Annotated in this window: 48 protein-coding genes, 4 tRNA genes and 1 pseudogene (1 of these 53 running past the window's edge); 22 read left to right on the top strand and 31 right to left on the bottom strand. The window is 68.2% G+C overall.

Annotated elements, in window-relative coordinates; all coding sequences use genetic code 11:
- Positions 1-23: 23 nt before the first annotated feature.
- From ACZ7L9_RS11020 to ACZ7L9_RS11000, 5 genes are all read left to right on the top strand, one after another.
- On the top strand, positions 24-1,016 hold the full coding sequence (locus ACZ7L9_RS11020) for a helix-turn-helix domain-containing protein (RefSeq protein WP_471414342.1): 993 nt from the start codon (positions 24-26) through the stop codon (positions 1,014-1,016).
- Positions 1,017-1,065: 49 nt separating this feature from the next.
- Positions 1,066-1,653 carry a Uma2 family endonuclease gene (locus ACZ7L9_RS11015; protein WP_471414340.1) on the top strand — a complete coding sequence of 196 codons (588 nt, stop codon included), beginning with the start codon at positions 1,066-1,068 and terminating at the stop codon, positions 1,651-1,653.
- A 315-nt stretch (positions 1,654-1,968) separates the two neighbouring features.
- The gene (locus tag ACZ7L9_RS11010) at positions 1,969-4,029 is read left to right on the top strand and encodes a PIG-L family deacetylase (protein WP_471414671.1); all 2,061 of its coding nucleotides are present in this window, start codon (positions 1,969-1,971) and stop codon (positions 4,027-4,029) included.
- 49 nt (positions 4,030-4,078) lie between these two features.
- A complete protein-coding gene (locus ACZ7L9_RS11005) occupies positions 4,079-4,684 on the top strand; it encodes a response regulator (protein ID WP_471414338.1) in 606 nt (201 codons plus the stop codon).
- A gap of 1 nt (position 4,685) precedes the next feature.
- A complete protein-coding gene (locus ACZ7L9_RS11000; protein ID WP_471414336.1) occupies positions 4,686-5,111 on the top strand; it encodes a hypothetical protein in 426 nt (141 codons plus the stop codon).
- A 142-nt stretch (positions 5,112-5,253) separates the two neighbouring features.
- Here ACZ7L9_RS11000 and ACZ7L9_RS10995 read toward each other — a convergent pair whose 3' ends face one another.
- A complete protein-coding gene (locus ACZ7L9_RS10995) occupies positions 5,254-5,778 on the bottom strand; it encodes a hypothetical protein (RefSeq protein ID WP_471414335.1) in 525 nt (174 codons plus the stop codon).
- Between the two features lie 832 nt (positions 5,779-6,610).
- On the opposite strand from ACZ7L9_RS10995, the gene ACZ7L9_RS10990 reads away from it, so the two are divergent.
- Positions 6,611-7,186, top strand: a complete 576-nt coding sequence (locus ACZ7L9_RS10990; protein ID WP_471414333.1) for a transposase — start codon at positions 6,611-6,613, stop codon at positions 7,184-7,186.
- 30 nt (positions 7,187-7,216) lie between these two features.
- Here ACZ7L9_RS10990 and ACZ7L9_RS10985 read toward each other — a convergent pair whose 3' ends face one another.
- Entirely contained in the window at positions 7,217-7,660 is a 444-nt protein-coding gene (locus ACZ7L9_RS10985; protein ID WP_471414331.1) for a nuclear transport factor 2 family protein, read from the bottom strand.
- A gap of 1,077 nt (positions 7,661-8,737) precedes the next feature.
- Between ACZ7L9_RS10985 and ACZ7L9_RS10980 the strand changes: the two genes are divergently transcribed.
- Entirely contained in the window at positions 8,738-9,013 is a 276-nt protein-coding gene (locus ACZ7L9_RS10980) for a response regulator transcription factor (RefSeq protein ID WP_471414329.1), read from the top strand.
- A gap of 656 nt (positions 9,014-9,669) precedes the next feature.
- Here the strand turns inward: ACZ7L9_RS10980 and ACZ7L9_RS10975 are convergent.
- From ACZ7L9_RS10975 to ACZ7L9_RS10965, 3 genes and pseudogenes are all read right to left on the bottom strand, one after another.
- A pseudogene (locus ACZ7L9_RS10975) lies at positions 9,670-9,933 on the bottom strand (RHS repeat-associated core domain-containing protein); the annotation flags it as partial.
- Positions 9,934-9,995: 62 nt separating this feature from the next.
- Positions 9,996-10,532, bottom strand: a complete 537-nt coding sequence (locus ACZ7L9_RS10970) for a hypothetical protein (RefSeq protein WP_383758814.1) — start codon at positions 10,530-10,532, stop codon at positions 9,996-9,998.
- On the bottom strand, positions 10,526-16,843 hold the full coding sequence (locus ACZ7L9_RS10965; protein ID WP_471414327.1) for a DNRLRE domain-containing protein: 6,318 nt from the start codon (positions 16,841-16,843) through the stop codon (positions 10,526-10,528). The genes ACZ7L9_RS10970 and ACZ7L9_RS10965 overlap by 7 nt, the downstream gene beginning before the upstream one ends.
- Before the next feature lie 177 nt (positions 16,844-17,020).
- Here ACZ7L9_RS10965 and ACZ7L9_RS10960 point away from each other — a divergent pair, with 177 nt between their 5' ends.
- A complete protein-coding gene (locus ACZ7L9_RS10960; protein WP_471414325.1) occupies positions 17,021-18,220 on the top strand; it encodes a sensor histidine kinase in 1,200 nt (399 codons plus the stop codon).
- Positions 18,221-18,336: 116 nt separating this feature from the next.
- On the opposite strand, the gene tuf is transcribed toward ACZ7L9_RS10960, so the two are convergent.
- From tuf to rpsL, 4 genes are all read right to left on the bottom strand, one after another.
- Positions 18,337-19,530, bottom strand: coding sequence for an elongation factor Tu (gene tuf, locus ACZ7L9_RS10955; protein WP_398249778.1), 1,194 nt, complete (start codon positions 19,528-19,530; stop codon positions 18,337-18,339).
- Between the two features lie 160 nt (positions 19,531-19,690).
- Positions 19,691-21,817 carry an elongation factor G gene (gene fusA, locus ACZ7L9_RS10950; protein ID WP_471414323.1) on the bottom strand — a complete coding sequence of 709 codons (2,127 nt, stop codon included), beginning with the start codon at positions 21,815-21,817 and terminating at the stop codon, positions 19,691-19,693.
- A gap of 38 nt (positions 21,818-21,855) precedes the next feature.
- Positions 21,856-22,326 carry a 30S ribosomal protein S7 gene (gene rpsG / locus ACZ7L9_RS10945; protein WP_093897234.1) on the bottom strand — a complete coding sequence of 157 codons (471 nt, stop codon included), beginning with the start codon at positions 22,324-22,326 and terminating at the stop codon, positions 21,856-21,858.
- Positions 22,327-22,328: 2 nt separating this feature from the next.
- Positions 22,329-22,700, bottom strand: a complete 372-nt coding sequence (rpsL, locus tag ACZ7L9_RS10940; RefSeq protein WP_003948652.1) for a 30S ribosomal protein S12 — start codon at positions 22,698-22,700, stop codon at positions 22,329-22,331.
- A 383-nt stretch (positions 22,701-23,083) separates the two neighbouring features.
- Here rpsL and ACZ7L9_RS10935 point away from each other — a divergent pair, with 383 nt between their 5' ends.
- The 6 genes from ACZ7L9_RS10935 to ACZ7L9_RS10910 all read left to right on the top strand — a co-directional run bounded on the left by ACZ7L9_RS10935 (position 23,084) and on the right by ACZ7L9_RS10910 (position 30,221).
- The gene (locus tag ACZ7L9_RS10935; protein ID WP_471414670.1) at positions 23,084-23,830 is read left to right on the top strand and encodes a Crp/Fnr family transcriptional regulator; all 747 of its coding nucleotides are present in this window, start codon (positions 23,084-23,086) and stop codon (positions 23,828-23,830) included.
- 154 nt (positions 23,831-23,984) lie between these two features.
- Complete coding sequence (locus ACZ7L9_RS10930) at positions 23,985-24,767, top strand: hypothetical protein (protein WP_471414321.1); 783 nt, start codon at positions 23,985-23,987, stop codon at positions 24,765-24,767.
- The gene (locus tag ACZ7L9_RS10925) at positions 24,764-26,935 is read left to right on the top strand and encodes a hypothetical protein (RefSeq protein ID WP_471414319.1); all 2,172 of its coding nucleotides are present in this window, start codon (positions 24,764-24,766) and stop codon (positions 26,933-26,935) included. Before ACZ7L9_RS10930 ends, ACZ7L9_RS10925 begins: the two co-directional genes overlap by 4 nt.
- Positions 26,936-26,973: 38 nt before the next feature.
- A complete protein-coding gene (locus ACZ7L9_RS10920; protein WP_471414317.1) occupies positions 26,974-28,578 on the top strand; it encodes a hypothetical protein in 1,605 nt (534 codons plus the stop codon).
- Positions 28,575-29,111: a Pycsar system effector family protein gene (locus ACZ7L9_RS10915; protein WP_471414315.1), complete on the top strand. Its 537-nt coding sequence runs from the start codon at positions 28,575-28,577 to the stop codon at positions 29,109-29,111. The genes ACZ7L9_RS10920 and ACZ7L9_RS10915 overlap by 4 nt, the downstream gene beginning before the upstream one ends.
- Positions 29,112-29,135: 24 nt before the next feature.
- On the top strand, positions 29,136-30,221 hold the full coding sequence (locus ACZ7L9_RS10910) for a M48 family metalloprotease (protein WP_471414314.1): 1,086 nt from the start codon (positions 29,136-29,138) through the stop codon (positions 30,219-30,221).
- 94 nt (positions 30,222-30,315) lie between these two features.
- On the opposite strand, the gene ACZ7L9_RS10905 is transcribed toward ACZ7L9_RS10910, so the two are convergent.
- The 10 genes from ACZ7L9_RS10905 to ACZ7L9_RS10860 form a co-directional block, all read right to left on the bottom strand.
- On the bottom strand, positions 30,316-34,215 hold the full coding sequence (locus tag ACZ7L9_RS10905) for a DNA-directed RNA polymerase subunit beta' (protein WP_471414313.1): 3,900 nt from the start codon (positions 34,213-34,215) through the stop codon (positions 30,316-30,318).
- A 129-nt stretch (positions 34,216-34,344) separates the two neighbouring features.
- Positions 34,345-37,830, bottom strand: a complete 3,486-nt coding sequence (gene rpoB, locus ACZ7L9_RS10900) for a DNA-directed RNA polymerase subunit beta (protein WP_471414311.1) — start codon at positions 37,828-37,830, stop codon at positions 34,345-34,347.
- 599 nt (positions 37,831-38,429) lie between these two features.
- The gene (gene rplL, locus ACZ7L9_RS10895) at positions 38,430-38,813 is read right to left on the bottom strand and encodes a 50S ribosomal protein L7/L12 (RefSeq protein WP_093897231.1); all 384 of its coding nucleotides are present in this window, start codon (positions 38,811-38,813) and stop codon (positions 38,430-38,432) included.
- A 111-nt stretch (positions 38,814-38,924) separates the two neighbouring features.
- Positions 38,925-39,455 carry a 50S ribosomal protein L10 gene (rplJ, locus tag ACZ7L9_RS10890; RefSeq protein ID WP_266358738.1) on the bottom strand — a complete coding sequence of 177 codons (531 nt, stop codon included), beginning with the start codon at positions 39,453-39,455 and terminating at the stop codon, positions 38,925-38,927.
- 324 nt (positions 39,456-39,779) lie between these two features.
- On the bottom strand, positions 39,780-40,682 hold the full coding sequence (locus ACZ7L9_RS10885; RefSeq protein WP_471414309.1) for an SCO4651 family lipoprotein: 903 nt from the start codon (positions 40,680-40,682) through the stop codon (positions 39,780-39,782).
- A 162-nt stretch (positions 40,683-40,844) separates the two neighbouring features.
- Positions 40,845-41,567, bottom strand: a complete 723-nt coding sequence (rplA, locus tag ACZ7L9_RS10880; protein WP_327258882.1) for a 50S ribosomal protein L1 — start codon at positions 41,565-41,567, stop codon at positions 40,845-40,847.
- Between the two features lie 81 nt (positions 41,568-41,648).
- Complete coding sequence (gene rplK / locus ACZ7L9_RS10875; protein WP_006126872.1) at positions 41,649-42,083, bottom strand: 50S ribosomal protein L11; 435 nt, start codon at positions 42,081-42,083, stop codon at positions 41,649-41,651.
- 176 nt (positions 42,084-42,259) lie between these two features.
- Positions 42,260-43,159 carry a transcription termination/antitermination protein NusG gene (gene nusG, locus ACZ7L9_RS10870; protein WP_471414306.1) on the bottom strand — a complete coding sequence of 300 codons (900 nt, stop codon included), beginning with the start codon at positions 43,157-43,159 and terminating at the stop codon, positions 42,260-42,262.
- A 73-nt stretch (positions 43,160-43,232) separates the two neighbouring features.
- The gene (gene secE / locus ACZ7L9_RS10865; protein ID WP_471414305.1) at positions 43,233-43,520 is read right to left on the bottom strand and encodes a preprotein translocase subunit SecE; all 288 of its coding nucleotides are present in this window, start codon (positions 43,518-43,520) and stop codon (positions 43,233-43,235) included.
- Between the two features lie 106 nt (positions 43,521-43,626).
- Positions 43,627-43,699 (bottom strand) — tRNA-Trp (locus ACZ7L9_RS10860).
- Positions 43,700-43,923: 224 nt separating this feature from the next.
- Here ACZ7L9_RS10860 and ACZ7L9_RS10855 point away from each other — a divergent pair.
- Together ACZ7L9_RS10855 and ACZ7L9_RS10850 are read left to right on the top strand one after the other, a co-directional pair.
- Positions 43,924-45,150: a pyridoxal phosphate-dependent aminotransferase gene (locus ACZ7L9_RS10855; RefSeq protein WP_471414303.1), complete on the top strand. Its 1,227-nt coding sequence runs from the start codon at positions 43,924-43,926 to the stop codon at positions 45,148-45,150.
- Between the two features lie 121 nt (positions 45,151-45,271).
- Positions 45,272-46,294, top strand: coding sequence for an adenosine deaminase (locus ACZ7L9_RS10850; RefSeq protein WP_471414302.1), 1,023 nt, complete (start codon positions 45,272-45,274; stop codon positions 46,292-46,294).
- A gap of 22 nt (positions 46,295-46,316) precedes the next feature.
- On the opposite strand, the gene ACZ7L9_RS10845 is transcribed toward ACZ7L9_RS10850, so the two are convergent.
- Positions 46,317-46,922 carry a TetR/AcrR family transcriptional regulator gene (locus ACZ7L9_RS10845; protein ID WP_471414300.1) on the bottom strand — a complete coding sequence of 202 codons (606 nt, stop codon included), beginning with the start codon at positions 46,920-46,922 and terminating at the stop codon, positions 46,317-46,319.
- Positions 46,923-47,009: 87 nt separating this feature from the next.
- Here ACZ7L9_RS10845 and ACZ7L9_RS10840 point away from each other — a divergent pair, with 87 nt between their 5' ends.
- Positions 47,010-47,645 (top strand): NAD(P)-dependent oxidoreductase, encoded by a 636-nt coding sequence (locus ACZ7L9_RS10840; protein ID WP_471414298.1) that lies wholly within the window; start codon positions 47,010-47,012, stop codon positions 47,643-47,645.
- Positions 47,646-47,657: 12 nt separating this feature from the next.
- Here the strand turns inward: ACZ7L9_RS10840 and ACZ7L9_RS10835 are convergent, their stop codons facing one another.
- The 8 genes from ACZ7L9_RS10835 to ACZ7L9_RS10800 all read right to left on the bottom strand — a co-directional run bounded on the left by ACZ7L9_RS10835 (position 47,658) and on the right by ACZ7L9_RS10800 (position 52,420).
- A complete protein-coding gene (locus tag ACZ7L9_RS10835; protein WP_471414296.1) occupies positions 47,658-48,713 on the bottom strand; it encodes a UDP-N-acetylmuramate dehydrogenase in 1,056 nt (351 codons plus the stop codon).
- A 70-nt stretch (positions 48,714-48,783) separates the two neighbouring features.
- The gene (locus ACZ7L9_RS10830) at positions 48,784-50,226 is read right to left on the bottom strand and encodes an MFS transporter (protein ID WP_471414295.1); all 1,443 of its coding nucleotides are present in this window, start codon (positions 50,224-50,226) and stop codon (positions 48,784-48,786) included.
- Positions 50,227-50,314: 88 nt separating this feature from the next.
- A complete protein-coding gene (locus tag ACZ7L9_RS10825; protein WP_471414668.1) occupies positions 50,315-50,863 on the bottom strand; it encodes a TetR/AcrR family transcriptional regulator in 549 nt (182 codons plus the stop codon).
- 128 nt (positions 50,864-50,991) lie between these two features.
- Positions 50,992-51,420 (bottom strand): MaoC family dehydratase, encoded by a 429-nt coding sequence (locus ACZ7L9_RS10820; RefSeq protein ID WP_471414293.1) that lies wholly within the window; start codon positions 51,418-51,420, stop codon positions 50,992-50,994.
- On the bottom strand, positions 51,420-51,872 hold the full coding sequence (locus ACZ7L9_RS10815) for an FAS1-like dehydratase domain-containing protein (RefSeq protein ID WP_384451985.1): 453 nt from the start codon (positions 51,870-51,872) through the stop codon (positions 51,420-51,422). Before ACZ7L9_RS10815 ends, ACZ7L9_RS10820 begins: the two co-directional genes overlap by 1 nt.
- Positions 51,873-51,975: 103 nt before the next feature.
- Complete coding sequence (gene rpmG / locus ACZ7L9_RS10810) at positions 51,976-52,140, bottom strand: 50S ribosomal protein L33 (RefSeq protein ID WP_003956487.1); 165 nt, start codon at positions 52,138-52,140, stop codon at positions 51,976-51,978.
- Between the two features lie 89 nt (positions 52,141-52,229).
- Positions 52,230-52,302 (bottom strand) — tRNA-Met (locus ACZ7L9_RS10805).
- A 45-nt stretch (positions 52,303-52,347) separates the two neighbouring features.
- Positions 52,348-52,420: transfer RNA gene (locus ACZ7L9_RS10800), tRNA-Thr, on the bottom strand.
- A 346-nt stretch (positions 52,421-52,766) separates the two neighbouring features.
- Between ACZ7L9_RS10800 and ACZ7L9_RS10795 the strand changes: the two genes are divergently transcribed.
- Both ACZ7L9_RS10795 and ACZ7L9_RS10790 read left to right on the top strand, forming a co-directional pair.
- Positions 52,767-54,065 carry an amidohydrolase family protein gene (locus tag ACZ7L9_RS10795; RefSeq protein WP_471414291.1) on the top strand — a complete coding sequence of 433 codons (1,299 nt, stop codon included), beginning with the start codon at positions 52,767-52,769 and terminating at the stop codon, positions 54,063-54,065.
- 34 nt (positions 54,066-54,099) lie between these two features.
- Positions 54,100-54,756, top strand: a complete 657-nt coding sequence (locus ACZ7L9_RS10790; RefSeq protein WP_471414289.1) for an SDR family oxidoreductase — start codon at positions 54,100-54,102, stop codon at positions 54,754-54,756.
- A 59-nt stretch (positions 54,757-54,815) separates the two neighbouring features.
- Here ACZ7L9_RS10790 and ACZ7L9_RS10785 read toward each other — a convergent pair whose 3' ends face one another.
- Positions 54,816-55,265 carry a 2-thiouracil desulfurase family protein gene (locus ACZ7L9_RS10785; protein WP_471414287.1) on the bottom strand — a complete coding sequence of 150 codons (450 nt, stop codon included), beginning with the start codon at positions 55,263-55,265 and terminating at the stop codon, positions 54,816-54,818.
- 86 nt (positions 55,266-55,351) lie between these two features.
- Positions 55,352-55,433 (bottom strand) — tRNA-Tyr (locus ACZ7L9_RS10780).
- A 213-nt stretch (positions 55,434-55,646) separates the two neighbouring features.
- On the opposite strand from ACZ7L9_RS10780, the gene ACZ7L9_RS10775 reads away from it, so the two are divergent.
- From ACZ7L9_RS10775 to ACZ7L9_RS10765, 3 genes are all read left to right on the top strand, one after another.
- Positions 55,647-56,135 (top strand): YajQ family cyclic di-GMP-binding protein, encoded by a 489-nt coding sequence (locus ACZ7L9_RS10775; RefSeq protein WP_351085021.1) that lies wholly within the window; start codon positions 55,647-55,649, stop codon positions 56,133-56,135.
- Positions 56,136-56,315: 180 nt separating this feature from the next.
- Positions 56,316-56,825: a methylated-DNA--[protein]-cysteine S-methyltransferase gene (locus ACZ7L9_RS10770; RefSeq protein WP_471414286.1), complete on the top strand. Its 510-nt coding sequence runs from the start codon at positions 56,316-56,318 to the stop codon at positions 56,823-56,825.
- Position 56,826: 1 nt separating this feature from the next.
- Positions 56,827-57,501: an alpha-ketoglutarate-dependent dioxygenase AlkB family protein gene (locus tag ACZ7L9_RS10765; RefSeq protein WP_471414285.1), complete on the top strand. Its 675-nt coding sequence runs from the start codon at positions 56,827-56,829 to the stop codon at positions 57,499-57,501.
- A 6-nt stretch (positions 57,502-57,507) separates the two neighbouring features.
- On the opposite strand, the gene ACZ7L9_RS10760 is transcribed toward ACZ7L9_RS10765, so the two are convergent.
- A protein-coding gene (locus ACZ7L9_RS10760; RefSeq protein WP_383847047.1) for a GlsB/YeaQ/YmgE family stress response membrane protein crosses the window boundary here: on the bottom strand, positions 57,508-57,671 show its 3' portion. The gene runs 109 nt beyond the window's last position; 164 of the gene's 273 nt are visible here — the last part of the coding sequence; its start codon lies off the right edge, out of view; it ends in the stop codon at positions 57,508-57,510.

Raw genomic sequence — 57,671 nt, 5'->3', positions numbered from 1 at the left:
AACGAGGAAGTAGCACCTTCCCGATGGATACTCAGCAGATTAGCGCGCCCTTGCGCACCCTGTCCCGCGTACACGGAGATGCCGCGCCGTCCTCCGGTGTCGTGCACGACAACACCCGGCACACCAGCCGCTTCACCGTCGTGGGCAACCACCTCACCCAGCACCGCGAGCTCTCCCTCACCGCGATCGGGCTCGCCGCACACATCCAGTCGCTGCCCGCCGGCGCCGGGATCGGCATCAAGGACCTCGCCGCCCGCTTCCCCGAGAGCGAGACCCGGATCGCCGCCGCGTTACGCGAACTCGAAGCCCACGGCTACCTGCGACGCACCCGCACACGCCTGGCCAACGGCCGGATCGTCACCCGCACCGTCTCGTACAACCGGCCCTCCACCGACGCGAGCCTCGCCGCAGCGCCCAACCAACCCCGCGGCCTCCGGCCCACGCCCAGCCGCCCGGCCCCCGGACCTCGGCACGCGGCCGCCGTACCAGCGCAGGAGATCGCACCCGCTCCCCCACGCCGGCCGGACACGGAGAAACCCACCGTCCCCGTGCCGCCACCTGGCCAGGAGCCTGCCCCCGCCCACGTACCGCCACAGCCCTCCACTCCTCCGCGCCCGCCGCTCCCCCAGCCACTGGTCCTCGACCTGGAACGTCACCGCGCGGCCACCGATCTCCTCGCGGGCCTGCGCCGCCTGGAACCCCGGCTGCTGCTGACCGAGGACGACATCCACCGGCTGGCCCCCGCCGTCGCCACCTGGCTCGAACGCGACGCCCACCCCGATGCCGTCCGCCGCACCCTCGTCACCGACCTCCCCGAGCCCCTGACCCACCCGGCGGGCCTCCTCGCCCACCGCCTTGCCGTACTCCTGCCGCCCCCACTGCCCGCCGCTCCGTCATCGGACAGCGCGGGACGCCCCGCCCCGCTGCAGAACTGCGACGGCTGCGACCGTGCCTTCCGGGCACTGGAGCCCGGCCACTGCCACGACTGCCGATCCGACCTGGTGGAGGCCGCCTAGCATGAATGTGACGACCCTTGCCCCCGGGCACAGACGAGGAGCGCACGCCATGGCCACCGCCCCGGACGACGCACAGCGGGACGTGCTCCGCTACCAGGCCATGCGCGACATCGTCGAACGGACGCAGGACAGCGTTCCCGGCAAATTCGAGATCACCGAAGAAGGAATCGTCCACGACATGATGGCGCCCGCCGGACCCCACGAGCTGACGGCGCTGCGCATCCGGAAACGCCTGGAAAAGGTGATGCCGGAAGAGTTGGTGGCCCATACCGGGACTCCTGACGTGGAGGACACGCCTCGGGGCATCCTGCGACACCCGGACATCATGGTGATCGCCGAGACGGACATGGAGGTTGTGAGCTCTGTCGACCCTCGTACGCTCATCGCCGCCATCGAAGTCGTCTCACGCTCCAACCCGGACAACGACTGGGTGAGCAAGATGCGGGACTACCCACTGCTCGGCATCCCCGTCTACGCGATCTTCGATCCCCGTACGGGCACCGGCGCCGTCCTCTCCGAAATCCACCCGACGCCGGAAGGTCCTCGATACGCGATCCGCAAGGATTTCGTGTACGGCGAGGACGTCACCATCGGCGAGTGGACGATCTCGACCGACGCACTCCCCCGCTACGCCTGAGTCCGTCCCCACTCGTACGGCTTGGGTGGGGCAGGTGTGGGTGAACAAGAGCACCACCACGGCCTGGGCCCTGCATCCCGCCGTAGGCCGTTCGGGTACTTCGGCCCACACCCGCAGAAACCCAGGCAACCCACCTCCGGGAATCTCCGTCTATCCCCCCGCAGCAGCGGCTCGCCCCCCGCCGCCGCCTGCACGGAATCGGCACGCAGCACAGGGCCGCACAGCCGCCCGCTGCGGGGGAAGTGAACGGAGCACGGTGTGACGGATCGGCCTGCGTTGCGCACATCTCTTCCGGGAGTGTCGCGGCGCACTCTGATGACGGCGGCGGCCGGTGTGACCGGCCTGGCAGCCCTCAGCGCCTGCACCGTGCCCCCGTCTCCCGGCCGCCAGGACACCGCTGCGGACTCGAGGCCCGGACTGCCGATCAGCACATCGCGCCCGGCTCTGATGATGCAGATCCTCGCCCACCCGGACGACGACCTGTACTTCATGAACCCCGACACCCAGCAGGCCTTCTACGCCGGGACGCCACTGGTCTGCGTCTATCTGACCGGCGGCGAGGCCACCGGCATCAATCGCATGCCCGGCCGGCCGCTACCCACCCCCGACAAGGCCGCGTACTCCTCCTCCCGTCACCAGGGGCTCCGCCAGGCGTACGCGACGCTGCTCGGACTCGGCCGGTTCACGGCCTGGCAGAAGTCCGTCATCGACCTCGCCGGCAACCACCGGGCCGAGATCAACAGCCTTTCGCACGACGGCCGCAAGGTCGAACTGATCTTCATCAACACCGCCATGCACACCACGTACGGGCGTCTCGGGCTGCCCAGCCTCTGGCAGGACCGGCGGCTCGTCCTGCCCACCGTCGTCGCCGACAACTCGCCGCTGAAACAGGTGGGGTCGTACACGTACGACGGGCTGATCGATGTTCTGGTCGGGCTGTTCGACCGGTACCGGCCCAGCATCGTGCACACCATGGACCCGGACCCCGACATCCAGCACAGCAGCGAGATCGTCCGGCGACGGGACAGCGAGCAGAAGGGCTACTCCGACCATCCCGACCACACCGCGACCGCCCTGTTCACCTGGACTGCGCTGATCCAGTGGGTGGCGCGGTCCACCCAGAACGGCGGAAAGGTACCGAGCTTCGCCACCACGGCGTTCCGCGGGTACTACAACCGGCACTGGCCGAAGAATCTGCCGCCCGCCGTGCTGGCGGAGAAGGCGTCGCTCCTGGTGCCGTACGGGGGTTCGGCCGACTGGCACTGCGGCAACCCCGCAGGCTGCGGTGACTACGGCGTCGGCGGCAACCGCCCGCTGACCAACCGGAAGGGCTGGGTACGGTCCACCCACTACCGCTACCCGGGCCCCCGGCCGGCCGTCGCCGCCGGCCCGGACAGCCGGCTCGTCGCGTACGGGGTGCTGGGGTTGCGGGCGGTGCGCTGGCGCGAAAGCGCGCCGGGCAGCGGGGTGTGGGACACGCCGGACGACCTCGGCGGTGGCCCGCTCGCACCGATCCTCGGCGGTGCGACGCTGCCGGACGGGCGACAGTTGCTCTTCGGGCTGCGGTTCGCCGAGCTCGGCGGGCGCGGGGCGGACAACGAGCGCGAGATCGTCGCGCTGGAGCAGCGCTCCCCGGGTGGCGGTTTCCGTGCCTGGCGGGGCCTGGGGAACCCGGAGCGCGCCGATGACGCCGGGCGCCGGATCGGCGTCCCGGTCGCGGTCGCCGCGCCCGACGGGCGGGTCCACCTCTTCGTACGGAACGCGGAGAAGGGCCTCAGTACCCGGGTACGGGACACGTCCGGCCGGTGGAGCGGGTGGCGGGACATGGGCGGGGGCGAGATCCAGGACGGGCTGTCCGCCGTGGTGGACGACGCGGGGCGCGTCCATGTCTTCGCGGCGGGCCGTTTCGCGGTGCATCACTGGACGCAGGACGCGCCCGGCGCCCCGGTCAGCGCGCGCACTCAGATCAGCGGGGTGCCGGTGCCGGGTGACGGTCCGGGTGCGCTGGCGGCATCGGACGGGTCCATCGACCTGTTCTACCGGGCGGCGGCGAAGGCCGCGATGACGACCGTACGGACCGGGGAGACGGCGGCGGAGACCGGCATCGACGGGTATGGGCGGATCGTCGAAGACCGGACCGGCTTCCACGGGTACGGACCGGTGGTCGCGGCCGGTTCGTCGCACGCCGCGGTGCTGCTGGGCCGCACCGAGAAGGGTCTGGTCCAGGTCCGTACCGCCGGACGGCTCTCCGTACGGGAGCACGGCCCGGTGCCGCTGGACGGTCCGGCGCTGCACCTCGGGAAGGACGGACGGCCGACGGTGGTGGCGCTGGGAGTCGACGCCCACCCCTGGCTCTGGCAGCCCCGGACGGCCTGACGACGCAGGTGGGCGCGGGTCGAAGGGCCGCGGCTGACATCCTTTGATCATGATCAAGGTGCTGATCGCCGAGGACATGACGGTCGTACGGGAGGGACTCGTCGCCGTGCTCGGGCGCGAGCCCGGCATCGAGGTCGTGGCCCAGACCGCCCGCGGGGACGAGGTGTTCGCGGCCGCCCTGGCCACCCGCCCCGACGTTGCGGTGCTGGATGTGTCCATGCCTGGCCAGGACGGCATCACCACGGCCCGTCAGCTCACCGAACGGCTGCCGTCATGCCGCGCCCTCGTCCTGACCGTGCTCGACCGACCAGGACATTTGCGCGCGGCCCGGGAAGCGGGCGCGGCCGGCTACCTGCTGAAGTCGGCCTCGGCCGGGCAGGTGGTGGCCGCGATCCGCACGGTGGCGGCGGGCGGCACGGTGTACGACCCCGCTCTGCTCGCCGAGGAGCGCAACGCGGCGCCATCCCCGCTCACCCCACGCGAAACCGAGATCCTCCGGCTGGCCGCCCAGGGCATGGGCGCCGCCGAGACGGCAGCCGAACTGTTCCTCTCCATACGCACCGTCCGCAACCACCTCTCCCTCGCCACGGGCAAACTCCACGCACGCACCCTCGTGGACGCGGTACGCATCGGGGAGTGGCACGGATGGATATGACATGCGTGTCCTGCTGTCGGCCCTGCTCGACGAGACCCGGATCTCACTCGACGGCAAGTCCCTCCATACGTCGCGCGAACATGCGATGCCGGGAAGAAGAACTCTCGGTCCGGGGTGCCGACGCCTGCCACAGCAGCCGTTCGGCTTCGTTGTCGAAAACCTCGACCTTCTCGACCTTCTCGTCCGGGCCTTCACGGTGATATGCGCGCCGTCGATCCTGACGCCCACAGGCGGAGGCCCCGGGTCGGACATCATGAAGACATCGAGGACCCATACGCCGACGGCCGCCAAGCACGTCACGCCGACGGCGCCAAGCAGCACGAACAGCCACCAAGGCCGCCTTGAGGACTGCTTCAGCACGAGCCCCCATCGGCCCATCCGGCACGCCGCTCCCATTTGTTGCGGGATGGATTGGCCCCTGCTCTGAGGTACATGTGGGCGAAACGACGGCCACAGCGCTGCCATTGCTTCATGTGGCGACGCTCATGCTTCATGAGCCGAGGCGTGACCCTGTTGCTTGTGGGATTTCCCTGAATCCCTGACTGCCAGTCGCATCCGCCGCTCCCCTGTCACCCGCGTTTCCGCCCACCCCGACCTGGATCCCGGTGTGTTCGGTCAGCGAAATGGACTGGCGAATCGAGGAAGCGCGTGAGGACCCGGTCTCTTTCCGGTTTGTCCGCCACCCGTCGCAGAGCGGCGACCGTGTCGGCGGGTATCGACATCTCCATCAAGACCGGCCCGTCGTCCGCCGATTCGATCATCACGATCGATTTCAGGAACCCGCCGCGCTGCCTCTTGGTCGTGAGCACGTAGCGGATGTCGGAGGGAGCGAGACGGACGGTGGAGAGCGCCGCGATTTTCGCGCCGTTTTCCGGTGAGATCTCATAGAGCTCACCGATCCGTCCGGCTTCCTCACCCCTCTCCTCAAGCCCTTCCGTGCTCCCGTCACGGCTTCCGAGGAGGCCCCGGCAGAGAATCCCGGCCATGACGGCCAGGACCGCGGCCAGGGCAATGACCCATCCGCTGCCCAAGCCGGCGGCCACGGCCGCCACGACGAGTCCGGCGCCGACGCCGCCGCCCCACATCAACATCACGCCTCGCTCCGAATTCCCATGTCTGCTGTCGGATTCTTCTGCTGTGGAGGTTCTTGGGTGGCGTCAGATCAGCGGAGCTTTCGCCACTTCCAGTTCATCCGCCACCTCGCGACGCGCACCTTCGCGCTCAGCCGCCACATGGCAGCCTTGGTGCCGAACGATGTCCCTTGGCTGATCTCGCGGCAAGACCGCCGCCGACGGATCCGACCCCGCCCGCCAGGGCAAACTGCCCCCGCGCCAGTTCCGCGTACCGGCGTTCGATGCCGCGTACGCTCCCATTCCGGCCGCCGCTCCTGCCGCGACGCCGCAGACGACGCTCGCCGCACAGAAGGCCCCTCTGGCGAATCCGGCCACTCCTATCCTGGCGGCGGCATATGAGGTGCGCCGGTTGCCCTTGCGGAATTCCAGGGCTCCGGTGACTGTGGATGCGGAAGTTGTTGTCGTATCCACAGTCACCGGAGCCACCGAACCGGCCCTTTACATGCGCTCGGGGAACTGCGGATCACAGCCCCCCGAGCGTTGAGCAGTCAGGCTATGCCAGACGGTTTCCAGATGTCGCCTTACTGTAGGTCACTCCGTACTCCGCTGGAATATCCATGCCACAGCGAGAATCAATCCCGCGGATCCGAGGATTGGAGCACCTTCAGCCCTGCCAAGGGCCAGCGAAACAACAACTCCACTGAGCAAAGAAAGGCAACCCAGCACGAAGAAAACTATGGAGTTCTTCCGCTGATCAACTTTTCTCACGTGATCTCATTTCTCGCACCGGATTAAGCATCGCCACTAGGGCCTGTATCGAAAGTGGATCTCGGACATGTGATGATCTTGGTTTGTGGCACGTGGAGATCTGACGGACGCGCAATGGGTGGTGCTGGAACCGCTGTTGCCGAAAGGTAAGAAGCCCGGACGGCCGCCAACGTGGGCCAGGCGGCAGCTAATCGATGGCATACGGTTCCGGGTCCGCACCGGCATCCTCTGGCGGGACCTCCCTGCGGAGTACGGGCCGTGGGGCCGGTCGTACGACCTGTTCCGCCGATGGCAACGGGACGGCACCTGGCACCGGATCTTCACCGAACTCCAGGCTCAGGCCGACGCGAAGCAGCTGATCACCTGGGACATCAGTGTCGACTCCACGGTATGCAGGGCCAAGAACCGCGCTTACCTGCGCCGCCGCGGGATCCGCTGCACGATCCCGGAGAAGAAGGACCAGATCCGCAACCGCAAGAAGCTCGGGTCCCGCGGCGGCCGGCCGCCGAAGTTCGACAAGACCGACTACCGCCAGCGCCACGCAGTGGAGTGCGGAATCAATCGCCTCAAGCGGCATCGGGCCGTGGCCACCCGGTACGACAAACTCGCCGTCCGCTACGAAGCTACCGTCCTCATCGCAGCTATCAACGAGTGGCTGTGACCAGCACCTTCGCGATCGGCCTGTGGCCCTTCACTGATCCTCCGCCTCGAATGCCTGGGCGACGGCGAGGCTGTCCTCGTAGACATGGTGCCGGGTGACAAGGCCGTCTTCGACGGTGAGGTGCAGGGCGAACCGCGCGCGATACGCACGTCTGGTGGGCCGGGCGGTCTGGCGGATCTCGCCGAGTACGACCGCGTCGTTACCGTCGATGAGGATGCGCTCGACCTCGGTCGCCACATGCTCCGGCATGTGGTGCTCGGCAAGCTCGCGATAGTGAGCGGCGGCGTCGGCCCGAGTTAACCGGTGACGGATCCACGGCGTGGCGGCACGACCATGCTCGGCCTCCGGCCAGTCCAGCTTCCAATCGCCCTGCTCGGCATACAGCTCGGCAATGCGCTCAGGGTCGCCCTCACCGATCCTGCGCAGCAGCTCTTCAACCACGGTGCGCGTGTTCGTAGGTGTGGCTATGGACATGGCTGCCCCCTCCGTCCCGGCCCGAGTCCTGTCGACGCGGACAGATCGCCAATCTTGCCAACGCAGGCAGGCTGAAACCATTACCTGTGAAGTAAGACAAGTACATCATCAAGATCCACTTTCGACACAGGCCCTAGTGCCGCCAGAAGGGCCGGAAGTACCGGTTCGCGGTTGGAGTAAGCGGTTTTTCTGTCGGCACCTCAGGTCTTGCTTGAGGCCACGCGCCCCATCTCGGAGATTCATGTACTCAAGAAAACCGGATGCCACTCGGGCAAGCCCCTTCAGCACACGGAGCAACAGCTCGACAAGGTCACCCATGGTTTCTCCACAGGCTCAGGTACACGTACCGCTTGGCCCGTGATATCCCGTGTAGCGGCGGCAGACGGAGTCCTGACCCGCTCTGGTGAGGGACTACTGAGAACTCTTTTCAGGGCCGCGAGGCCTGACATGCGGCCCGTGCGGTCTTGCGGTCAACCAGCGAATGAATGCGCCGGTCGGCCAGACCACTGGGGACCATGCGCAGTAGGCGGCGGTCAATACGGCCACAACCAAGCATCCAGGTGTGACGAAAAATTGACCAACGGCTCTGGCCCTGCTGATTATGTCTCCGGTCCCCTGCACGAGACCGGATCCAAGGACGAAAAGACCAGTTAATCCCAGAATATAAATTCCAGCTGTAAAGCGGGACCATTTTCCGGCAGGTCTCACGCTCGCGCCCGGCGAGATGAATACAGGTCCCACCACTGGAGCCAGGGCGGCGTAAAGAAGTAAAACTATCGAAGCAATGATGGTCGAGGTGTGTGAAACATACCCCCAAAGGTGATCGACGAAGCCTCCTGACTGTGTCGCCGTCGCGCCGGCAGCCCCGACGAGTAGCGTCCATATGTACGTCAGGCAGAAAACCACTCGATTTTTCATGTTCCTGTCGTCGTTGCCCACGCTTTCCTCAAATCCTTCCTTCACTGCCGTCATGCCGCACCCTCATCCTGACCGTGCTCGACCGGCCAGGACACCTGCGGGCAGCCCGGGAAGCGGGCGCAACCGGCTAACCTGCTGAAGTCGGCCTCAGCCGGGCAGGTGCTGGCCGCGATCCGCACGGTGGCGGCGGGCGGCACGGTGTACGACCCCGGTCTGCTCGCCGAGGAGCGCAACGCGGGGCCATCCCCGCTCACCCCACGCGAAACCGAGATCCTCCAGCTGGCCGCCCAGGGCATGGGCGCCGCCGAGACGGCAGCCGAACTGTTCCTCTCCGTACGCACCGTCCGCAACCATCTCTCCCTCGCCACGGGCAAACTCCACGCACGCACCCTCGTGGACGCCGTACGCATCGGGGAGCGGCACGGATGGATATGACGTCCATGTCACGAAGCTTCCCGCTCCGACACAGGCACTACTTCGCTTTTTAGTCCCTCGCTTCTCCGCTTCAGCCCTTCCCGGATCTCGCCGACCCTCTCCTCACGCGAATCGAGAGGGGGCAGTAAAATCTGCACGTGCGGGTCCGAGATTGATCCAGGTGGGTGCCGCCGGACCGCCGCGAGGCGTATGCCAATCCTTCAGTCGCCTTTCCGCCGCGACCTCTTAGTTTTGATGGATTCCTTAACGTCCCGAAAAAGCAGGATGAGCCAGTTGGCGGTGACGATTCCCGGAAGTATGACCCACCAGGACCTCCAAGAGGAGAAGATGAATATCAAACCTCCCAGGATGAAGACTACTTTCCCGGAGGGCTCATCTGTCCATCTCTTTTGCATGTCAGTCATTTCTCTGAGGGGAGTTACGGGAGGGCTGACCATCTTGAGCCCTCCCGCAAGCCCAGGACTCAACTAACGACATCGGAAGCCCGATGCTCTAGATCCAGGACCACACCAAACGTATTTCTTGAACCATTTCGCTGGGCGCGTCCGCCACAGAGAGTCGACTGATCGCGTTTAGTTGTTGTACTGCGACCTCAGGTCAGCCGTGAAAACACCGCATGCCACGCCGGCAGAGAACGACGCAATGATCACTCGGTTCCGCTTGACGAACCTCTTGGTCCGGCTCCACCAGCTCTTTCCGTCGAGGTCGAACTGATTGACCGGATCGCCTGGATAACCGGAGCGGTTATCACCGCCGCCGTGCACCGGGTCCGCCGACAGGAACCGTCCGGTGACCGGGTTGTAGAGTCGCACGCCCATCAACGTCAGGCCGGTGAGCGTCTCCGCCGAACGCTGCTTGCCGCCGAGCCAGCCATAGCGCACCGGCAGCTGGCTGCCCCGCGCATTTCCGTAATCGTCGCTTTAAAGAGGGCTGCCAGCAGGTATGTCGACCAACTGGCAGCCCCGATTACGCTTGGGTATATCTACGGCATGTCGCCTCGACATGTGAGCTGGCGGTCGATGGCCCGTGCTGTCATGGGACCTTCGTGCGTCCAGTACTGGTCTTTCGGTGGCTGAGCGGCCTTGACGTCCGACATGCTGAACACGTCACCCGCACCATCGTCGAGCCCGGCGTACTCGAAGGAGATGTCGAGGTTGTTCGGCACGTCAGCGGGTTGTTCCTCCTTGTCCGGTTTCAAAAATGCCTCATTGTCCCACAACGTCACGGCGCCCCTTCGCCCCTCCGGTGTCTTCGGCGCGCGTGCCCGCCAAAGCCGCTGTTCCGTCTCGCTGTCGTACACCTCGATGGCGCCCACCTTGTCGGACGGGCACGTCGGGGCTTTGACCGAAATCCGGGACCCGTCGATCCTTATGCCCACAAGCAGAGGTTCCGCAGGGTCAGACATACGGTGCACGCCGTACAACCACAGGCTGACACCAGTAAGAAGCAGCCCCAGGGTCAGAATTGAGCCCGCGAGCACGAACGGCCATACCGCGCGAGGTCGGCGTCGGTTCAGCATGAATATCCCCCGTCACGCCATCCGGCCCGGCGCTCCCACCGGTTGCCGCAAGGGTTCGATCCTGCCCGAAGGTACATGTAGCCGAATCTGAACCCGTAACGTTGCCACTGCCTCTTGTGCTTGCGTTCATGACGAATGAGGGGTGAGCTCAGTGTGCGGTTGGTGTAGAACGTCGTGCCCAGCGTCGTTCCCCCACGGGAATGGAGGCCGACGCCCCCCGAGCAGACACGCATGCCGTAACGGTAGCGGCATGAGTAGCCGAGATAGCGCGTTCCTATGTAGGCAGTGCTCACGCCGACGATCCGGGCTTCCTGGCGGCGCCTCCAGCTGTTGTAGCGGTTGTGACCGCGGTTGAGGTAGTACCAACCGAGTCGTGCGGCCGGGCTGATGCGGGGCTTCCACCACTTGCCGTCGAGGTCGAACTGGTTGACGGGGTCGCCGGGGTACCCATAGGCGTTCTCGCCTCCGCCGTACACCGGGTCGAGCGACAGGAACCGCCCGGTGACAGGGTTGTAGAGTCGCACGCCCATCAACGTCAGGCCGGTGAGCGTCTCCGCCGAGCGCTGCTTGCCGCCGAGCCAGCCGTAGCGCACCGGCAGCTGACCGGCCTGCGGATTGCCGTACTCGTCGCTGTCGAACGCGACGATGTCCTCCCCCTCCGCGAGCGGGAGGGCGAGCATCACGTCGCCGTGGACGTTGGTGAGTTGCAGGACGGTATTACCACCCGCCGAACCTGTCGTCGCGGCGAGGTCGCCCGACGCGGACTCGACATTGCGGCTCACCGCGCCGCTCGTCCCCGCGGCCGTGTCTTCCTCCGTCCAGCGGGGGCTGTCCCCGTTACCGTCGTAGTGGTTGCGCTTGGACGCCGACCGGGTCCAGGTACCGTCGATGTCGGTCTCGACAGTGAAGGACCGGAATCGGCGCGCCGCGTCCAGCGTCCAGGTCTGACGCTGGTCGTCCGTGGTCTGGGTGTGGACCAGATCGTTGGCGTAGTACGCGAAGGACGAGCCCGGCATGGCCGTGGTGCGGCCGAACGCGTCGTACGCGTACCCCGTGTCGACGAGCCGGTCGCCGCTGTCATAGGCGTGCGACGTCGTCGTGACCGTGCCCGTGCTCGTGCAGTCGGCGCCCTCCGCTGCGGCGGACGACGTCAGCCGAGTGCGGTTGGTGCGCTTGTCGAAGGTGTAGGCGCGGCGCGTGCACACCTCGCCCACGGTGTCATCGACCGATGTCAGCCGGCCTGCCTTGTCGTACCCGTACTCCTGCGCCGACCAGCCGGTGTGCGAGGTGACCTGTCCGTGGACGGACTCGGAGACCATGTCCGAGGCCACCAGCACACCGTCGCTGTCCCGCGTGTAGGTGCGGCCCACCGTGGTGCCGGTGGTGTCCTGGTCGACGGTGAGGGTGTAGCCGCCGGGCAGCCGCTCGGTGGCGACCCCGCCGTCCGCGTCGTACGCGGTCGCGAAGGCGCCCGCCACGGAGTCCACCGTCTTCGTGGCCAGGCCGCGCGGCTCGGCACTGTGGTCGTACGTGTACGTCACCGTCGACGGGACGGAGTCCGTGACCTTCGTCCGGCGGCCGAGCAGGTCGTACTCGGTGGTGGTCACACCCCCGTCCGTGTCCGTGTAGGACACCTCACGGCCCAGCTTGTCGAACGCGTTGGTGATCGTGCCGCCGGTCGAGGAGACCGTGCGGACCGCCTGGCCGGTGTCCGGGTCGTACTCGGTCGTGGCATCCGGAACCGCCGCCCCGACGCCGCCTGTCGTCGCCGTCCTGAGGGCACGCCCGGCGTCGTCGTACGTGGTGGTCGTGGTCCGGGTGACCCCGTTGGCGGTCTCCGCCGTCTTGGCTGTTCCCCCGTACCAGTCGTACTCGGTGGTGGTCACCGGCAGGCCGCTCGGATTGCTCCCGCCGCCCGTGACCGCCCCAGCGGGTCCGGTGGAGCAGACAAGGTCCGCCCACTCGGGGCGCCCCGCGCAGGTGCCCGTACCGGTCGCCGACCAGTACGTCGTGACGCGTGTGGCGGCGTCCGTGCCGGTGGCGCCGGGCAGCAGTTCCTTGATGACCCGGCCCTGGGCGTCGTACTCCTTGGTGCTGGTCAGGGCGAGGCCGGACGGATCGGTGATCGTCTTCGTCGGCAGGCCCTTGACCCAGTCGTACGTCGTCTGCGTCACCCGCTGCTCGGCGTGGGTCGCCGGGAAGTCCAGGAGCTGGGATCCGGTGACGACCTTGGTGATCTGGTTCTCCACCGTCGCCGTTCCGTCGGTGGGACGGCCCTCGTCGTAGGTGTTCTTCGTCCAGGTGCGGGCCACCACCGACTCGCCTGCCGGAAGCGTGGTCGACCCGGAGGTGACGGACATGGTCAGATCGACGCGGCGGGCCGGGCCGAATTCCTCCAGCTCCTTGATGCCCTTGTCGTCGTAGACGGTGCGGGTGGCGAGCAGTTCGGCACGCGCCGCCGAGGACAGTCCGTCGAGGCCGAGGTCGGTCAGGGTCTCCTTCGCCGCCGTGGTCCGGCCCAGGGCTGTCTCCCGGTTGCGGGCGGTGAGCTCGCGCACCGTGTTGCCGTACTGGTCGTAGTCGATGGCGGAGATGTGGCCGCCGGGCTGCGCGGTGTTGACCTGGCGGCCCGAGGCGTCGGTGTAGGTGACGGTGGCCCGCTCGTAGTCGCCCGCCCCGAGCCCCGAACCCGCGTGGGAGGCGGGGACGGCATCGGCAGGGAATACGGCGGTCGCGTCGGTCGGCGCCGCGTCCTGCCCCCAGGCCGCGGTGTCCGAGGCGCCCAGCGCGTACGGGGCCTTGGTTCCGCTCAGCGGCACGTCGTAGACGAGGCTCGTGGTCGCCGTGCCCTCGGGCGTGGCGGTCGTGCCCGGCTTGAGGGCCGCACGCGACACCTTCAGGAGCATCCCGTCACCCGCAGTCGCCGCGTTGCCCGCCTTGCCGTATGTCATGGTCCACGGCAGCTCGCCCGGCGGCGTCACCTGGGTGATCCGGCCCGCGTCGTCGTACGTGTACTCCGTCTTCAGAGCGGGCGAGATCTGCGGGTGCCAGGCCTGCCGCAGCCGGCCCGCGCTGTCGTAGGCGAACGTCTGCACGGCCTTCGCGGTGGCCGCCGACGCGCCCGGCGCCGTGGCCCAGAGCCGGATTTCGCGCAGCTGGTCCTTGAAGTCGCCCAGCGTGCTCCCCGTGGCCGTCGTGGATGCCGCGTAGACGAACTCCAGCGAGCGGCAGCCCTTGGTGGACGGCGTCGCCGTGCAGGTGCTCGCGGACGCGGCCGTGGTCGGCGCGATGATCCTGGCGGGGCGGACCAGCTTGTCCGTTCCCACGGTCAGCGTCTCGGACACCACTGTGGTGGTGGAGTTGGTGAGCCCGTCCATGGTGGAGAAGGCGACCTGCCAGGTGGTGGCGCCCGACGGCTTGGTGAACACCGTGGTCATGCCTTCGCTGTCCTTCAGTGTGAAGGCCCCGGTCAGCGAACCGGTCAGGGTGTAGTCATCGGCGCCCGGCTCCGGCTTCCAGCCACCGTTGCTGAGCTTGGTGAAGCCCAACTCCTCGCCGTCGACATCCACCAGGGCAACCGAGGTCGTGGTGGACTGCTTGAGGTACGACCAGTCGGACTCGGTCAGCTCCGCGACCGTCCCCGCGCTCCACTCCTTGCCGTAGATCGGGAACTGCCCGCTCTGCCTCGCCCCGGCGTCGGGCTTGCGCGAGGAGGCGGTGCGCGTGACCGACAGGTCGAAGGCCGAGGCGTCGGTCTCGGAGAGAGCGAAGTCGCCGGTCAGCAGATTCACCGTGCCGGGACCCACCGACTCGCTGGGCGCGGTGCCCGCGTTGCGGTCGACCGTCACGGTCGCCACCGGGGAGTAGCGGGTCACCGAGCCGTCCGTGAAAGCCGCCCGGACGTCGACCGGGCCGTCCTCGGCGAGGCTGTCGGTGATGTTCCAGGTCAGCTTCGGCGGGCTGCCGGCGGTGGTGGCCAGCGGCCAGGCGGTCACCTTCGAACCGTCGCTGTCCTTGGTGACAGCGACGACCGGCACATTGGCCCAGCCGTCGGTCTCCCCACGCCGGTACTGGTAGGTGACACCCGTGTAGGTGGGCTTGCCCTTCGCGCCAAGGCTCAGCCGCCGGGCCGGGCGGTCGCCGTCACGGGGCGACAGCAGCGCCGCGCCGTCGCCGACGCCGAACTCGTACGCGGTGGTGGCGTTGGACAGATTGCCGCCCGAGTCGATCGTCCGTGCGTACAGGGTGTGCCAGCCGTCGCCCGGCTTGAGGGTGACGGTCAGCGGGATGCCTCCGCTGCCCTTGACCGTGTCGTCGATCCGCTTCGGGGTGGCCGGGTCGTTCAGACCGTACAGATACCCCTGGCCGTCGGTGGAGGTGGTGGAGAAGGTGCACTGGGCACCGTCGGCGTTCTTCTCCGTCCAGGTGTCCTTGGCGTACGGGACACAACTGACGCCGGGCGCGACGGGCTTCGCCGTGTTCAGCACGAAGGCGGTGTAGCCGGTCCACGCCCCGTACAACGAGCCGTCGTAGCCCCGCACCCGGTAGCGCAGGTGCGAGCCGGACGGGAAGGCGTTCGCCGCCGGGACCGTGATCTTGGCGGTTCCGCCGGAGGCTACCCCGGCGCTCGTGGCGGTGTATGCGTATCCGGCCCCGTCGGTGTACTTGGGGTCCGGGGTGATCTCGAACTGCGTCTTGACCGTGTCGCCGTCCGCGTCGGTCACCTTGGCCGAGAGCTGCGGGGTGAGGGAGGTGACGTACCGCTTGCCGTTGTAGGCGTTCACCTGCGACGGCGCGATGGCCACCGACGTCGGCTTCGCGGGGTAGGAGTTGTACTTCACCGTCAGGTGCGGTTCCACCGCGTTGTCACCGGCGGCGTACTTGGACGAGCGGTACCGACGCCAGGTGCTGGAATCCGTCTCCGTGACGCCCCGCACCTGCACGCCGTAGTTGGCCGCTCCGTCCGCCCACGCCTGCACGATGCTCGCGACGTTGAAGTTGACGGTGCCCGCCGGGCAGGCCGACGAGAATCCGAGCGCCTTGGTACTGGTGACCGCGCCGGTCTCGGTGGTGGACGGCTGGGCTCCCCAGGTCAGTCCGGAGTTCGTCCACGACGAGGTGACCCGGCGTATCTGGGTACCCGAGCCATTGGTGGCGCAGGTCGCGGACCAGTACGAGTACAGCGACAGGTTCGCCGAAAGGATCTTCTGCCCGCCGAACTTGGCGACGTCGAACTTCAGGTACGACCGCGCCTTCGTCGAACCCGCGTCGTATGTCCCGGACTTCAGCTCCTTGGACGACGACTGCGAGTCGGGGTAGTTGGTCGCCACCCAGGTGTCGGTGGACGCCGCCAGTGTCGAGGTCGGGTCGACGGTCACGGGGTAGGTGAGCCCGGACGTCCGGAAGTACTCCGGGTCCGGCTTGAGCACCAGCGTCTGCGCGCCGTCCTTCTCCGTCTCGATACTGGTGTCCACCTGGGCGAGATGCCGGGATTCGCCGGACGCGGGATCGGTGGAGGAGTCCCACATCACCGGCGCCGGTGCCTCGGCGGTCAGCTTCCCCGCCGCGTCCTTGAGCAGGAGTCTTCCGGTCTCGTCGTCCCGGAACAGCACAAGGCCCTTCAGCCGCAACGGGATGCGGTAGACGGGTGGCTGGGCCGGTGCCTTGTCGAGGACGACGTTCTGCTCGAACCCGTCGGCCAGTGCCCGTACCGTCAGGGTCTGGCTGCCGCCCAGGTCGTAGGAGGCGAGGTCACCGTCGACCTCGGCCTTGGGCAACGGGTCCTGCCAACCCATGCCGAACGACTTCGCGCCTCGCTCGACGGAGGCCAGCAAGCCGGGCTCGGTAGTCCCTCCGCCGGTCACCGTGATGTCGGCGAGTGCCGTCCGCGGCTCGTAGTCCCGGCCGACCCGCTCCAGTTCGGTGTCGAGGTCGACCCACGCGCCATTGCTCTCGCGCATGCGTACCGGTGCCTGGAACAACTCGGCCGACAGGCTCCCGTCCGACTCCGCGTACGTGGTCGAGGTCTCGGTCCGCTCGGACAGGACCTCCACGCGGTTGCCCGAGAGCCGGGCTGCGACCCGCGCCGAGTTGACGTCGGCGGCCTCGGTGACCTTCTTCGGGGGCGTGGGGGCGGCGCGGAACGCCGCCGCCTCCTTCCCGGCGGACATGCCGACGGCTTCGCCGGTGGTGGCCACGGTGACCGCCACCTCCGCGACCAGCAGGCCGGCCAGCGTCAGGGCGATCCGGGGCAGGGCCCGTCTCTTCCTGCTCGCGTTGGGGGCTCTTGACGTGTTCCACTCGCTCTTCACAGGAGGTGACTCCCTCGTTCGACGACCGAATCGCCGACGAGTCAAGCCTCCGCACTCTGAGTAGTGAAGTGACCACGTCACGAATGCGGCTTCGCATCCGGATCACCACAGTCCACGACGGGCCCCGGGCCGACCCGGCGTACAACCCTCCGCGCCGCTCCCAAGTCCTGGAAGTCGATGCTCCGTTTCCGTCGCCCTTCCCCGCGCCACGCCCTCACCGCCGGCACCACGCTTGTTCTCCTGGTCGGCGGGACCGTCGCGCTGCTCGCTCTGGACCTGGTCGCGCTCCCCCTGAGCCGCCGGTCGGCCGTGACCGCGCTGATCCTGCTGATCCTCCTGCCCGCCGTGCTCCTCGGCCAGTACGCGCCCCCGCCGTACCGTCTGCGCTACCGGGCCCGATGGGTGCTCCTGATCCTTCAGGCCGGGCTCACCTACGGACCGGTGCTGCTGCTCAAGCTGCCCTGGCTGAGTCTGCTGGGCTTCCTGGCCGGGGCCGTCCTGCTGACCGTTCCGCGCCCCGCCTCCCTGCTCGTCGCGGCGGCGGTCTGTGCCAGCGGTCCACTCCTGGTCAGCGGTCTTGAGTTCGAGAACCGCAGCGGCCTCGGCGTCCTGTTAGCCACACTGACCACGGCGGGCAGTGTCTACGGCATCGCCCAACTCGCCCTGTTAGTCGCCCGGCTGCATGCCGCCCAGAACCACGCCGCCCACGCGGCCGTACAGACCGAACGCGACCGGATCGCCCGCGATCTGCACGACGTCCTCGGCTCCGCGCTCGCCCTGATCGCGATCCGCGCCTCCCAGCGCACGGAGGACGACGAGCCCGCCGCCGTCCTCGACGAGATCGCCGCCACCGCCCGGCGCACCCTCGCCGAGGTTCGTGCCGTCTCCCGCGACAACGTCACCCTGTCACTGGCCACGGAGCTCGCCCAGGCGGTCCATGTCCTCGCCACCGCCGGGATCACCGTGCGCAGCGACATCGCGCCGATCACCGCCGAACTGCCCCGGGCCGTCGACCACTGTCTCGCGGTGGTCGCGCGGGAGGCCGTCGCCAATGTTTTGCACCACTCCAGCGCGACCCACTGCTCATTCTCCCTGAGCGTCGTCCACAAGACACCCACCGACCACCGATCCGTCGAACTCTCCGTGGGCAACGACGCCGCCGACTCCCCCGGTACCACCGCTCCCGGCACCGGCCTCATCAACCTCGCCGCCCGCACCGCCGCACTCGACGGAACCATGACCGCCGAGCGACCGTCACCGGGACACTTCCGTCTGCTGGTGCGGCTGCCACTGCCGAGCGGCAACCCGGCCACGGGCCCGACCCGCCGCCCGGACACACCACGGGGCCCCGCACCTCACCGCGACACCGTCGGCTGACTCGGAACCCGCATGACGTCGGTCAACGCCGAAGGGCCCCGGTCCACCGCTCGCGCGGCGGGCCGGGGCCCTTCTTGGTGCTCTGTGCGGAGCAACCAGGTCAGACAGTCAGGTAATTACTTGACGATCTTGGTGACCTGGCCGGCGCCCACGGTCCGGCCACCCTCACGGATGGCGAACTTCAGGCCCTCTTCCATGGCGACCGGCTGGATCAGCGCGACGTTCATGACGGTGTTGTCGCCCGGCATGACCATCTCGGTGCCCTCGGGAAGGGTCACAACGCCCGTCACGTCCGTGGTACGGAAGTAGAACTGCGGGCGGTAGTTGTTGAAGAACGGGGTGTGACGGCCACCCTCGTCCTTCGACAGGATGTAGGCCTGGGCCTCGAACTCGGTGTGCGGCGTGACCGAACCGGGCTTGATGATGACCTGGCCGCGCTCGACGTCCTCGCGCTTGATGCCACGGAGGAGCAGACCGACGTTCTCACCGGCCTGGCCCTCGTCGAGCAGCTTGCGGAACATCTCGATGCCGGTGACCGTGGTGGTGGTCTTCTCCTGCTTGATACCGACGATGTCGACGGTCTCGTTGACCTTCAGGACACCACGCTCGATACGACCGGTGACGACGGTGCCACGACCGGTGATCGTGAAGACGTCCTCGATCGGCATCAGGAACGGCTTGTCGACGTCACGCTCGGGCTGCGGGATCGCCTCGTCGACGGCCTTCATCAGGTCGAGGACGGACTGGCCCCACTCCTTGTCGCCCTCGAGCGCCTTGAGCGCCGAGACCTTGACGACCGGAACGTCGTCGCCCGGGAACTCGTACTCGGAGAGGAGCTCACGGACCTCGAGCTCGACGAGCTCCAGGATCTCCTCGTCGTCCACCATGTCGGCCTTGTTCAGGGCGACGACGATGTACGGAACGCCGACCTGGCGGGCCAGGAGCACGTGCTCCTTGGTCTGCGGCATCGGGCCGTCGGTGGCGGCGACCACGAGGATGGCGCCGTCCATCTGCGCCGCACCCGTGATCATGTTCTTGATGTAGTCGGCGTGACCCGGGCAGTCGACGTGCGCGTAGTGACGCGACTCCGTCTGGTACTCGACGTGCGCGATCGAGATGGTGATACCGCGCTGGCGCTCTTCGGGAGCCTTGTCGATCTGGTCGAAGGCCGAGGCCTCGTTCAGGTCCGGGTACGCGTCGTGCAGCACCTTGGTAATGGCGGCCGTGAGGGTCGTCTTACCGTGGTCGATGTGACCGATGGTGCCGATGTTGACGTGCGGCTTAGTCCGCTCGAACTTCGCCTTCGCCACTGGGTCCTCCTGTGGAGTGGTTCTGTACGCCTTGCTTCATCGGCGCCAGGTGATCTTTGCTGGAATGCCGGTGCCGGGGGCATTCACCGCATTGCTTGCGCTCCGCGACGAATGCCCCACCAGGCTCCGGTGACAAGCCTAAAGCGTGAGCTCGGGAGAGTTACTCGCCCTTGGCCTTCGCGATGATCTCCTCGGCGACGTTCCGCGGAACCTCGGCGTAGGAGTCGAACTGCATCGAGTAGCTTGCGCGACCCGAGGTCTTGCTGCGGAGGTCTCCGACGTAGCCGAACATCTCCGAGAGGGGCACGAGGCCCTTCACGACGCGAGCGCCGCTGCGCTCCTCCATGGCCTGGATCTGGCCACGGCGGGAGTTGATGTCACCGATGACATCGCCCATGTAGTCCTCGGGCGTGGTCACCTCGATGGCCATCATCGGCTCGAGGAGCACGGGGGACGCCTTGCGGGCACCCTCCTTGAACGCCTGCGAACCGGCGATCTTGAACGCCAGCTCGGAGGAGTCGACCTCGTGGTAGCCACCGTCGAGAAGGATGACGCGGACGCCCACCATCTCGTAGCCGGCCAGGATGCCGAACTGCATGGCTTCCTGAGCACCCGCGTCCACCGAGGGGATGTACTCCCGGGGGATGCGGCCACCGGTGACCTTGTTGACGAACTCGTACGAGCTCTCGCCGCCCTCGATGGGCTCGATCGCGATCTGCACCTTGGCGAACTGACCGGTACCACCGGTCTGCTTCTTGTGGGTGTAGTCGATGCGCTCGACGGCCTTGCGGATCGTCTCGCGGTACGCGACCTGGGGCTTGCCGACGTTCGCCTCGACGCGGAACTCGCGCTTCATGCGGTCGACGAGCACCTCGAGGTGGAGCTCGCCCATACCACCGATGATGGTCTGGCCGGTCTCCTCGTCCGAGTGGACCTGGAAGGAGGGGTCCTCCTCCGAGAGACGCTGGATGGCGACACCCAGCTTCTCCTGGTCACCCTTGGACTTGGGCTCGATGGCGACCTGGATGACCGGCGCCGGGAAGTCCATGGACTCCAGGATGACCGGGTTCTTGTCGTCGCACAGCGTCTCACCGGTGGTGGTCTGCTTCAGGCCCATGACGGCGACGATGTCGCCGGCGCCCACCGACTCGATCTCCTCACGCTTGTTCGCGTGCATGCGGTAGATCTTGCCGATGCGCTCCTTCTTGCCCTTGACGGAGTTCAGCACCGAGGTGCCGGACTCCAGGCGGCCCGAGTAGACCCGGACGAAGGTGAGCTTGCCGAGGTGCGGGTCGCTCATGATCTTGAACGCGAGGGCCGCGAGCGGCTCGTCGTCGGACGGCTTGCGCTTGACGACCTCCTCCGGGTCCTTGACGCCGTGGCCCTCGATGGCCTCGACGTCCAGGGGGGCGGGGAGGTAGCGCACGACGGCGTCGAGCAGGGGCTGGACGCCCTTGTTCTTGAACGCGGTGCCGCAGAACACGGGGGTGACGGTCTTCTCGCCGTCCTTGCCCGAGTTGATGGTGATGCGACGGATGCCCTCGTAGAGCTGCTCCGCGGAAGGCTCTTCGCCCTCCAGGTAGAGCTCCATGAGCGTCTCGTCGTTCTCCGCAGCGGCCTCGAGGAGCTTGCCGCGGTACTCCTCGGCCTTCTCCGCGAGCTCCGCGGGGATGTCGACGATGTCGTACGCCTCGCCCTTGGTCGCTTCCACGGGGTAGACGAACGCCTTCATCGTCACGAGGTCGACGACGCCCGTGAAGTCGGCCTCGGCACCGATCGGGAGCTGCATGACGATCGGGGTCGCGCCGAGGCGGTCCGTGATCATCTGGACGCAGCGGAAGAAGTCGGCACCGGTGCGGTCGAGCTTGTTGACGAAGCAGATACGCGGCACGCCGTAGCGGTCCGCCTGACGCCAGACGGTCTCGGACTGCGGCTCGACGCCCGCCACACCGTCGAACACGGTGACGGCACCGTCGAGGACGCGGAGCGAACGCTCCACCTCGACGGTGAAGTCGACGTGACCCGGGGTGTCGATGATGTTGATGGTGTGGTCAACATCATTGAGCGGCCAGTGGCAGGTCGTCGCGGCAGACGTGATCGTGATGCCGCGCTCCTGCTCCTGCTCCATCCAGTCCATCGTGGCAGCGCCGTCGTGGACTTCACCGATCTTGTACGAGACGCCGGTGTAGAACAGGATCCGCTCAGTGGTGGTCGTCTTGCCCGCGTCGATGTGGGCCATGATCCCGATGTTGCGGACCTTGGCCAGGTCAAGCGAAGTGGTGGCCATAAGGCTCAATCTTCTCTCGGTCTCGATGTGGGTAGCGACTACCAGCGGTAGTGCGCGAAGGCCTTGTTGGACTCGGCCATCTTGTGGGTGTCCTCGCGCTTCTTGACGGCAGCGCCAAGACCGTTGGAGGCGTCGAGCAGCTCGTTCATGAGGCGCTCGGTCATGGTCTTCTCGCGGCGGGCGCGGGAGTAACCCACGAGCCAGCGGAGCGCGAGGGTGGAGGCGCGACCGGGCTTGACCTCGATCGGCACCTGGTAGGTGGCGCCACCGACACGGCGGGACTTGACCTCGAGCGAGGGCTTGACGTTCTCAAGCGCGCGCTTCAGCGTGATGACCGGGTCGTTGCCGGTCTTCTCGCGGAGGCCCTCCATGGCGCCGTACACGATCCGCTCGGCAGTGGAACGCTTGCCGTTGAGCAGGATCTTGTTGATCAGCGAGGTGACAAGAGGAGAACCGTAGACCGGGTCGATGATGACCGGGCGCTTCGGGGCGGGGCCCTTACGAGGCATTCTTACTTCTCCTTCTTGGCGCCGTAGCGGCTGCGGGCCTGCTTGCGGTTCTTGACACCCTGGGTGTCGAGCGAGCCGCGGATGATCTTGTAACGAACACCCGGCAGGTCCTTCACACGGCCACCACGCACGAGCACGATGGAGTGCTCCTGCAGGTTGTGTCCCTCACCCGGGATGTAGGCCGTGACCTCGATACCGGAGGTCAGACGCACACGCGCGACCTTACGGAGTGCCGAGTTCGGCTTCTTCGGGGTGGTCGTGAACACACGCGTGCAGACGCCGCGGCGCTGGGGCGAACCCTCGAGTGCGGGCGTCTTGTTCTTCTCGACCTTGTCCTGCCGGCCCTTCCGGACCAGCTGCTGGATCGTAGGCACTACTTCTCCGGTTTCTGTGTGCCGTTCGTGAAACTAACCTGGAACGTCACCGACCCACGCGGTCGGGTGTGTCGAATGCTGCAGGCTCCTGCCGCAAGGCAGAAGAGAGCGCAGATTGCGGTGGCCGTTGACGGACTCGCCATGCGGTTGAGGACACGCACGCGAGCCCAGGCACACCCCAGGCACAAGGTCTGAGCGTACCTACCTCGTCGACTCCGGTCAAAACAAATGCTGTCCACCGGGACACGCCGGACCACCGCAGTTCGCAGCCGACGGGATTGAGACAGCGCGCCGCGGGCGCACGGCAGGAAAACGACCTTGGCGGTCCGGCAATACGTGTTCTCAGTACATTGAACCGCGCGGTGGACGATCGGGGGGACGGGATGGCGGCGTATGTACCCGATGGCGACGGACTCGACGACCGGGTGCCCTTCCTGGCCCGCCTGGAGCGGGAGGACCGGGTGTCCCTGCTCGGACTGGGCCGCGAACTGAGTTTCGCCTCCCGGACCCCTCTGCTCAGGCAGGACGAGCCGTCCGCTTACGTCCTGTTGATCGTCAACGGATGGACAAAGGTCACCACATCCGCGCCGAACGGTTACGAGGCGCTGCACGCCCTGCGCGGCCCCGGCGACATCGTGGGCGAATCGGCCGCGTTGACCGGCCGGCCACGCTCCGCGACGGTGACCGCGCTCTTCCCCGTACGGGCCGTGGTCGTGGCACACGAGAAGTTCCGCGCGTTCGTGGCCGGCTCCCCCAAGGTCTCCCTCACGCTCCTGGCGTTGACCGCCGACCGGACGCGCGCCGCAGACCGGCGCAGCCTGGAGTTCGCGGCGATGACGGTACGGGAGCGCTTCGCCGTCCTGCTGCTGGATCTGGCGCACACCCACGGCGGCCGTACGCACGAAGGCATCGAACTCGACATACCGCTCAGCAAACAGGAGCTGGCCGGGGCTGTCGGGGCGTCCAGGGAAATGGTCCAGCGGCTGCTGAAGGACCTGCGCGAGCGAGGCATCGTCCTGACGGGGCGACGGGCGATGGTGATCGTGCGGCCGGATGCGCTCCGCCGGATCGCCCGGGCACAGGACTCCGTCCGACCGGTAGTCCGCCACGAGGCCCCGCAGACTCCGTAGAGCAGGCGCCGCACGCTCCGTGGAGGGAACGCGGCCGCGCGTGATTCTGTGCACACGGTCACATTGCGAGTGAGTCATCCGCCCTCACCACGCCGGCCCCATCGGCCCCACGCTCGTGTCTTCGGCCCACGGAGACCCGAGCGAGAGGCACCCCATGAACGATCCCGTGAACAGCACGATCCTGCTGCTCGACATCGAGAAGTACAGCGAGCGGGACGATGTCGAACAGGCGTATTTGCGCCGTATGCTCTACGACCTCAACGACCGGGTGCTGCTGGCCGCCGGAATCGACGAGACCCGGCGCAGGCGGGCGGACCGCGGCGACTCCGTGATGGAGTTGATCGACGCCAACTGCTCGGTGATCGCCCTGCTGCGGGCGCTGCTGACCGAGGTACCGGCCCAGTTGCGCAGCCAGAACCGGCGCGCCTCCGCCTCGGCTCAGATGCGGCTGCGCGGAGTGGTCGCGTCGGGGTACGTCGCCGTGGACCGGCTCGACGGATGGGTGGGCAGCGATCTCAACCACGCGTGCAGGCTGCTGGACGCGGAGCTGCTGAGGACCGCGCTGCGGGAGCGCCCGGACGACTTCGCGCTGTGTGTTTCCGATCCGGTCCACCGGGGGATCGTGCGGCACAGCCACACCGGCGTACCGGCCGAGGAGTTCCACTCCGTCACGGTGGACAGCAAGAACGGCCCGCTCGCCGCGTGGCTGCACGGTCCGGTTCCACGTGAGCGCCCACGCTCCGCCGACAGGCAGGCGCACATCCCATCGGTCTCCGGCCCGGCCCCGCACACGCCACAGGCGCCGGCCCAGGCCTTCGACTTCGGTGGCGCCACGGTCTCCGGGGGGGTCTTCGGCGGGACCAACCACGGCATCGGCGGCGGCACCTTCTCCGGGGACATCCGCTTCGGAAACGGCGATCTGGGCGACCGCCGGTGAGCACCGAGGAACAGCAGCATGGGCCCCAGCCTTCGGCAGCGGGCGACCAGCCCTCCGAAGCACAGGACGGCCGTCAGGCCGACGGGGAGGCGGCCGAGGAGACCGACCAGCCACAGTCCGCCTGGGCGGCCCGGCGCGACCTGGCGAACCACACCCCGCGGACCATGGGCTTCGGGGACAGCACCCGGGTCGACGGGGGCGTCTTCGGCGGGATCAACCACGGTATCGGCGGCGGCACCTTCTACGGCGACATCCTCCTCGACAAGACCGAGATCATCTACCAGTTCGGCGCGTCCTCCGCACTCCACGCCGCCGGCGAGATCGCGCAGTCCACCCTGGAGGAGCTGTCCGCCTGTTTCGTGCCCGGACGCCCTGACTTCGAGGCGTTGGCCGACCGCCTGCGCAAGGAGCACGTCCTGGTGCTCTCGGGCCCCTACTTCGCGGGCCGACGGACGGCCGCGCTCATGCTGCTGCACCGGGTCGGCGCCCATCCGGTCCAGGCGATCGGCCGGGACACCGCTCCCGGGCAGCTCACGTCCAGTCTCGGTGGCGCCGAGGAGCAGGGCGGCCGAACCGGCCATGTCCTTTGCGATCTGATCACCGATCCCGGCCGGCCGCTGCGCGAGGCGGACCTGCTGGCCGCTCGCAAGGAGCTGGGCGAGGCCGCGTATCTGGTGATCACTGTGGGGCCGACAGCTCTCCTGGAGGACGTCCCGGTGGTCAGCTGGGAGTCTCCCCTGTCGCGTGACGTCCTCACCGCGCACCTGGGTGTGCTGGTGGGCGGGGAGAGCGTGGCGGAGCTGCTGTCCCTGCCTGCTGTGGCTGCATTCCTCGAACGCAGCCATCAGCCGCGCGAGGCCGCCGAGTTCGCCCGGCTCCTGGCGGGGTACGCGGCCGGGGAGGCCGACACCGCAGAGCTGGAGGACTTCTCCCTGGTCGCGCTGGAGAACCAGGTCCAGGAGTGGTTCGAGGACGACGGGACCGTGCTGCATCTGCGGGACAAGGCGTTCCTCGTCGCCCTGGCCGCCTTCGACGAGGGTCCGTACGCCCTGACGGCGGAACTGAGCGATCTGCTCTACGCCTTCCTTCAGGAGACCGAGAACGGGATGCGGTTCCCCACCGTCCCGGTCTTCGGCACGCACATCGGCAAGCGGCTCCAGCTGGCCCGTGCCCGCCGGTTCGAGGACGAGGAGCCCACGGAGTGGGGCCCGGTCCGGCAGGTGAAGGCCGCTTACCGGGACGAGCGCGCCCCGCTCGTCCTGCTGCGCGAGATATGGACCGGACACCCCTCGGCGCGGCCCGCGCTCGTGCGCTGGCTGCAACGGCTGGCGGGGGACGGGCGGCCGTTCGTCCGCACCCGCGCCGCCTCCACCGTCGCCGTCCTCGCCCACACCGACCTGCCGTCCGCCATGGCACTGGTCATCGAGCCGTGGGCTTCCTCCCACCTCTACCGGCACCGCCTCGTCGCCGTCAACGCGCTCACGCTCACGCACTTCCTGGGCACTCCCAACGTGCCACGCATCCTCGACGCCTGGTGCGAGAGCGACGAGCCGCCGCTGCGCTGGGTGGCCATCCGCGCCCATGGGCTGATGGGGCCGGAGCGCCCATCCGAGACCCTGGCGGCGCTGCGTGCGGCGGCCCGGCTCCAGGCCGGACGGCAGGGTCCCGACGATGATCTGTCGGGACAACTGGCCGAGTCCGTAGAGCTGTTGCTGCTGTCAGCGGCACGCGACGACGTGCTCGCGGGGCTGCTCAAGACGCTGCACGACGACCGTCCGGCGACCGAACTCGCGCTCGGTGGCTTCATCAGCGCCTGCCGCCGGACCGAGCAGGACGAACGCCACGCGCAGCCGATCGTCCTGTCCTGGTACGCACGGGCCTCAGCCGCGGGGAATCCGTCCGCCATCGGCATCGTCACGCTGTGGCGCACCGCCCTGGAGAACCGCGACCACACCCGGGAAGCCCTCGGCGTACTGCGTCTCTGGGTGTTGTCGGCGGACCACGATCCGCGCACGGAGTGGGCGCTCGCCGCGCTGCTGGCCTCGCTCGTCACCACGTCGTCGGAGCACCAGCGGCTCAGCCATCTCCTGCGGACCATGCCCGGCGAGGACGGCACCGATCCCCCGCCCGTGGCAGGCCGACTGCTTGCCGTCCTGCCGCATCCCTGATCCGTACGACCTCATCCACAGCAACAGGAGAGTGCCCCATGCCCGAGTTTCGCCGAATGCCCGACTGGGACCAACAGGCCGACCGAGGAACGCGGCTGGCCGACCCGGTGGTGACGGTCCGGCAGCTGTCCCGCTTCGGATTCGCCCGCCGGCCGCTCACCCGCATCGACCACGCCCTGGTCTTCTCTGCTCCGGACGGCTCGTACGACACCTATCTCCCGCCGGTCCGGCCCACCCGCGCCGGGGCCGCCGCGAAGCGGTACACCTCGGTGTACGAGGTGGACATGGGCGTCCATCCCCTGCGCGAGGAGATCGGCCTGCCGAGCGACGACGACGCCTTCGAGTTCGGGGTGGCCGTCGAACTGTCGTGGCAGGTCGTCGATCCCGCACGGTTCGTAATGAGCCGAATCCGTGACGTGCCACGGCTGCTGATCAGCGAGCTGGAACAGGCGGCCCGGCCCGTCACCCGCCGCTACGCCGTCTCCCGGAGCGCGGACGCCGAGCAGGCACTGCTGCGGGAGGTCCGCGCGCAGGGTGCGCTCGGCGCCGGGGCGGGCCTCGCGGTGACCTGGACCGTACGGCTGCACGGAGACCAGGGGGCCATCGAGCACGTACGGCGCATGAGGTCCATCGACCACACGGCCACCGAGCAGATCCACACCGAGCGCCGCGGCAGGGAGCACGATGCCGCGATCGACCGGCGCGTCAGGGAACAGGACGTACTGCAGTGGGGGCGCGCGGCCGAGTTCGAGGAGCAGCAGCACGAACTGCGGCTGCAACAGCAGAAGTGGCAGCACGCGGAGGCAGTCGACCGGGCCCGTCGGCAGATGGAACTCCAACAGGTGAACGCGGAAAAGATCGCCTTCTATGAGAAGCATCTGGAACAGGGCGGGGTCCGTGCGTGGGCGCTCCATCTGGCCGACCATCCCAAAGACACCGAGCTGGTGGTGAACAGCCTGCGCCAGGACCAACTGCAGGCGATCAGAGCCAAGTTGGCGCTGGCCGGTGAACTTCTGAACGGTGACAGCGCGGAGACCCATGAGCTGGAGGCACCGAAGAAGATGGCGTTCCAGGCGGTGATCGATGTACTGGACCAGTATCTGCCCGGAGTCACAGCACAGAGCACCGCCGCAGGCCGGCTGACCGTCTCGATGCCGCAGGACGCGCCGTGTGCGGAACCGGGAGCGGTCCTGCGGGAAACGCTTCGGCCTGACCTCGACCCGACCGACCGGACCGACGGCATCGTCGCGAACGGCCAGGACATGCACCGGCTCGACGGCACACCGTTCCGCAAGGCCGGGCCCGAGGAAGGCGCCCCCTTGAGCACCTTCCCCGGCTGGCGTCCGCCGCCGGGTTACGGCAGCACTCCCCTGAGTCCGGCGGACACGGCCACTCCGTCGGCGAGTGCGGTGGAAGCGGACCAAGCAGCCGACAGGCCCGGAGCGGCGCCGGCCGAGGCGACGACTGCCGCAGCGTCTCCTCTCCCCCGGCCGACCACGCCCGTCGGCCCCGCCCGGGACACAGCGGCGGACCGGGACGGTGCGACCGGCGCGGCCGAGCTCGCGGACACGCCGAGAACGGCGGACACGCTCCGGACCACGGACGTGGTCGGGGCGCAGGAACCGGAGGGCCGCAACACATGACCGACATAACCCCAGCCCCGGTCCCTTCGGCGGCTCCCTCGGCCCGGAACACCGATGCCGGAACGCAGCTCCTCCTCGATCTGCGGTCCGAGATCGCACGGGCCGACAGCAAGGCGTCCGTACTGGTAGCCGCGCTCGGCATGACCGCGGGCGTGATCAGCGGCTGGCTGGCGGGCAGCGAATGGCGCCCGAACGCACTCTCCGGCCCCGGCACAGCCCTGTGGTGGACGGGCACCGGCGGGCTGGCGGCCGCGCTGCTCTCCATGCTGATGGCCGTGCTCCCGCGTTACCGCGGCAGTACCTGGACCCCTGGAGCCCCGCTCACCTACTTCGCGGACGTTCGGCGCGCCGCCCGCCAGAACCGGTTGGCGGAAGCGCTCGACGCCACCGAGGGCGCCCCGGCCGCCGCGCTCGTCACGGCCCTGACGGAGACCAGCCGGATCGCCGTAAGCAAGCACCAGTGGATACGTGTGGGACTGCTCGCCTATTCCGTGGGCGCCGTCCTGCTCCCCGCCTCGCTGCTCCTCGGCTGACGCTCCCCACGCAGAAGGATGATCATGACCCGACCAGCACCTCAGCCTCGGGCCCCGGGCGACGGGCCCGAGCCGTCGAATGGCTGCCCCGGCCAGTCCCCGCCCGACGACGGGGCCGTGCAACCACCGGACCCAACCGCCACCGCACCCCCCGCACCCGATGACTTGATCTACGAGCACGGGCACGGCCGGCGCGTGTACTACACCGCGCACCAGCGGCAAATGGACGTCACCGCACTCGGACGGCTGGTGTTGGCACTGCCCGCCGTCCTGATGAGCACGCCGGTGGTACTGCTCGTGAGCGCGATTCTGGACAGCTGCCTCGGGCTGCCGTTCTGGATACCGGCCCTGCTCTGGTCGGCATCCGGCGCCCTGGTCTTCCACCGGCCCACGGAAGACCTCTTCGCCCGCTACCTGCTCAGGCTCCGGCACCCGATGCCCCAGGAGGCCGCGCGGCTGGGCCCGATCTGGCGGGAGGTGACGGCCATTGCCGGGGTCGACGGAGCGCTGTATCAGCTCTGGATCGAGGAGAGCGACGAGCTCAACGCCTACGCCGCCGCGGGCCATATCGTGGGGGTCACCCGGTTCGCACTGGAACAGTTGCCGAGTGGCCAGCTGGCCGCCGTGCTCGCCCATGAACTCGGTCACCACACCGGGGGCCATGCGTGGTCGTCGCTACTGAGCCACTGGTACGGGCTGCCGGGCCGGGCGGCCTGGCGCACCCTCCGTGCCGTGGCCCACTCCGTCGTCACACCGGCCAGGTGCGCCGTCTACCTCACAGTCGGCGCTCTGCTCCTGGCGGTCGGCGGGCTCGCCTCCACCGCCGCCGCGGTCCTGTACGGGCTTCCGCTGCTTCTCGTATTTCCTTATGTGTCGGCAGCGCTGGGACGCCGTGCCGAACTGCGTGCCGACCGCCACGCCGCCGCGCTCGGATTCGCGCCGATGCTGGCCGAGGTGCTGCAGACGATGCACGCAAACGAAATCCGGAGGCAGCGGAAGGCGCTCGGCGTCGGCGAAAAGCGGATGGGACGGGAATCGACGCCCGCGCGGCTGCTCTCCACTCACCCCGACTTGCCGACCCGGCTGCACCATCTGCGGCACTACCTGTAGCCACGACCATCGGTGCGATACGTCGGCACACGCCAAAGGGCGGCCACCCCGTGCATCACGGGATGACCGCCCTCCGGTCGATCAAGCGACTCGCTTACTGGTTGTACGGACCGTAGTCGTAGTCCTCCAGCGGAACGGCCTGGCCGGAGCCCGTGCCGAACGGCGAGTAGTCGATGTCGTCGTAGCCGACGGCCGAGTACATCGCGGCCTTGGCCTCCTCGGTCGGCTCGACCCGGATGTTGCGGTAGCGGGACAGGCCCGTACCGGCCGGGATGAGCTTACCGATGATGACGTTCTCCTTGAGGCCGATCAGGGAGTCCGACTTGGCGTTGATCGCCGCGTCGGTCAGAACCCTGGTCGTCTCCTGGAAGGACGCCGCCGACAGCCACGACTCGGTGGCGAGCGAGGCCTTGGTGATACCCATCAGCTGCGGACGGCCGGAGGCGGGGTGACCGCCCTCGGTGACCACACGACGGTTCTCGGTCTCGAACTTCGAGCGCTCGACGAGCTCGCCCGGCAGCAGCTCCGCGTCGCCGGACTCGATGATCGTCACCCGGCGCAGCATCTGCCGGATGATGATCTCGATGTGCTTGTCGTGGATCGACACACCCTGCGAGTTGTAGACCTTCTGGACCTCGCCGACCAGGTGGACCTGGACCGCGCGCTGACCGAGGATCCGCAGCACGTCGTGCGGGTTGGTGGCACCCACGGTGAGCTTCTGGCCCACCTCGACGTGGTCGCCCTCGCCCACCAGCAGACGGGCACGCTTCGAGATCGGGAACGCCGTCTCGTCGCTGCCGTCGTCCGGGGTAACGACGAGCTTCTTGGTCTTCTCGGTCTCCTCGATACGGACGCGGCCGGCCGCCTCCGAGATCGGGGCGACACCCTTGGGCGTACGGGCTTCGAAGAGCTCGACGACTCGGGGCAGACCCTGGGTGATGTCGTCACCGGCCACACCACCGGTGTGGAAGGTACGCATCGTCAGCTGGGTACCGGGCTCACCGATGGACTGGGCGGCGATGATGCCGACCGCCTCACCGATGTCGACCAGCTTGCCGGTGGCGAGCGAACGTCCGTAGCAGAAGGCACAGGTGCCGACCGCGGACTCACAGGTCAGGACCGAACGGGTCTTGACCTCCTCGACGCCGGCGCCCACCAGCGCGTCGATCAGGACGTCACCGAGGTCGACGTTGGCAGGCGCGATGACCTTGCCGTCGACGACGACGTCCTCGGCGAGCATGCGGGCGTAGACCGAGGTCTCGACGTCCTCCGTCTTGCGGAGCACACCGTCCGCACCCTTGACGGCGATCTTCAGCTTGAGGCCGCGGTCGGTGCCGCAGTCCTCCTCGCGAATGATCACGTCCTGCGAGACGTCCACCAGACGACGGGTCAGGTAACCCGAGTCGGCGGTACGCAGGGCGGTGTCCGCCAGACCCTTACGGGCACCGTGCGTGGAGATGAAGTACTCCAGAACGGTGAGGCCCTCACGGAAGGACGCCTTGATGGGACGGGGGATCGTCTCGTTCTTGGCGTTGGACACCAGACCACGCATACCGGCGATCTGACGCATCTGCATCATGTTTCCTCGGGCACCCGAGTCAACCATCATGAAGATGGGGTTCGTCTTCGGGAAGTTCGCGTTCATCGCCTCGGCGACCTCGTTGGTCGCCTTGGTCCAGATCGCGATGAGTTCCTGCGTGCGCTCGTCCTTGGTGATCAGACCGCGCTCGTACTGCTTCTGGACCTTCTCGTCCTGCGCCTCGTAGCCGGCGACGATCGCCTTCTTGGCCTCGGGGACCACGACGTCGGAGATGGCCACGGTGACACCGGAACGGGTCGCCCAGTAGAAGCCCGCCGCCTTCAGGTTGTCGAGCGTCGCCGCCACGATGACCTTGGGGTAGCGCTCGGCGAGGTCGTTGACGATCTCGGAGAGCTGCTTCTTGCCGACGGAGTAGTCGACGAACGGGTAGTCCTCGGGCAGCAGCTCGTTGAAGAGCGCGCGGCCCAGGGACGTACGCAGCCGGAACGTGTCGCCCTGCTGGTACTCCTGCTCGCCCTCCTCGGCGACCGGCGGCACCCAGCCGCGCGGCGGGATGGTGCCCACCGGGAAGCGGATGTCGACCTTCGCCTGGAGCGACAGCTCGCGGGCGTCGAAGGCCATGATCGCCTCGGCCGTGGAACCGAAGGAACGGCCCTGGCCGACGACCTTGCGCTCCTCCTCGTCCGTGGTGAGGAAGAACAGGCCCAGCACCATGTCCTGGGTCGGCATGGTGACGGGACGACCGTCGGCCGGCTTCAGGATGTTGTTCGAGGACAGCATCAGGATGCGGGCCTCGGCCTGCGCCTCCGCGGAGAGCGGCAGGTGCACGGCCATCTGGTCACCGTCGAAGTCCGCGTTGAACGCGGTGCAGACGAGCGGGTGGATCTGAATGGCCTTGCCCTCGACCAGCTGCGGCTCGAAGGCCTGGATGCCGAGGCGGTGCAGCGTCGGTGCACGGTTCAGCAGCACCGGGTGCTCGGCGATGACCTCTTCGAGGACGTCGTACACCACGGTGCGGCCGCGCTCGACCATGCGCTTGGCCGACTTGATGTTCTGCGCGTGGTTCAGGTCGACCAGGCGCTTCATCACGAACGGCTTGAAGAGCTCCAGCGCCATGGCCTTCGGCAGACCGCACTGGTGCAGCTTGAGCTGCGGGCCGACGACGATCACGGAACGCGCGGAGTAGTCCACACGCTTACCGAGAAGGTTCTGACGGAATCGACCCTGCTTGCCCTTCAGCATGTCGCTGAGGGACTTGAGCGGGCGGTTACCGGGACCGGTGACCGGGCGACCGCGGCGGCCGTTGTCGAACAGCGCGTCGACGGCCTCCTGCAGCATCCGCTTCTCGTTGTTCACGATGATCTCGGGGGCACCGAGGTCGAGGAGACGCTTGAGGCGGTTGTTGCGGTTGATCACACGGCGGTACAGGTCGTTGAGGTCGGAGGTCGCGAAGCGGCCACCGTCCAGCTGCACCATCGGACGCAGGTCCGGCGGGATGACCGGCACGCAGTCGAGCACCATGCCCTTGGGCTTGTTGCTGGTCTGCAGGAACGCGGAGACGACCTTGAGGCGCTTGAGCGCACGGGTCTTCTTCTGGCCCTTGCCGGTACGGATGATCTCGCGGAGGCGCTCGGCCTCCTCGTCGAGGTCGAACGACTCCAGGCGCTTCTGCAGAGCGGCGGCGCCCATGCAGCCGTCGAAGTACGTGCCGAAGCGGTCACGCAGCTCGCGGTAGAGCAGCTCGTCGCCCTCCAGGTCCTGGACCTTGAGGTTCTTGAAGCGGCTCCACACCTCGTCGAGACGGTCGATCTCGCGCTGCGCACGGTCGCGCAGCTGCTTCATCTCGCGCTCGGCACCTTCGCGCACCTTGCGGCGCACGTCGGCCTTGGCGCCCTCGGCCTCCAGCTCGGCCAGGTCGGTCTCGAGCTTCTTGGCGCGGGCCTCCAGGTCGGCGTCGCGGCGGTTCTCGATCTGCTGACGCTCGACGGAGACGTGCGCCTCCAGGGACGGCAGGTCGCGCGTACGGCGCTCCTCGTCCACGAACGTGATCATGTACGCGGCGAAGTAGATGACCTTTTCCAGGTCCTTCGGCGCGAGGTCCAGCAGGTAGCCGAGGCGCGACGGGACGCCCTTGAAGTACCAGATGTGGGTGACGGGAGCGGCAAGCTCGATGTGGCCCATGCGCTCACGACGCACCTTGGCGCGCGTGACCTCGACGCCACAGCGCTCACAGATGATGCCCTTGAAGCGGACACGCTTGTACTTGCCGCAGTAGCACTCCCAGTCCCGGGTCGGACCGAAGATCTTCTCGCAGAAGAGTCCGTCCTTTTCGGGCTTGAGCGTGCGGTAGTTGATGGTCTCCGGCTTCTTCACTTCGCCGTGGGACCAGGTACGGATGTCGTCCGCGGTGGCAAGGCCGATCCGCAGCTCGTCGAAGAAGTTGACGTCGAGCACTTGTCGTCAATCCCTCTTTCGGGGGTTCGAGCCCCCTCGCGTCACGCGAGAAATCGGGGCACTTCAGCAATGGTCTGAACGGGTCCGGGGAGAGCCGGCCGGATCACGGGGATCCGGCCGGCCAACCCGTCAGACCTCTTCGACGCTGCTCGGCTCGCGCCGGGACAGGTCGATACCGAGCTCCTCCGCCGCGCGGAAGACGTCCTCGTCCGTGTCGCGCATCTCGATGGACATGCCGTCCGAGGACAGCACCTCCACATTGAGGCAGAGCGACTGCATTTCCTTGATGAGCACCTTGAAGGACTCGGGAATGCCGGGCTCGGGGATGTTCTCGCCCTTGACGATCGCCTCGTAGACCTTCACGCGGCCGGTCACGTCGTCGGACTTGATCGTCAGCAGTTCCTGGAGGGCGTATGCGGCGCCGTAAGCCTCAAGGGCCCACACCTCCATCTCACCGAAGCGCTGTCCACCGAACTGGGCCTTACCACCCAGCGGCTGCTGGGTGATCATGGAGTACGGGCCCGTCGACCGAGCGTGCAGCTTGTCGTCGACGAGGTGGTGCAGCTTGAGGATGTACATGTACCCGACCGAGACCGGGTCCGGGAACGGCTCGCCGGAGCGGCCGTCGAACAGCTGGGCCTTGCCGGAGGGCTGCACCAGGCGGTCGCCGTCGCGGTTCGGGATCGTGGCCTCGAAGAGACCGGAGATCTCGTCCTCGCGCGCACCGTCGAAGACGGGGGTGGCGACGTTGGTGCCGGGGGCGACCTGGTCGGCGCCGATGGCCTGCAGGCGCTTGGCCCACTCGTCACCGAGGCCGGAGACGTCCCAGCCGCGGCTGGCGAGCCAGCCGAGGTGGATCTCCAGGACCTGTCCCGGGTTCATTCGGGACGGGACACCCAGCGGGTTGAGGATGATGTCGACCGGGGTGCCGTCCTCCAGGAACGGCATGTCCTCGATCGGGAGGATCTTCGAGATGACGCCCTTGTTGCCGTGACGGCCGGCGAGCTTGTCACCGTCGGTGATCTTGCGCTTCTGCGCGACGTAGACGCGGACCAGCTGGTTCACGCCCGGCGGCAGCTCGTCGCCCTCTTCGCGGTCGAAGACGCGGACGCCGATGACCTTGCCGATCTCACCGTGCGGCACCTTCAGCGAGGTGTCGCGCACCTCGCGCGCCTTCTCACCGAAGATCGCGCGGAGCAGGCGCTCCTCGGGGGTCAGCTCGGTCTCACCCTTGGGCGTGACCTTACCGACGAGGATGTCGCCGGCGACGACCTCGGCACCGATACGGATGATGCCGCGCTCGTCGAGGTCGGCGAGGACCTCCTCGGAGACGTTCGGGATGTCCCGGGTGATCTCCTCGGGGCCGAGCTTGGTGTCACGGGCGTCGACCTCGTGCTCCTCGATGTGGATCGAGGAGAGGACGTCGTCCTGCACGAGGCGCTGCGACAGGATGATCGCGTCCTCGTAGTTGTGACCCTCCCACGGCATGAACGCCACGAGCAGGTTCTTGCCGAGGGCCATCTCACCGTTCTCGGTGGCCGGACCGTCGGCGAGGACCTGGTCGGCGACGACCCGGTCGCCCTCGGAGACGACAACCTTCTGGTTGACCGAGGTGCCCTGGTTGGAGCGCATGAACTTGGCGATGCGGTACGTGGTGTACGTGCCGTCGTCGTTGGTCACGGTGATGTAGTCCGCGGAGACCTCCTGGACCACACCGTCCTTCTCGGCCTTGAGCACGTCACCGGCGTCGGTGGCGCAGCGGTACTCCATGCCGGTGCCGACGAGCGGGGCCTCCGACTTAATCAGCGGCACCGCCTGACGCATCATGTTCGCGCCCATGAGGGCACGGTTGGCGTCGTCGTGCTCCAGGAAGGGGATCATCGCGGTGGCGACGGACACCATCTGGCGCGGCGAGACGTCCATGAAGTCGACGTCCGTGCCGGGCACGTAGTCGACCTCTCCGCCACGACGGCGGACCAGGACGCGGGGCTCGACGAAACGCAGCTCCTCGGAGAGGGGCGCGTTGGCCTGCGCGATGACGAAGCGGTCTTCCTCGTCGGCGGTCAGGTAGTCGACCTCGTCGGTGACCTGGCCCTCGACGACCTTGCGGTACGGCGTCTCGATGAAGCCGAACGCGTTGATGCGGCCGTAGGAAGCCAGCGAACCGATCAGACCGATGTTCGGGCCTTCGGGCGTCTCGATCGGGCACATGCGGCCGTAGTGCGACGGATGCACGTCTCGGACCTCGAAGCCGGCCCGCTCACGGGAGAGACCACCCGGGCCGAGGGCGTTGAGACGACGCTTGTGCGTCAGGCCCGACAGCGGGTTGTTCTGGTCCATGAACTGGGACAGCTGGCTGGTGCCGAAGAACTCCTTGATGGAGGCGACGACCGGCCGGATGTTGATCAGGGTCTGCGGCGTGATCGCCTCGACGTCCTGAGTGGTCATGCGCTCGCGCACGACGCGCTCCATACGGGCGAGACCCGTACGGACCTGGTTCTGGATCAGCTCACCGACGTTACGGATACGGCGGTTGCCGAAGTGGTCGATGTCGTCGGTCTCGACCATGATCGAGCGACCGGACTCGCCGACCGTCTCGGTCTCACCGGCGTGCAGCTTCACCAGGTACTTGATGGTGGCGATGACGTCGTCGGTGGTGAGCACGCCGGCGTCCAGCGGCTCGTTCGCGCCGAGCTTCTTGTTCACCTTGTAGCGGCCGACCTTCGCCAGGTCGTAGCGCTTCGGGTTGAAGTAGAGGTTCTCCAGCAGCGTCTGCGCGGCCTCACGGGTCGGGGGCTCGCCCGGACGCAGCTTGCGGTAGATGTCGAGCAGCGCGTCGTCCTGGCCCTGGGTGTGGTCCTTCTCCAGGGTGGCGCGCATGGACTCGTACTCGCCGAATTCCTCCAGGATCTGCTCGGTGGTCCAACCGAGAGCCTTGAGCAGAACGGTCACGGACTGCTTGCGCTTGCGGTCGATGCGGACACCGACCATGTCGCGCTTGTCGATCTCCATCTCCAGCCAGGCACCCCGGGACGGGATGATCTTGGCGGAGAAGATGTCCTTGTCGGACGTCTTGTCGATGGAGGAGTCGAAGTAGACACCCGGCGAGCGGACCAGCTGCGACACGACGACACGCTCGGTGCCGTTGATGACGAAGGTGCCCTTGTTGGTCATGAGCGGGAAGTCGCCCATGAAGACCGTCTGGGACTTGATCTCGCCGGTCTCGTTGTTGGTGAACTCGGCCGTGACGAAGAGCGGGGCGGCGAACGTGAAGTCGCGCTCCTTGCACTCGTCGATCGAGTTCTTCGGGGGCTCGAAGCGGTGGTCGCGGAACGTAAGCGACATCGACCCGGAGAAGTCCTCGATCGGTGAAATCTCCTCGAAGATTTCCTCCAGGCCGGACTTGGTGGGGACGTCTTGTCCACTGTCCAGAGCAGCCTCGACGCGAGCCTTCCAGGCGGCATTGCCGAGGAGCCAGTCGAAGCTCTCGGTTTGCAGCGCGAGGAGGTTCGGAACCTCGAGGGGCTCCTTGATCTTTGCAAAGGAGATGCGCAGCGGGGCGGTGCTGGCACCGTTGTTCGTATTCGCGGTCGAGGCGTTGCGCGAGGCGGCCAAGAGGGGGTCCTTCCGAGGGCTCGGACTCACTACGCGCGTACCGGTCCCAAGCTGGACACGGAGACAGAAATCCCAGGTCAGAGACGTTCGGTCATCGATGCTCAAGCGTGGGCATGCCCCTGGTGACGGGCAGGAGGCAGCTAACAGGCAGCGCAAAGGGTCAGTGTAGCCAAACGGCACACTGATGTCCAGTCGGGGTTCTCAGAGACCCACGTAGCTCTCAACAGCTGTTCTCAACACCTATGACTAGCCGGTGCGCGCGGTGCGCTCTTCTTTACTGCCCTCTTCGTCCACGATCCATGCCTCGGATTCGGATCGATGTGACGACGCGTCCTGAGAATTGCGCGCCGCGTGCCGTTCGTCAAGGCCCCCCTGCCGGGACAACGCCCCGGCGCCCTCAGCCGGTCACCTCCCGGCGCCGGTCGGCCGGCCCCGAGAGGCAACGGCGAAGATCACCATACTCGTCGCCGCAGGAAGAGCAAGGCAGCCGCTGCGGGTACGCCGAAGGGCGACCACCCGGATGGGTGATCGCCCTTCGTCATTTGACGTCCGTGCCGGTGCGGCACGGGCAGTCAGAAGGAGTCAGCGGACTCCTTGAGTCACTTGACCTCGACGGAAGCGCCGGCGGCCTTGAGGGACTCGGCAGCCTTCTCGGCGGCCTCCTTGGCGACCTTCTCGAGGACCGGCTTCGGGGTGCCGTCGACGAGGTCCTTGGCCTCCTTCAGGCCCAGCGAGGTCAGCTCACGCACGACCTTGATGACCTGGATCTTCTTCTCGCCGGCGCCGGTGAGGATGACGTCGAACTCGTCCTGCTCCTCGACGGCCTCAGCGGCGGCACCGGGGGCACCCGGGGCGGCAACGGCGACCGCAGCGGCGGCGGTGACGTCGAACTTCTCCTCGAAGGCCTTCACGAACTCGGAGAGCTCGATGAGGGTCATCTCTTCGAACTGCGCGAGCAGGTCGTCCTGGGACAGCTTCGCCATGATGGCGTCCTTCCACTAATTCGGCAGGTGCCGGAGTTACATGTAGGCGGGCGTACGTTCGGCCCGCTGCGACCGTCGCCCAGTCAAGCGACGATCATTGCGCGAGCCGAATTACTCGGCACCGCCCTGCTCGGCCTGCTTGGCACGAAGCGCCTCCGCGGTGCGGACGAACTTCGACGGAAGCGCCTGGAAGACCTGAGCAGCCTGAGTCTGCTTGCCCTTCATGGCGCCCGCCAGCTTGGCGAGCAGAACCTCGCGGGACTCGAGGTCCGCGAGCTTCTTGATCTCATCCGCGGTCAGCGCCTTACCATCAAGGACACCGCCCTTGATGATGAGGTTGGGGTTGTCCTTGGCGAAGTCACGAAGACCCTTCGCCGACTCCACCGGGTCACCGGTGATGAAGGCAACCGCCGTCGGACCAGTGAACTGGTCGTCCAGCGAAGTGATCCCGGCCTCGTTGGCCGCAATCTTGGTCAGCGTGTTCTTCACCACGGCGTACTGGGCGTTCTCACCGAGCGAACGACGCAGCGTCTTGAGCTGCGCCACGGTGAGACCCCGGTACTCGGTCAGCACAGCGGCGTTCGAGCTGCGGAACTGGTCCGTCAGCTCGGCTACCGCGGCAGCCTTGTCGGGCCTTGCCATGAGCGTCGGCCTCCTTCCGGGTGATGAGGACCGCTCAGAAGGGGCCGGGAAAGACGAACGCCCCGGCGCAGGCGCCAGGGCGTAGCTCGACCGAACGAAGTCCGGGAGCTTTCCACAGTCACCTGCGCGGGTCGCCCGTACTCGACGGAACCTTCGGTCACTGCTCCCTCTTGCGAGAGCGCAGCAACGACCAGCGGTCTTTGGCTTCTGTAGGAGAGTACGCGACCGATGTCGCGCCGGGCAAATCCGTCTCGGTTCGGGCGGTGCGGGAGGTTTGGGCCGGCCGGCGACCGGGAAACCGCGTCGCCCGGTCGCCGTACGGTCTCAGCCGGCGTTCGCGCCCGCTCCCTGCTGCTGCTTCACGAGGTCGGTGAAGTCGACCGTGTCATTGGCCGGGGGCGCCTCCACCGATACCTTCGTGCCGTAGTCGCTGTAGTACACCGTCGAATTCAGTTCGCCGGTCTTCATCTGGCCGCGCTCGGTCTTCTTGACCAGCAGATCGTTCTCGTCGACCCAGATGTCGACCTGCTCCGTGGTGATCCCGACGTCGCTCAGCTGCTTCTTCAGCTGAGCAACTTGGTCGGCGTCGAGCTTGGAGTTCTTCGCGGTCAGCGCGGCGACGTCGACGGTGCCGGAGTAGTGCGTGGCGGAGACGCCGCGTACGTCCTCCTGGCCGACCTTCTTCACGTCACCGGAAGCCAGCAGGGACTTCACGCCCTGGTCGGGGGTGGTGTTCTGCATCTGCTGCTTCATCGCCTCGCCGGAGGCGCCGGCGAGCTTGGCGAGGTCGGCGTAGCCGTAGTTGATCCAGTGCTTGCCGCCGGCCTGCTTGGCAAAGGCCTCGCCCATGTTGACGGCGTAGCCGTCCTTGAAGTAGCGGGCCTCCATGGTGCCCGTGCCACCGTTCTGCTTCATGGCGTCCGCCATGGTGCCGCCGGTGTACGTGATCTCCATGGTGCCGGTGAGGCCGTCGGTCCAGTCGATGGTGCCACTCTGCTTCATGGACATGGTGGTGCCCATCTGCGTGGTGCCCTCGACCTTCGCCGAGCTCGCCCCGCCGGTCTTCTTCTGCACATCGAGCAACGCGGCTATCGGGTCGGCCTTCACCACGGCGCCGCCGCGGTTGTCGCCGCCCTTGTCGTCCGATCCGCCGCAGGCCGCGACCGACGTCAACGCCGCCGCCACCGCTACCGACAGACCCACGCGTCGCACGGTACTGGTCCTCATGTCCGCTTCCACCCCTCGTTCGGCTCTCGGAGCCTCACGCTAACGCACAGCTCCGACACAGCCACCGGCTACATACGGATACGAGGACGGGCCCCGCACCTCGAAAGGTTGCGGGGCCCGTCAATGTCACACGTGACGCGGCTTGCTGCCGAGCGCGGGGGCTCAGACGGAGGCCGGGTCCTCCTCGACGAGGAGGTTACGGGTGCGGTTGGCGTCCAGCGGGATGCCGGGGCCCATCGTGGTGGCCAGGGTGGCCTTCTTGATGTAGCGGCCCTTGGCGGCGGACGGCTTCAGACGGAGGATCTCCTCCAGCGCCGCTGCGTAGTTCTCCACCAGCTTGGTGTCGTCGAACGAGACCTTGCCGATGATGAAGTGCAGGTTCGAGTGCTTGTCGACGCGGAACTCGATCTTGCCGCCCTTGATGTCGTTGACAGCCTTCACGACGTCGGGGGTGACGGTGCCGGTCTTCGGGTTCGGCATCAGACCACGCGGACCGAGCACCCGGCCGAGGCGGCCGACCTTGCCCATGAGGTCCGGCGTGGCGACGACGGCGTCGAAGTCCAGACGGCCCTTCGCCACCTCGTCGATGAGCTCGTCGGCGCCGACGATGTCGGCGCCCGCGGCTTCCGCGGCCGCAGCACGGTCACCGGTCGCGAAGACCAGGACCCGGGCGGTCTTGCCGGTGCCGTGCGGGAGGTTCACGGTGCCACGGACCATCTGGTCGGCCTTGCGAGGGTCGACACCCAGGCAGAACGCGACCTCGACGGTGCCGTCGAACTTGGTGGAGGCGGTCTCCTTGGCGAGACGGACGGCCTCGAGCGGGGCGTAGTTGCGCGCCCGGTCGACCTTGGCGTCCGCAGCGCGGAGGTTCTTGCTGCGCTTCACTTCTGCTCCTGTGGTTTCAGGGTGTGGAGTCGTGGTGCGGGCCAGCGCTTGGCCCTACCACTGAGGACGTGAGGGGCTGAATCAGCCTTCGACCGTGATGCCCATGGAACGGGCGGTGCCAGCGATGATCTTCGACGCGGCGTCGAGGTCGTTGGCGTTCAGGTCGGGGAGCTTCGTCGTGGCGATCTCACGGACCTGGGCAGCCGTCAGCTTGGCGACCTTGGTCTTGTGCGGCTCGCCGGAGCCCTTCTCCACGCCCGCGGCCTTGAGGATCAGCTTCGCGGCCGGCGGAGTCTTGGTGACGAAGGTGAAGGAGCGGTCCTCGTAGACCGTGATCTCCACCGGCACGACCATGCCACGCTGCGACTCGGTCGCGGCGTTGTAGGCCTTGCAGAACTCCATGATGTTGACGCCGTGCTGGCCGAGCGCGGGGCCGACCGGCGGGGCCGGGTTGGCCGCACCGGCATTGATCTGGAGCTTGATAAGCCCCGTGACCTTCTTCTTCTTGGGAGGCATTGCTCTCTCCGGGTCCTAGTGAGAGTGTTTCGCCGCCGTCCGGTCATCCGGATGGAGGCATACCGCACAACGATAACGGGTATGGCTGCGCGACCAAAAACCGAGCAGGTCAGACCGGCCGTGGAGCCGGTCTGACCTGCAGGGTAGGCATGTGTCCAGATTCTGACGGAAAGCCGCTAGTTCTTCTGGATCTGGTCGAAGCTGAGCTCGACCGGGGTCTCGCGGCCGAAGATCTCGACGAGACCCTTGACCTTCTTCGAGTCGGCGTTGATCTCGTTGATCGTCGCCTGCAGCGTCGCGAACGGGCCGTCGGTGACGGTGACCGAGTCGCCCACCTCGAAGTCGAGCACCTGCACCTCGACCTTGCGGGACGGAACCGGCTTGCCCTCGGCCTCGGCTGCCTCACGGGCGGCCTTCTCCTCGGCCTCCGGGGCGAGCATCTTGACGATCTCGTCGAGCGTCAGCGGGTACGGGTCGTAGGCGTTGCCCACGAAGCCGGTGACGCCGGGGGTGTTGCGGACGACGCCCCAGGACTCGTTCGTCAGATCCATGCGCACCAGGACGTAGCCCGGCAGCTTGTTCTGGCGGACGTTCTTGCGCTCGCCGTTCTTGATCTGGACGATCTCTTCCTCGGGCACCTCGGCCTGGTAGATGAACTCCTCGACATTGAGCGAGACGGCGCGCTGCTCCAGATTGGCCTTCACGCGCTTCTCGTAACCGGCGTACGTGTGGATGACGTACCACTCACCGGGAAGGCCGCGCAGTTCCTCGCGCAGGGCCGTGACGGCGTCGACGGGGGCGGCCGGCTCGGCCTCCTCCGCAGCTTCCTCGTCGCCCTCGGTGGGCTCGTCCTCGTTCGCGTCGCCCTCGGAACCGGTCTCGGCCTCGGCGGCCTCGTCGTCGTCCTCGGTGTGCAGGGCCGCCTGCTCGGCGGGCTCACCTGCGGCGGCGTCGGCAGCTTCAGCCTGGTCCGGCTCCTCGGCGTCCGCCGCCTCGACGATGTCGAGCTCGTCCTCGGCGGACTCGAAGGCGCCCGCCGTCGGCTCGACGGCGTCGTTCAGGTTCGGGTCAGACACGGTGGCTGCTTCTTCCTGGATACAAATGGGTGGAACATGCGAAAGGGGCGCCCATGAGGCGCCCTCCGCGGGATCAGCCGAAGACGTACTTCACGACCCGCTGGAACCCGAAGTCAATCACGGTCACCAGACCGATCATGACGACGACGAAGACAATCACCACGGTGGTGTATGTCGTCAGCTGATTACGAGTCGGCCAGACAACCTTGCGCAACTCGGCGACGATCTGGCGGTAGAACAGCGCGAGGCGACCCAGGGGGCCCTTCTTTCCGCGCTTGCCGCCCTTCCGAGCCTTCTTCTTCGACTCGGGTACTTCATTCTCGGCATCAGGCATGTCGATGGAGCCCACGGCGTCCGTCACGCTTCTCACCTGATTCCGGGTCATGGCCGTGCCGCGCCCGGTGGAGCCGCACGGCGGTGCATTGAAGTACGTACATGCGCACACTTCCTGGCGAGGGAGTGTGTAGCAGGGCCGGAGGGACTTGAACCCCCAACCGCTGGTTTTGGAGACCAGTGCTCTACCAATTGAGCTACGACCCTTTGTGGTTTCCACCAACCTACCGCATCTTCCGGATGCTCCGGGTGCGAGAACGGTGTGGCTGGTGAAGGCCAACGACAGGTGAGTGTACGTGCTCATCGGCCCGGCGTCGAACAGATAGCTCCCGACAACTCCTGGTCGCATGTTGTCCGCATGCTGTCCGAGTCGTGTCCGGTCCCTGAAACCCCTGCGCCGACAGGGATCGCGGTCTGGGACCATGGGGGCCATGAGCGCTGCAACTTCTCCGTCCGAGCGCCGGGTCTCCGCCCGCATCGGTGCAATCTCCGAGTCCGCCACCCTCGCCGTCGACGCCAAGGCCAAGGCCCTCAAGGCCGCCGGCCGCCCGGTGATCGGCTTCGGTGCCGGCGAGCCCGACTTCCCGACCCCCGGCTACATCGTCGACGCGGCGGTCGAGGCCTGCCGCAACCCGAAGTACCACCGCTACACCCCCGCCGGCGGGCTCCCGGAGCTCAAGGCCGCCATTGCGGAGAAGACGCTGCGCGACTCCGGTTACGAGGTCGACGCCTCCCAGATCCTGGTGACCAACGGCGGCAAGCAGGCCATCTTCGAGGCGTTCGCCGCGATCCTCGACCCGGGCGACGAGGTCATCGTCCCGGCTCCGTACTGGACCACCTACCCCGAGTCGATCCGGCTGGCCGACGGTGTCCCGGTGGAGGTCGTGGCCGACGAGACCACCGGCTACCGCGTCTCCGTCGAGCAGCTGGAGGCGGCGCGCACCGAGCGTACGAAGGTCGTCCTCTTCGTCTCCCCGTCGAACCCGACCGGTGCGGTGTACAGCGAGGCCGACGCCAAGGCGATCGGCGAGTGGGCCGTCGAGCACGGCCTGTGGGTGCTGACCGACGAGATCTACGAGCACCTGGTCTACGGCACCGCGAAGTTCACCTCGCTGCCGGCGCTCGTGCCCGCCCTGCGCGACAAGTGCATCGTGGTCAACGGTGTCGCCAAGACGTACGCGATGACCGGCTGGCGCGTGGGCTGGCTCATCGGCCCGAAGGACGTCGTCAAGGCCGCGACCAACCTGCAGTCGCACGCCACGTCCAACGTCTCCAACGTCGCCCAGGTCGCCGCGCTGGCCGCCGTGTCCGGGGACCTGGACGCGGTCACCGAGATGCGGGCCGCCTTCGACCGGCGCCGGCAGACCATCGTCCGGATGCTCAACGAGATCGACGGCGTGCTGTGCCCGGAGCCCGAGGGCGCGTTCTACGCGTACCCCTCGGTCAAGGAGCTGCTCGGCAAGGAGATCCGCGGCAAGCGCCCGGCCACCTCGGTCGAGCTGGCGGCGCTGATTCTGGACGAGGCCGAGGTCGCGGTCGTACCGGGCGAGGCCTTCGGTACGCCGGGCTACCTGCGGCTCTCGTACGCCCTGGGCGACGACGACCTCGTCGAGGGCGTCTCGCGGCTCCAGAAGCTGCTGGGCGAGGCCAAGGCCTGAGCACGCCCTGAATCCAGTGGGCGACCCCCGGCTCCGGCCGGGGGTCGCTTTTTTGTTCGAGGGTCAACCCGATAGGGAAAGCGGCTACCGCTGAGCCCCCCGTGTGCGGCAGGATCTTCGAATGGAGCGTGATGTACGGCTGTTGCCCAAGGCCCACCTGCACCTGCATTTCACCGGGTCGATGCGGCCCACGACCCTGCTCGAACTCGCCGACAAGTACGGCGTGCATCTGCCGGAGGCCCTGACCGGCGGCGAGCCGCCCAGACTGCGGGCGACGGACGAGCGCGGATGGTTCCGCTTCCAGCGGCTCTACGACATCGCCCGGTCCTGCCTGAGGGCCCCCGAGGACATCCGGCGGCTCGTGCGCGAGACGGCCCAGGAGGACGTCGCGGACGGCTCCGGCTGGCTGGAGATCCAGGTCGACCCCACCTCGTACGCCCCGCTTCTCGGCGGGCTGATCCCGGCGATCGAGATCATCCTGGACGCAGTGGACAGCGCGTCGCGCGAGACCGGTCTGCCGATCCGGGTGGTGATCGCGGCGAACCGGATGAAGCACCCGTTGGACGCCCGGACCCTGGCCCGGCTCGCGGTGCGGTACGCGGACCGGGGCGTGGTCGGATTCGGGCTCTCCAACGACGAGCGGCGCGGGATGGCCCGGGACTTCGACCGGGCGTTCGCCATCGCCCGCGACGGCGGTCTGCTGGCGGCCCCGCACGGCGGCGAGCTGGCCGGCCCTTCGAGCGTGCGGGACTGTCTGGACGATCTCGACGCGGCCCGGATCGGGCACGGCGTACGGGCCGCCGAGGATCCCCGGCTGTTGCGCAGGCTGGCGGAGCGGGGAGTGACCTGCGAGGTGTGCCCGGCGTCGAACGTGGCGCTGGGCGTCTACGAGAAGCCCGCCGACGTACCCCTGCGCACCTTGTTCGAGGCCGGCGTGCCGATGGCGCTGGGCGCGGACGATCCGCTGCTCTTCGGCTCCCGGCTGGCCGCGCAGTACGACCTCGTACGGCGCCACCACGCGTTCACGGACGAGGAGCTCGCGGAACTGGCCCGTCAGTCGGTGCGGGGCTCCGCGGCTCCGGCCGCGGTTCGCACCGAGCTACTGACGGGCATCGACGACTGGCTGTCGAAGCCGGCGGGCTGAGACCGACAGGCGATGCGGGGGGCTACGCCACGAGCCCCCGTATCAGCGCCTTGGCCACGGACGCGGCGAACGCGTCGAGGGACTGCGGCGGTCCCCCGCCCTCCGTGGCCTCATAGGCGAAGGCCCGCTGCGCGCAGGCGCCCAGGAGCAGCGAGGCGGCCGCGTAGGTGTCCGCGTCGGCACGCACCCGGCCGACGGCCTGTTCGGTGCGCAGATACGCGTCAAGGCCGCGGATGGGCACGTGAGGGCCGGTGCCCAGCTCCCGCATCGCGTCGTTGTGGCGTTCTTTGAGCCTGGGCTCGGCATACAGCGAAGCGGCGATCGGGAAGCTCTGCTCGTAGAAGAGGGCGGCCTGGCGGGCGATCTCGGTGAGGTTCTGCTCGACGGTCCGCTCCCCCGCCCCCGGTGACGCGATGAGTCGCTTCAGCAGCGGGTTGAGCTTGGGCAGCCGTTCCTTGAGCACGGCCACGAACAACTCCTCCTTGCTCGGGAAGTGCTTGTAGAGCGCGGCCTCCGAGCAGCCGGCGGCTCGGGCGATCTCCTTGGTGGTGGCGCGGGCCAGGCCGATGGTGAGCATCAGCTGGTGGGCGGCGTCGACGATGCGGACGCGGGCCGGCTTCTGCTCCATGTGCACTCCAATGAAGCTTGACGAGGTGGTGAGTATCCACTCACTGTAGGGGGTGAGTGAATACTTACCCATCCCGGAGGGTGCGCAATGAGGATCACAGTGTTCGGCGCGACGGGCGGTGTCGGCCAGGAGATCGTCCGCCAGGCGGTGACGGCGGGCCATGAGGTGACGGCGGTGGTCCGCGATCCGGCGCGGCTGCCCGTCCCGCTCTCCGATGTACAGGTCCACACAGCGGCGCGCATCGACGATCCGGAGGCGCTGCGCGAGGCTGTCGCGGGCCGGGACGCGGTGCTCTCCGGGCTCGGCTCGCGCGGCCGGAAGGCCGACGGTGTCGCCGAGCGGCTTACCCGGTCGGTGCTGCAGGCGATGGAGCCCGAGGGTACGCGGCGGCTGCTCGTGGTCAGCGCGGCCCCGGTCGGCCCCCGGCCCGCCGGCGACCCGCTGATGGACCGGATGCTCCGCAAGGTGGCCGGGGCGATCCTCAAGGAGGTCTACGCGGACCTGACGCGGATGGAGGCCGCGCTGGCCCGGAGTGCGACGGACTGGACGTCCGTACGGCCGCCGAAGCTCACCAACGGGCCGCTGACGGGGAAGTACCGGACGGCCTTCGGCGGCAGCCCCCGCAGAGGCCGGACCATCTCACGGGCCGATGTGGCGCACGCGATGCTGGCGTTGATCGACGATCCGGCCGCGGTGAAGCAGGGCGTGGGCGTGGCGTACTGAGCCGCGCGCCTTCTACAGGCTCACACCGACCGTCACGGGTTCGTTGACGAGCGTGACGCCGAATGCCTCGTGCACCCCTGCGACGACCTCACGGGCGAGCGCGAGGAGGTCCTCGGTGGTGGCGCCGCCGCGGTTGGTGAGCGCGAGGGTGTGCTTGGTGGAGATGCGGGCAGGCCCTGTGCCGTAGCCCTTGGTGAAGCCGGCCCTGTCGATGAGCCAGGCCGCGGAGGTCTTGGTGCGTCCCCCGTCCGCGGGCCAGGCGGGGGGCGTCACATCGGGGCCGAGCCGGTTCCTGGCGCGGGCGAGGAACGCCTCGTACTCCGCCTCCTCCAGGATCGGGTTGGTGAAGAAGGAGCCGGCCGACCAGGAGTCGTGGTCCTCCGGGTCCAGCACCATGCCTTTGCCGGCGCGGAGCTTGAGTACCGTTTCCCGGGCGGCCGCGGCGGGCACGCGCTCGCCCTGCTCGACACCCATGGCGCGGGCTGTTTCGGGGTACTTCAGGGGCGCGGACAGACCGCCCGCTTCTTCCAGCTCGAAGCGGACACGCAGCACCACGAAGCGGTCGGGTTCGGCCTTGAAGCGACTGTGCCGATACGAGAATGCGCACGCGGCGTTCGGGATGGTGACCGTTTCGCGGGTGTACCGGTCGTAGGCGACGACCTCCGTGATGGTGGAGGAGACCTCCTGGCCGTAGGCGCCGACGTTCTGGATCGGCGTCGCACCGGCGGAGCCCGGGATTCCGGCCAGGCATTCGATGCCCGCGAGACCGGCGTCGACGGTGCGGGCGACGGCGTCCGTCCAGACCTCTCCGGCGGCCAGTTCCAGCGTCGTACCGTCCAGCGCGAAGCCCTTGGTCGCGATGCGCAGGGCGGTGCCGTCGAAGCCCTTGTCGCCGATGACGAGGTTGCTGCCGCCGCCGATGACGAGGAGCGGGGTGCCGCTCTCGTCGGCCTCGCGCACGGCTTCGATCACCTCGGCGTCGGTCGTCGCCGTGAGGAGGCGGGCGGCGGGGCCGCCGAGCCGGAAGGTGGTCAGGGGGGCGAGGGGCGCGTCGTGGAGTTCGTGCACGGGGACAAGAGTACGGTCCGTGGTCCCGCCGCTTGGGCGGGACCACGGACCGTACGCACGGGGCCGTGGCTCAGGCAGCTACGGACATGCGCTCCTCCGCCGTCTCGTCCGCCGTCTCCGGCGCCGGGACCGAGGCGTGGCGGCGGCCCGGGATGAGCAGGGCGACCAGGGCGGCCAGAGCCACCACGCCGGCGCCTATCCACACCGCCGGAACGGTCCCGTCCGTGAAGGACCGTGTGGATTCGTACCCGCCCTGCGAGGAGAAGACCGTGGCGAGCACGGCGACCCCGAGGGCTCCGCCGACCTCGCGCAGGGCGTTGTTGGCGCCGGAGGCGATGCCCTGCTCGCTGGGGCGGACGCTGGACATCACGAGGCTGGCGGCGGGCGCGAAGTACATGGCCATGCCGACGCCGCCGACGATCAGACCGGGCAGCTGCGAGGCGTACGAGGCGTCGGGTCCGATGACCAGCGCGAAGAGGGCGAGGCCGACTGCCTGGAGGGCGAGCCCGGCCACGACCACCGGGCGGCCGCCGAAGCGGTCGGAGAGGGCCCCCGCGACGGGTGCGACCAGCATCGGCATTCCGGTCCAGGGCAGCATCCGCAGGCCGGCCTCGGTGGGCGAGTAGCCCAGCACGCCCTGGAGATACTGGCTGAGCAGGAAGATCGACCCGAACATCCCGAGGAACATCAGCAGGCCGGCCATGTTGATCCCGAAGAACGCGCGGTTGCGGAAGAGCCGCATGGGCAGCATCGGGTTCTTCGCGTGGAAGCCGTGGTGGATGAACCCGCCGACGAGCGCGGCACCGGCGATCAGGGCCGTGAGGACGGTGGGGCTGGTCCAGCCGTCGGAGTTGGCGTTGACCAGGCCGTAGACGATGCCGAAGAGTCCGCCGCTGACCAGGAGTGTGCCGGGGATGTCGAGCCGCGAGTCCGGCGCGTGCGACTCCGCCAGGCGCAGTCGCGCCAGGGGGAGCAACGCCAGACCGATCGGGACGTTCAGCCAGAAGATCCACTGCCAGGAGAGGTGCTCGGTGAGGCTGCCGCCGATCAGGGGGCCACTGGCCACGGCCAGTCCGGTGACGGCGCTGAAGATGCCGAGCGCGGTACCGCGACGGGCGGGTGGCACGGCGGCCGTGAGCAGGGTGAGCGTCAGCGGCATCATGATCGCCGCGCCCACACCCTGGACGGCCCGGAAGGCGATGAGTTCGTTGATGCCGGGCGAGAGGGCGGCTGCGGCGGAGGCCCCGGTGAAGACGGTGAGCCCGGTGAGGAAGAGCCGGCGGCGGCCGAACCGGTCACCGAGGGCGGCCCCGAGCATCAGCAGCACGGCGAAGGTGAGGGTGTAGGCGTTCACCGTCCATTCGAGCTCCGCCAGTTCGCCGCCGAGGCTCTTGCGGATGGAGGGCAGGGCGGTGGTGACGACGAGGTTGTCGAGGGCCGCCATGAATCCTGCGACGCTGGTGATGACGAGGGCCCATACCGCTCCTGAGCGGCCTGTCGTGTGCTGGTTCACTGCTCCCCCTGGGGGTTAGTTATCAATGACTAACTTCTCTGGGCAGAAAACCGGGCAGAACCCGGGTCGCACTGTTCAGGCGATCTGTTCAGGCGATCGGCTTGGCCGAGTCATAGAACCCCGACCAGACCCGGTGACCGGCCGGGAAGCCGAGCGAGGTCAGCGTGTTGGCGAGCATGCCGTACGCAAGGAACGTCGTCGTCTCATTGACATCGGCGCCGAGTGCGAGATGGATCTCGTCCCACATCTGCAGCCAGCCGGCGCGAGCCGACTCGCCGAACTCGTGATCCCCCGAGGCCCCGGCCGCCGCGACGGCCGCGTACATCTGCATCTGCAGGAGCAGCTTGTCCGGGTCATCGACGATCAGGCGCTGAGACGCGGCGGCCATGGCATGCAGCGCCTCTTCGCCCTCAAGCCCTTCGGCCGCATCGCAGAAGACCTTCCGGGTGTCCGCGAGACAGCGCTCGGTGGCGGCGAGGAACATGGCCTGCTTGTTGGGGAAGAGGCGGAACAGGTACGGCTGCGAGACACCGACGCGCTTGGCGATCGCCTCGGTGGAGGTGGCGGCGTAACCGCCTCGGGCGAACTCGGTGATCGCCGCACGAATGACGCTCTCACGCCGCTCTTCCGCACTCATCCTTGCCATGCCGCGAAGTTAGTACGCAATCACTAACTTCGTCAACCGGTGCGTCGGGAAGGGCGTGCGCAAGAACGCGTAAGGGGCACCGCCCCACGGACAGTGCCCTTACGCCACACTCAACGGCCTCAGCCGAGCCGCACCACGGCGCGGGACATGCCCAGCACCTTCTTGCCGTCACTCATGGCCGTCAGGTCCACCCGCACCTGCTTGTCGTCCAGCAGGGCGGCCACCTTGGCGCTGACCTCGATCAGAGCACCCTTGTCGTCGTTCGGCACGACGACCGGCTTGGTGAACCGCACTCCGTACTCGACGATCGCACCCGGGTCGCCGACCCAGTCCGTGACCACCCGGATCGCCTCGGCCATGGTGAACATGCCGTGCGCGATCACGTCCGGCAGTCCGACCTCGCGGGCGAACTTCTCGTTCCAGTGGATCGGATTGAAGTCACCGGAAGCGCCCGCGTACTGCACCAGCGCCGCCCGGGTCACCGGGAAGGACTGCGCCGGCAGCTCCGTACCGACCTCGACCGACTCGTACGTCACCTTCGCCGTCATCACGCCTCCTCGGCGGCGCGCGCCACCAGCTTCGTCCACGCGGTCACGACATGCTCACCGGACTCGTCGTGGACCTCGCCGCGGATGTCCAGGACGTCATTGCCCGCCAGGGACTTGATGCCCTCGATCGTCGACGTGACCGTCAGCCGGTCCCCCGCCCGCACAGGACGCACATAGGTGAACTTCTGGTCACCGTGCACCACGCGGCTGTAGTCCAGGCCCAGCTGCGGGTCCTGCACCACCTGCCCGGCGGCCTTGAAGGTGATCGAGAAGACGAACGTCGGCGGCGCGATCACATCGCTGTGGCCGAGCGCCTTGGCCGCTTCGGGGTCGACGTACACCGGATTGGTGTCGCCCACCGCCTCGGCGAACTCGCGGATCTTCTCCCGGCCGACCTCGTACGGCGGGGTGGGCGGATAGGACCGCCCCACGAAGGACTGGTCGAGCGCCATGAGCTCGCTACCTCCTGGTGAAAGATGAAAAGGCCGAAGAACAGCCCCCATACAACGACACGAGGCCGCCCCCAGTGGGGACGGCCTCGTGTACGAGCCTGTTTTAGCGCGTTTCGCGGTGCGCAGTGTGCGAGTTGCAGCGCGGGCAGTGCTTCTTCATCTCAAGACGGTCCGGGTTGTTACGCCGGTTCTTCTTGGTGATGTAGTTCCGCTCCTTGCACTCCACGCAGGCCAGCGTGATCTTCGGGCGGACGTCGGTGGCAGCCACGTGAGTGCTCCTTGGACGGACGGATGGACGGATGAACGCAAAAAAGAGTAGCCGATCGAAGGACCGACCCCACAATCGGCTACCGTAAGTAGCGGTGACCGGACTTGAACCGGTGACACAGCGATTATGAGCCGCTTGCTCTACCGACTGAGCTACACCGCTTTGATGACGAGTCCCCCCGCCGAAGCGGGGTTTCCCGATCACCAGAGCCCCAATGCGGAATCGAACCGCAGACCTTCTCCTTACCATGGAGACGCTCTACCGACTGAGCTATTGGGGCGAGCGATGAAGACATTACACGGTCGGTCGCCGATCGCCCAAATCCGTTTCGAAGCCCCGTCCGGCGCCCTTGATCGACGCCCCGCCGATCCCTTGATCAGCCGCCTGCCGCCCGCCCGTCGGGCGCGCTCCGGCCCGCTCATCAGCGGTCTTCCGGTCCACCGGCAGCAGCTTGGTCAGGGCCTCGGACGCCGCGTGAGCCACCACACCCCCCGCCGTACACCCGTGCCCCGGATACCTCTCAGGGCCACACCGGTACGACTATTTCGCTCCTCCTCGAACCGGGCCGAACACGCCCCTAGGCTCGTCTCACTCTGCGTGATCTTGTACCCCTTCCCAGGAGCGCGATGCCCGACAGCCAGCCGCGGCAGCCGGACGACCACGCCGCCGACGCGGCCGATGCGACCAGCAGCCACGACACCGCCGAGACCGGCGCCCTGGTGCTCTGCGGCGCCCGGCTCACCGACGGCCGCATCGTGGACGTACGGCTCGGTGGCGGCCTCATCGAGGCCGTCGGCACCACGGGCAGCCTGACCACCCCCGGCCCACGGGTGGACCTGCGCGGCTATCTGCTGCTCCCCGCCCCGGCCGAACCCCACGCCCACAGCGACACCGCGCTCACCGCCGACGGTGCCGGCCCCGACACCACCCCGGGGCCCGTGTCGCACCGCCCCGAGGACGTCCAGCGCCGCGCCACCGAGGCCGCCCTGCTGCAGCTCGGCCACGGCGCCACCGCACTGCGCGCACACGTGCGGATCGGCTCCGTCCAGGGCCTCGCCTCCCTCGAAGCCGTGTTGCAGGCACGCGGTTCGCTGCGCGGACTCGTCGAACTGACCCCGGTCGCCGTACCCGGCCTGCTCACCGGCGTCGCGGGCGCCGACAACCTGGCCATGCTGCGTGACGCGGTGAAGATGGGGATCGGCGCGGTCGGCGGCTGTCCCGACCTCGACCCGGACCCGGCGGGGTACGCGGAAGCCGTCCTGGAGATCGCCGCCGAACAGGGCTGTCCCGTCGATCTGCACACGGACGGCGCCGAACCGGCCCGGCTCGGCCGACTGGCCGCCATGGCCGGTGGACTGCGGCCCGGCGTGTCCGTCGGCCCGTGCGCCGGCCTCTCCCGGCTCCCCTCCCAGGCCGCGGCCCGGGCCGCCGACCAGCTCGCCGCGGCCGGGGTGACGGTCATCTGCCTCCCCCAGGGCGGCTGTTGCGGGATGGAAGGGCGGGGCACCGCCCCCGTACGGCTGCTGCGTGCGGCCGGTGTGCGGATCGCGGCAGGCAGCGGGGCACTGCGGGACATCGCGAACCCGGTGGGGCGCGGGGATCCGCTGGAGGCCGCCTACCTGCTTGCCTCGCAGAGCGGGATGCGTGCCGACGAGGCGTACGAGGCGGTGTCCTCGGCCGCACGGAAGGCGATGGGGCTGCCCGGGATCCGGGTCGAGGCAGGCTTCCCGGCAGAGCTGCTCGCCGTACGCGGGGAGCAGCTCTCGGGCGTGCTGTCGCTCGCCTACAGCCGGATCGTGGTGCATCGCGGACGGGTGGTGGCACGGACGAGCGCGGTACGCGAGTACTGCGACTCGGAGACCGTCCGGGCCCTCGGCCTGCCCCGCCAGGGACGGCCGGATTCCGGTCCCTGCGGCGGGCCTTGAGCGCGGTGGCCCGTCGCGGCGTACGGTCGTGACCATGCGCATTGTCATCGCAGGTGGACATGGTCAGATCGCGCTGCGGCTGGAGCAGTTGCTCGCCGCGCGCGGGTACGAGGCCGTGGGCGTCATCCGAAATCCGGACCAGAGCCAGGACCTCCGGGCGGCGGGCGCCGAGCCGGTCGTCCTGGATCTCGAATCGGCATCCGTGGAAGAGGTGGCCCAGGTGCTGCGCGGCGCCGACGCGGCGGTCTTCGCGGCCGGTGCGGGCCCGAACAGCGGCTCGGCACGCAAGGAGACGGTGGATCGCGGCGCGGCGGTGCTGTTCGCCGACGCGGCCGAACGGGCGGGGGTACGGCGCCATGTCGTGGTCTCGTCGATGGGCGCCGACCCCGATCACCCGGGCGACGAGGTCTTCGACGCGTACCTGCGGGCGAAGGGTGCCGCGGACGCGTACGTGCGCTCCAGGACCGCACTCGACTGGACGATCCTGCGCCCCGGAATGCTGACGAACGACGCGGGTACGGGGACGGTCCTCCTGACCGCCTCGACCGGCCGCGGACCGGTACCGCGCGACGATGTGGCGGCGGCGCTGCTGGAGCTGCTGGAGACCCCGGCGACGGCGGGGCTGACACTGGAGCTCATCTCGGGGAACGTGCCGGTGTCGGTCGCCGTGAAGGACGTGGCGGGGAACTGAGCCGTTCCCGGCGGCGGGGCGGTCCCCCGGCGGTCACGGCAAGGGGCCGCCGCCCCCGGTCAGCCGCGCGGAGCCGGGCGAACCGTGATGCCGTGGCGTTCCAGCAGGGCGGCGGTGACGCCGTCGCCCTCACGGAGCTCGCCCGTGAACGTACCGTCGTAGACCGCGCCTCGCCCGCAGGAAGGGCTGCGTGGCATCAGCAGTGCCTCCGTGCACCCGGCCCGGCGTGCGGCATCCAGCGCCCGCCGGGCGCCGTCCACGAACTCCTCCGTCACGTCGTGCCCGGTGTCGTCGACGACGCGGGCGCGGCCGTCGAGCACGTCGTGGCCGTCGCCGCCGACGATCTCGGCGGGACGACGCGGGGTGGGCAGTCCGGCGGCCACCTCGGGACAGAAGGCGACGGGGCGGCGCTCTCCGACGGCCTCGGCCACTGCGGCGGAGGCCTTGCCGCGGCCGTCGAAGCGGCAGGGCACACCGTGCAGACAGGCGCTGACCAGCACAGGTTCCATGTTCACAATCCTCGCAGCAGAAACCGCGACACAAACCGCGGCACAAACAAAGAAGGCCCCTGTCCTAGGACAGGGGCCTTGCCATGTGGCGGCGCCAGGGTTCGAACCTGGGTAGGCTGAGCCGGCAGATTTACAGTCTGCTCCCTTTGGCCACTCGGGCACACCGCCAGGGATTGCTGCCGTGAGAACCGCTTTTCGGCGGCGCTCCGTGGCAACGACGTAAACGATACCCGATGCCCGGGGGTGCTACGCCACTTGATTGATCAGCGGCCCGATCCGGCGTGGGTGGCTAGGCTTTGACCGGCGGTGCGGCACCGACAGGCCCGCGACCGCCCGTATGCACCCCGTTTCCCAGCACCCCGATACAAGGAGCCACACGTCATGGCCGACTCCAGTTTCGACATCGTCTCGAAGGTCGAGCGGCAGGAGGTCGACAACGCCCTCAACCAGGCCGCCAAGGAAATCTCGCAGCGTTACGACTTCAAGGGCACCGGCGCCTCGATCTCCTGGTCCGGCGAGAAGATCCTGATGGAGGCGAACGGCGAGGAGCGGGTCAAGGCGATCCTCGACATCTTCCAGTCCAAGCTGATCAAGCGCGGCATCTCGCTGAAGTCGCTGGACGCGGGCGAGCCGCAGCTGTCCGGCAAGGAGTACAAGATCTTCGCCACGATCGAGGAAGGCATCTCCCAGGAGAACGCCAAGAAGGTGGCGAAGACCATCCGCGACGAGGGCCCGAAGGGCGTCAAGGCACAGGTCCAGGGCGATGAGCTCCGGGTCAGCTCGAAGAGCCGGGACGATCTGCAGGCCGTGCAGGCGCTGCTGAAGGGCAAGGACTTCGACTTCGCCCTGCAGTTCGTGAACTACCGGTAGGTCCCCGGCGGGTCCTGCGTCTTCCGGCCACGCGCATTGCGCGTGCGGGGCGGGAGGCGCAGGACCCGGATGTGATGTCCGAATACCGCCGGTCGCGACGGTGCGGGGGACGCAGACTTGTCCGTGCCGGACGACGATCCCGTCGATTTCCGGCAGGACGGGCAAGGAGAGGGACCAGTCATGACCATGTACGCAACCGTCGACAGCCCGCTGGGTGAACTGCTGCTGGTCGGCGAGGCAGCCTCCGATGCGGTCGGCGGGGTCGCGCTCGCCTCGCTCTCGCTGCCCGGCCAGAAGGGCGCCACGGTCGTCCAGGACGGGTGGACCCACGCGCCGGAGGCCTTCAAGGGCATCGCCGCACAACTGCGGGAGTACTTCGAGGGGCGGCTGACCCGTTTCGACATCGTGTACGCGGACGACCGGGGCACCGACTTCCAGCGCCGGGTCTGGGCGGCTCTGGACACCGTCCCGTACGGGGAGACGGTCTCGTACGGGCAGATCGCCGAACGGATCGGTGCGCCCGGGGCCGGCGTACGGGCCGTGGGGACCGCGATCGGGCGCAATCCGCTGCTGGTCGTGCGGCCGTGTCACCGGGTGATCGGCGCGGACGGGGCCCTGCGGGGTTATGCGGGCGGCCTGGAGCGCAAGGAACAGCTTCTGGGGCTGGAAGGCGCCCTGGCGGTGCGCTGACATGTCCGGGCTCTTTCCGAGGCCGCGGGCCGTCGTCGCGCCAGGGGCCGTGCACGTGCCCGAGTGGCTGCCGCCGGAGCGCCAACGGGAGCTGGTGGCCGCCTGCCGGGAGTGGGCGCGGGGGCCCGTGCCGCTGCGGCACACGGTGCTGCCGGGCGGCGGGGTGATGTCCGTACGGACGGTCTGCCTGGGGTGGCACTGGCAGCCGTACCGGTACTCGCGTACGGCCGACGATGTGAACGGTGCCCGGGTCGCCGAATTCCCCGACTGGCTGGCGGAGTTGGGACGGGAGGCGCTGGCCGACGCGTACGAGGACGAGAGGACGGTCCGGACGTATGCGCCGGACACCGCCCTCATCAACTTCTACGACGACGCGGCGCGGATGGGCATGCACCAGGACAAGGAGGAGCGGTCCGGTGCTCCGGTGGTGTCGCTCAGCATCGGTGACACCTGTGTCTTCCGCTTCGGGAACACGGAGCACCGCGGAAAGCCGTACACCGATGTGGAGTTGGCCTCCGGCGACCTGTTCGTCTTCGGCGGGCCTTCGCGCTTCGCGTTCCACGGTGTGCCGAAGATCTGCCCGGGGACGGCGGATCCGGCGACAGGCATGAGTCGTGGGCGGCTCAATCTGACCCTGCGCGAGACCGGGCTGGATGCGCCGGGCCCCGGGCGCTGACCGTCGTCAGCGACGTTCGCGGGAGTTCCCGAAGAGCAGCCGGTAGGCGATCAGCAGGACCAGCGAACCGCCGATGGCCGCGACCCAAGTGGCCGTGTCGTAGAAGTCGTTGGAGATGGGGCGGTCGAGGAAGCGCGACGATATCCAGCCGCCGAGGAAGGCACCGATGA

The organism is Streptomyces sp. NPDC111516, from assembly GCF_055635345.1.
Note: the sequence above shows the minus strand (reverse complement) of the source record. Positions and strands in the feature narration are given on the sequence as shown.

Bases quoted from the DNA above. Each gene is read 5' to 3' on its own strand.
- ACZ7L9_RS10910 (WP_471414314.1), top strand. From the start codon at position 29,136: ATGACCCGACCAGCACCTCAGCCTCGGGCCCCGGGCGACGGGCCCGAG.
- ACZ7L9_RS10985 (WP_471414331.1), bottom strand. From the start codon at position 7,660: ATGTCCATAGCCACACCTACGAACACGCGCACCGTGGTTGAAGAGCTG.
- ACZ7L9_RS10820 (WP_471414293.1), bottom strand. From the start codon at position 51,420: ATGACGGCGAAGGTGACGTACGAGTCGGTCGAGGTCGGTACGGAGCTG.
- rplL (WP_093897231.1), bottom strand. From the start codon at position 38,813: ATGGCGAAGCTGTCCCAGGACGACCTGCTCGCGCAGTTCGAAGAGATG.
- ACZ7L9_RS11000 (WP_471414336.1), top strand. From the start codon at position 4,686: ATGCGTGTCCTGCTGTCGGCCCTGCTCGACGAGACCCGGATCTCACTC.
- ACZ7L9_RS10855 (WP_471414303.1), top strand. From the start codon at position 43,924: ATGAGCGCTGCAACTTCTCCGTCCGAGCGCCGGGTCTCCGCCCGCATC.
- rpsG (WP_093897234.1), bottom strand. From the start codon at position 22,326: ATGCCTCGTAAGGGCCCCGCCCCGAAGCGCCCGGTCATCATCGACCCG.
- ACZ7L9_RS10825 (WP_471414668.1), bottom strand. From the start codon at position 50,863: ATGAGTGCGGAAGAGCGGCGTGAGAGCGTCATTCGTGCGGCGATCACC.
- rplK (WP_006126872.1), bottom strand. From the start codon at position 42,083: ATGCCTCCCAAGAAGAAGAAGGTCACGGGGCTTATCAAGCTCCAGATC.
- ACZ7L9_RS10775 (WP_351085021.1), top strand. From the start codon at position 55,647: ATGGCCGACTCCAGTTTCGACATCGTCTCGAAGGTCGAGCGGCAGGAG.
- ACZ7L9_RS11015 (WP_471414340.1), top strand. From the start codon at position 1,066: ATGGCCACCGCCCCGGACGACGCACAGCGGGACGTGCTCCGCTACCAG.
- ACZ7L9_RS10920 (WP_471414317.1), top strand. From the start codon at position 26,974: ATGCCCGAGTTTCGCCGAATGCCCGACTGGGACCAACAGGCCGACCGA.
- ACZ7L9_RS10850 (WP_471414302.1), top strand. From the start codon at position 45,272: ATGGAGCGTGATGTACGGCTGTTGCCCAAGGCCCACCTGCACCTGCAT.
- ACZ7L9_RS10765 (WP_471414285.1), top strand. From the start codon at position 56,827: ATGTCCGGGCTCTTTCCGAGGCCGCGGGCCGTCGTCGCGCCAGGGGCC.
- ACZ7L9_RS10970 (WP_383758814.1), bottom strand. From the start codon at position 10,532: ATGCTGAACCGACGCCGACCTCGCGCGGTATGGCCGTTCGTGCTCGCG.
- ACZ7L9_RS11020 (WP_471414342.1), top strand. From the start codon at position 24: ATGGATACTCAGCAGATTAGCGCGCCCTTGCGCACCCTGTCCCGCGTA.
- ACZ7L9_RS10840 (WP_471414298.1), top strand. From the start codon at position 47,010: ATGAGGATCACAGTGTTCGGCGCGACGGGCGGTGTCGGCCAGGAGATC.
- ACZ7L9_RS10960 (WP_471414325.1), top strand. From the start codon at position 17,021: ATGCTCCGTTTCCGTCGCCCTTCCCCGCGCCACGCCCTCACCGCCGGC.
- ACZ7L9_RS10935 (WP_471414670.1), top strand. From the start codon at position 23,084: ATGGCGGCGTATGTACCCGATGGCGACGGACTCGACGACCGGGTGCCC.
- rplJ (WP_266358738.1), bottom strand. From the start codon at position 39,455: ATGGCAAGGCCCGACAAGGCTGCCGCGGTAGCCGAGCTGACGGACCAG.
- ACZ7L9_RS10795 (WP_471414291.1), top strand. From the start codon at position 52,767: ATGCCCGACAGCCAGCCGCGGCAGCCGGACGACCACGCCGCCGACGCG.
- ACZ7L9_RS10790 (WP_471414289.1), top strand. From the start codon at position 54,100: ATGCGCATTGTCATCGCAGGTGGACATGGTCAGATCGCGCTGCGGCTG.
- ACZ7L9_RS11010 (WP_471414671.1), top strand. From the start codon at position 1,969: ATGACGGCGGCGGCCGGTGTGACCGGCCTGGCAGCCCTCAGCGCCTGC.
- ACZ7L9_RS11005 (WP_471414338.1), top strand. From the start codon at position 4,079: ATGATCAAGGTGCTGATCGCCGAGGACATGACGGTCGTACGGGAGGGA.
- ACZ7L9_RS10785 (WP_471414287.1), bottom strand. From the start codon at position 55,265: ATGGAACCTGTGCTGGTCAGCGCCTGTCTGCACGGTGTGCCCTGCCGC.
- ACZ7L9_RS10930 (WP_471414321.1), top strand. From the start codon at position 23,985: ATGAACGATCCCGTGAACAGCACGATCCTGCTGCTCGACATCGAGAAG.
- ACZ7L9_RS10915 (WP_471414315.1), top strand. From the start codon at position 28,575: ATGACCGACATAACCCCAGCCCCGGTCCCTTCGGCGGCTCCCTCGGCC.
- ACZ7L9_RS10845 (WP_471414300.1), bottom strand. From the start codon at position 46,922: ATGGAGCAGAAGCCGGCCCGCGTCCGCATCGTCGACGCCGCCCACCAG.
- fusA (WP_471414323.1), bottom strand. From the start codon at position 21,817: ATGGCCACCACTTCGCTTGACCTGGCCAAGGTCCGCAACATCGGGATC.
- ACZ7L9_RS10770 (WP_471414286.1), top strand. From the start codon at position 56,316: ATGACCATGTACGCAACCGTCGACAGCCCGCTGGGTGAACTGCTGCTG.
- ACZ7L9_RS10885 (WP_471414309.1), bottom strand. From the start codon at position 40,682: ATGAGGACCAGTACCGTGCGACGCGTGGGTCTGTCGGTAGCGGTGGCG.
- ACZ7L9_RS10815 (WP_384451985.1), bottom strand. From the start codon at position 51,872: ATGGCGCTCGACCAGTCCTTCGTGGGGCGGTCCTATCCGCCCACCCCG.